Raw genomic sequence first — 57344 nt, forward strand, 5'->3', positions numbered from 1 at the left:
GCTGGGGGCCGGTGGACCGTACCCGGCCGGGCCCGACCGACAGTGAAGCCGGCGCGGCCCTAGTCCCCGCTCCCGGAGGGTTCTTCCGTGCCGGCTGGAACGCTGTACCGCGGCCGGGAAGGAATGTGGTCCTGGGTGGCTCACCGAGTCACCGGCGTCCTCATCTTCTTCTTCCTGTTCGTTCACGTGCTGGACACCGCACTCGTCCGCGTGTCTCCCGAGGCCTACGACAAGGTCGTGGCCACGTACAAGACCCCGATCGTCGCGTGCCTGGAGTACGGCCTCGTCGCCGCCATCCTCTTCCACGCGCTCAACGGCCTTCGTGTGATCGCCGTCGACTTCTGGGCCAAGGGCGCCCGCTACCAGCGGCAGATGCTCTGGACCGTCGTCGGTCTCTGGGTCGTGCTCATGCTCGGGGCGATCTACCCCGTCCTCGGCCACGCCGCTCGAGTCGTCTTCGGGAGCTGACGCGCATGTCCACCACTGAAACCCCCGCTTCCGGCATCGGTCCGGTCGAGGGCGCCTCCGTCTACAACGTGGACAACCCGGCGCCGTTCATCGAGGCCCCCCGCAAGCGCACCAAGAAGACCCCCCGGTCGACCCGCGGCAACTTCGAGATGTACGGCTGGCTGTTCATGCGGCTGTCCGGCGTCGTCCTGGTCGTCCTGGTCATCGGGCACCTGCTGATCCAGCTCGTCCTGGACGGCGGCGTCTCCAAGGTCGGCTTCGCCTTCGTCGCCGGCCGCTGGGCCTCCCCCTGGTGGCAGGTCTGGGACCTCCTGATGCTGTGGCTGGCCATGCTGCACGGCTGCAACGGCCTGCGCACGGTCATCAACGACTACGCGGAGCGCGCCAACACCAGGCTTTGGCTGAAGGCGCTGCTCTACACCGCGACGGTGTGGACCATCCTGCTGGGCACGCTGGTGATCTTCACCTTCGACCCGAACATCCGATAGGCACGGGGCTGAGGTAATCCACTCATGAAGATCCACAAGTACGACACCGTCATCGTCGGCGCCGGCGGCGCCGGTATGCGCGCCGCCATCGAGTCGACGAAGCGCAGCCGCACCGCCGTGCTGACCAAGCTCTACCCCACCCGCTCCCACACGGGCGCCGCGCAGGGCGGCATGGCCGCCGCGCTGGCCAACGTGGAGGAGGACAACTGGGAGTGGCACACCTTCGACACGGTCAAGGGCGGTGACTACCTGGTCGACCAGGACGCCGCCGAGATCCTGGCGAAGGAGGCCATCGACTCCGTCCTCGACCTGGAGAAGATGGGCCTGCCGTTCAACCGCACGCCCAACGGGACGATCGACCAGCGCCGTTTCGGCGGTCACTCCCGCAACCACGGCGAGGCCCCGGTCCGCCGGTCCTGCTACGCGGCCGACCGCACCGGCCACATGATCCTCCAGACGCTGTACCAGAACTGCGTCAAGGAGGGCGTGGAGTTCTTCAACGAGTTCTACGTCCTGGACCAGCTCATCACCGAGGTCGACGGCGTCAAGAAGTCCGCCGGCGTCGTGGCGTACGAGCTGGCGACCGGCGAGATCCACGTCTTCCAGGCGAAGTCCGTGATCTACGCCTCCGGCGGCTGCGGCAAGTTCTTCAAGGTGACGTCGAACGCGCACACCCTGACCGGTGACGGCCAGGCCGCCGTGTACCGGCGCGGGCTGCCGCTGGAGGACATGGAGTTCTTCCAGTTCCACCCGACCGGCATCTGGCGCATGGGCATCCTGCTCACCGAGGGCGCCCGCGGTGAGGGCGGCATCCTGCGCAACAAGGACGGCGAGCGCTTCATGGAGAAGTACGCTCCCGTCATGAAGGACCTGGCGTCGCGCGACGTCGTGTCCCGCTCCATCTACACGGAGATCCGCGAGGGCCGCGGCTGCGGTCCCGAGGGCGACCACGTGTACCTCGACCTGACGCACCTGCCGCCGGAGCAGCTGGACGCCAAGCTGCCGGACATCACCGAGTTCGCGCGGACCTACCTGGGCATCGAGCCGTACACCGACCCGATCCCGATCCAGCCGACCGCGCACTACGCGATGGGCGGCATCCCGACCAACGTCGAGGGCGAGGTCCTGGCGGACAACACCACCGTCGTCCCGGGCCTGTACGCGGCCGGCGAGGTCGCCTGCGTGTCCGTGCACGGCGCCAACCGCCTGGGCACCAACTCCCTGCTCGACATCAACGTCTTCGGCCGCCGGGCCGGCATCGCCGCCGCCGAGTACGCGCAGAAGGCGGACTTCGTCGAGCTGCCGGAGGACCCGGAGAAGCTCGTCGTCGAGCAGATCGAGCAGCTGCGCTCCTCCACGGGCAACGAGCGCGTGGCGACCCTGCGCCGCGAGCTGCAGGAGGCCATGGACGCCAACGTCATGGTGTTCCGCACCGAGCAGACGATCAAGACGGCGGTCGAGAAGATCGCCGAGCTGCGCGCGCGCTACAAGAACGTGGCGATCCAGGACAAGGGCAAGCGGTTCAACACCGACCTCCTGGAGGCCATCGAGCTGGGCAACCTCCTGGACCTGGCCGAGGTCATGGCGGTCTCCGCCCTGGCCCGCAAGGAGTCCCGCGGCGGTCACTACCGCGAGGACTACCCGAACCGCGACGACGTCAACTTCATGCGCCACACCATGGCGTACCGCGAGGTCGGCGCCGACGGGTCCGAATCCATCCGTCTCGACTACAAGCCGGTCGTCCAGACCCGCTACCAGCCGATGGAGCGTAAGTACTGATGGCAACCCCTGTTCTGGACAAGGCGGACGCGGCCGGGCAGCCCGAGCCGGGATTCGCCGACTCCCCCTACATCACCGTCACCTTCCGGGTCCGCCGGTTCAACCCGGAGGTCTCGGCGGAGGCGACCTGGGAAGACTTCCAGCTGGAGATCGACCCCAAGGAGCGCGTCCTCGACGGTCTGCACAAGATCAAGTGGGACCTGGACGGCACGCTCACGTTCCGCCGCTCCTGCGCGCACGGCATCTGCGGCTCGGACGCCATGCGGATCAACGGCAAGAACCGGCTGGCCTGCAAGACGCTGATCAAGGACATCAACCCCGAGAAGCCGATCACGGTCGAGCCCATCAAGGGCCTGACGGTCCTCAAGGACCTGGTCGTCGACATGGAGCCGTTCTTCCAGGCGTACCGGGACGTGATGCCCTTCCTGATCACCAAGGACACCAACGAGCCGACGCGTGAGCGTCTGCAGTCGGCGGAGGACCGCGCGCGGTTCGACGACACCACGAAGTGCATCCTGTGCGCGGCCTGCACCTCGTCCTGCCCGGTGTTCTGGAACGACGGCCAGTACTTCGGCCCGGCGGCCATCGTCAACGCCCACCGCTTCATCTTCGACAGCCGTGACGAGGCGGGTGAGCAGCGCCTGGAGATCCTGAACGACAAGGACGGCGTCTGGCGCTGCCGCACCACCTTCAACTGCACCGACGCCTGCCCGCGCGGCATCGAGGTGACGAAGGCGATCGCGGAGGTCAAGCGGGCGCTGATCACGCGCCGCTTCTGAGTCCGCCTCGCCTCAGGCACGTGCCGAGGGCCCCGCTCCCCTAGGAGCGGGGCCCTCGGCGTTCCGCGCGCGGAGTCCACGGGCTCGGTGGCGTTCCCCTCCCGTGGCCCACGCATCCGGCGGCGTTCCGCGCGCGGGCTCACGGTCCCTGGGCCGGACGGGTGAGCCGGGGGCCGGTCCCCCGGGGTGTGCGCCGGGACGCGGGCCGGGGCCGTACCTAATCTGATCGCATGTCAGATGACGAGTCGTACGAGCTGCTCGGGTTCGACAGCGTGCTGCTGCCCGTCGGGGACCTCGGCGAGGCCGTCGGGTTCTACGAGCGGGCCGGGTTCGCGGTGGCGTTCCGGATGGACGAGGCCGGGATCGCGTTGCTGAAGGTGGGCGGCGAGACACCGGGCATCCTGCTGCGGCAGGAGGAGGCGCTCGGGCACCGGACCCCGCCGTGGCCCTCGCCGCGCCTCTGGCTGGAGGTCCCGGACGCGCGGGCGGCCGCGCGGGAGCTGACGGAGGCCGGGATCGCACTGCTGGACGAACCGTCGGCCGTGGCGACCGGCTGGCTGGTCGAGATCAACGACCCGTGGGGGAACGTCCTCGGCTTCACGGACTACACCAAGCGCCCGGAGCTGGGCCGCAGGCTCTGAGGCCCCGCCGCCCGGGCCCGGCCACCGCCCGCCGGGAGCCCGCCGGGCCACTGGCTAGGCTCTCCCCGTGCCCGAGAAGAACAGCAGCAAGTCCGAGCAGACCCGCGCCCTGATCCTGGAGACCGCGATGCGGCTGTTCCAGGAGCACGGCTACGACAAGACGACCATGCGGGCCATCGCCAAGGAGGCCGGGGTCTCCGTGGGCAACGCGTACTACTACTTCGAGGGCAAGGAACACCTGATCCAGGGCTTCTACGACCGGATCGCCGCCGAGCACCAGGAGGCGGTCCGGGAGGTCCTGGCACGGGAGACCGACCTGGAGGCGCGGCTCGCCGGCGTGCTGAAGCGGTGGCTGGACATCGCCACGCCGTACCACGAGTTCGCGGTGCAGTTCTTCAAGAACGCCGCCGACCCCGACAGCCCGCTCAGTCCCTTCTCCCCCGAGTCCGAGCACGCGCGCGTGGAGGCGATCAGCGTCCACAAGGAGGTGCTGCGCGGGGCGCGGACCAAGGTGCCGGCGGAACTGCGCGAGGTGCTGCCCGAGCTGATGTGGCTCGCCCAGATGGGTCTGGTCCTGTACTGGGTGTTCGACCGTACCGAGGGCCGGGAGCGGAGCTACCGGCTGGCCGAGCGGGGGGCGCGGCTCACCGCTCGGGGCGTCTCGCTGGCCCGCTTCCGGGTGCTGCGCCCGCTGGTGCTGGAGGTCCACGAGCTGTTCACGGACTTCCTGCCGGGGATGACGAGGGCGCTGCCGGACCCGGCGGTCAAGGGGCGGAAGAGCTGATGATCACTTTCGGGTGACGCGTGCGAAGGGGGCGTCCCGGAGCCGGGCTGCCTACGATGATGTTCTCGACACCAGCCCCTAGGAGGCACGCGATGTCCGCCGCAGGCGTCGAGCAGCCCTTCGACGACGGCCGGCCGTTCCCCCTCACGGCCATCGCCGACGAGATCATGGAGCGCCATCCGGGCTACCGGGTCGAGATCATCGGTGGTCACCTGCTCGTGACCCCATCCCCGGATGCCCCTCACGCCCGAGCTCTGACCAAGCTCATGCGCCCCTTCATCGCCGCGGGGCTCGACGACGGTGACTCCGAAGTCCTCCAGAACATCGGACTCCGGCTGCCCACCGGCGCCGAGGACTACGCCGTCCCCGACCTCGCGGTGGTGGACGCCGACATCGACGACCACTACATCGAGAACATCGCCTACGACCCGGTCTGCTTCCGTCTCGTCCTGGAGGTCACCTCCAAGAACCGGAAGAACGACCTGAAGACCAAGGCCGCCGCCTACGCCGAGGCCAAGGTGCCGCTCTGTGTCGTCGTCGACCGCGAGCACCAGCGTCTGCACGTGCTGGCGGAACCGTCCGGGGACGCCTACGAGTACCACCGCCCGTACGCCCCCGGCGAACTCGTCACCCTCCCCGACTCCCTCGGCGCCTAGGTCACCCTCGACGTCGCGGAGATCCTCGAGGCCGGGCGGCGCAGGACCGGCTGACCTCGCTCCGGGTCAGATCCGGTTGAGCCTCCACAGCCGGAACACGCCCGTGCCGTCCGACAGGTACTGGCCGCCGCCGACGTCCTCCGTCGTCACGACGTACTCCTTCTGCTGCCACAGCGGGATCAGCGGCACGTCCGCCGCCACGTCCGCCTGGAGGGTGCGGAAGTCCGTGGCCGCCCGGCTGCGGTCGGCGTACCGCTGGCTGTCGGTGATGAGCCGGTCGACGGCCTTGTTGGCGTAGCCGGTGTTCATGGTGCTGCCGGTGCCGACGAGCGGGCCGCCGAAGGTGTCCGGGTCGGGATAGTCGGCGACCCAGCCGACCGCGTACGCGTCGAGCCTGCCGCCCGCCCAGCGCTTCTGGAAGTCGGTCCACTCGTATCCCTTGACGTCGACCTTGAACAGGCCGCTCGCCTCGAGCTGGCGCTTGATCTCCGTGGCCTCCTCGGCGCCCGCGCCGCGCCCGATGCCGTAGCCGTAGGTGAACCGCACCGGGATCGGGACACCGGCCTCGGTCAGCAGTTCCCTGGCCTTCTGGGCGCTCTGCGTCGGATAGGCGTCGAAGAACGCCGTCGTGTGGCCGGTGAGGCCGGCCGGGATCAGGGAGTACAGCGGGTCGACGGTCCCGTCGTACACGTCGCCGGCCAGCTGCTCGCGATTGATCAGCCAGGCGATGGCGCGGCGGACGCGGGTGTCGTGCAGCGGCGAGGACGCACGCGTGTTGAGGTAGAGATTGCGGGTCTCGGAGCTCTCGGACTCCGACACCCGCTGGTCAGGGTCGCTCGGGTTGAGCCCGGCCAGCACCTTCGGCGTCAGGGTGCGGGTGGCGACCTCGACCTTCTTCTCCCGCCACGCCTTGTCGAGGGCGCTGCCGTCGGCGTAGTAGCGCAGTTCGACCGGCTTGCCGGCGCCGCCGACGGCGCCCCGGTAGGAACCGTTGGGCTCCAGCTCGGCGCTCTCGCCCTTCGTGTACCCGGCCAGGCGGTACGGGCCGGTGCCGTCGGCCTGGCCGCCGGTGCGCAGCGCGCCCTTCGGATAGCGGGTGCGGTCGACGATCGAACCGGCTCCGGTGGCGACCTTGAACGGGAAGGTGGCGTCCGGCGTGGACAGGTGGAACGTCACGGTCATACCGCTCGCGTCCACCGAGCCGAGGGTGGCGAACAGGGCGGCCGGCCCGACGTCGGAGTGGATCTTCTTGACCCGGTCGAAGGAGTACTTCACGTCCTCGGCGGTCATCGTGTGGCCGCTCGGGAACTTCAGCCCCTCGCGCAGCCGGCAGCGGTAGGCGCGCAGTCCGCCGTCCGTGAAGGCGCAGCTCTCGGCCGCTTCCGGCACGGGTGAGGTGCCGCCCGGCTCGAAGGTCAGCAGGGACTGGAAGACGTTGCTGTACAGGGCCCAGGAGCCGGCGTCGTAGGCGCCGGCCGGGTCGAGCGAGGTGACGGCGTCCGTGGTGCCGACCGTGATCGCCTTGTCCTTGCCGCCCTGGGACGGCAGGAGTCGCCAGCCGGCCACGCCCACGACCGCCACCACCAGCAGCGTCAGCAGAATCCGGATGCGGACCGATCGCATCGGTGATGCCCCTCCCAGGCCCGCCCTGGGCCGCCTTTCAGATGCCACACAGCTGAGTGGCGCGGCTACCTAACCACAGGTCTTTCATCTGACGGAAGAGGATTCCGGGGAGGATGAAAAGAAGTTATGAAGACGTGTTTTCACTTCGTTTCACAGAAACTTCTCAGCGAGTCATGAAATCCGGCACTTTAGGCTCTATGCCCGATTCACCGTCTGTGCGTGGCTGATCCGGGACGGGTCGGACGGCGTCGATACCGCGAGGGCGCGCGAACGGCCGCCACGCTCCCGCGCGCGCCGGCTGAGGTTCGGGCCCATCGCGCTGTCGCCCCGGCCGACGTCCGGCCGCGTCCACTCCCCCGGCCCGCACTCCGTCGGCGCCGACCGGACCACGGCCCGGCGTCCTGACGCGGGCGGGCCGGCGTTCCTTAGGGGTGCCGCCCGGTCCTGCCCGGCCGTCGGTCCCGGCCGTCGATCAGTGTTCGGTTTCCGGCCGTCGTGACCGGCTTCCGCCCGGTCCGCGGCCCGCGGACTATGACGTCCGGCGCAGTGCGCGCAGTCCGCGCAACCCGAGGGCCCCGATGACCGTCCCCAATACGAAGGAGACGACGGCCAGCGTCAGGTGCACCCAGAAGTACGCCGTCGGGTGCCCGTGGTCGAACGCGAGCCCGCTGCTGTCCTTGACGAGATTCTTGACGAAAGTGACCCAGATGATCCAGCTCCACACCCCGAAGGCGAGCAGGAACCAGGAGACCGGGCGGCTGAGCTTCATGCCTTCAGTATCGCTGCCGGACGTCCGGCGCCGGGTCCGGGGTGGGACCGGGGGCGCGGGCGGAGCCTCGACAGCCGCGGGAGGTACGTTTCCGACCGTGCCCGCACTCCAGAAGACCGTCAGCCGAACCCTGCTGGTCGCCTCCGCCGTCCTGGTCTCCATGTCACTGACCGCGCCCGCCGCACTGGCCGCCCCGACCCCGAAGACGAGCAGGTCGGCCGTCCCGCCGGCCAACATGTCCACCGTGGGCGGCGCCCGCCTCGGTCAGGCCGGCACCCAGGTGAACCTGGCCGCCGGCGTACCCGTGCTGCCCAAGGATCTCACCGCGCGCTCCTGGATCGTGGCCGACGCCGAGTCCGGGAAGGTGCTCGCCGCGCACAACGCGCACTGGCGGCTGCCCCCGGCCAGCACCCTGAAGATGCTGTTCGCCGACACCCTGCTGCCGAAGTTCCCGAAGACGCAGACGCACAAGGCCGTCGCGAGCGACCTGGCCGGCATGGGCGCCGGCTCCAGCCTGGTCGGCATAAAGGAGAACGAGACCTACTCGGTCCGCGACCTCTGGCTGGGGGTCTTCCTGCGCTCCGGCAACGACGCGGTGCACGTGCTGTCCGCGATGAACGGCGGCGTCCCGCAGACCGTCGAGGACATGAACGCGCACGCCCAGGACCTCCAGGCGCTCGACACCTACGTGGTCAGCCCGGACGGCTACGACGCGCCCCGCCAGGTCTCCTCGGCGTACGACCTCACCCTGTTCGCCCGTTCCGGGCTCCAGAAGAAGGACTTCCGGGAGTACTGCTCGACCGTGCGGGCCCAGTTCCCCGGCGAGACGAAGAAGGACAAGAAGGGGAAGACCACCCGTGGTTCCTTCGAGATCCAGAACACCGACCGGCTGCTCGCCGGCGACTACGACGTCTCCGTGTACCCGGGCATCGCGGGCGTGAAGAACGGCAACACCACCAACGCCGGCGCGACCTTCACCGGCGTCGCCGAACGCGGCGGCCGGGTGCTGCTCGTGACGGTGATGAACCCGGAGAAGAAGGATCACAACGAGGTCTACCGGGAGACCGCCCGGCTCTTCGACTGGGGCTTCAAGGCGGCCGGCAAGGTGCAGCCGGTGGGTGAACTGGCACGCCCGAGGAGCGCCCAGCCCGCGGACGGCGCCCAGGCGGACGCGAAGGCGCCCGCGGAGGGCGGAACGGGCGGCTCGTCGGCCAAGCCGGTGGCGAGCGCCTCCGTCGGCGGCGGCTCCCGCGGCATGGGGATCGCCCTGGGCGTCGCCGGCGGCGTGCTGGTGCTGCTCGCGGCCGGCGTCTTCCTGGTCAACCGCCGCTGGCCGCTGCCGGACCTGATGCGCCGCCGTTCCCGTCCCTGAGCGGTCCCGGGCCGCTCCGGCGGCCCGGCTCCACCCCGGCGTCCGCGCCGCCGCCGTCCGGGTCCCCGCCGCCGTCGCCCTCGCCGTCCAGAGCCGTCTTGCTGCCCGTCGCCGTCCACGCGGCGCAGTACAGCACCAGCTTGGAGGTGAAGTTGATCCACAGCAGCAGGGCGACGGGGACGCCGAAGGTGCCGTACATGCTCTTCGCCGCCACGCCCTGGATGTAGCCGCTGAGCAGGAGTTTCAGCAGCTCGAAACCGACCGCGCCGAGCAGCGCGGCGACCAGCAGTCGGCGGCGCGGCGGCTCGACGCCGGGCAGCAGGGTCAGGACGTACAGCAGCACCAGGAAATCGGCGAGCACGGCGACGAGGAAGGCGACGATCCTCAACACCGTGCTTCCCCAGCCGTGTTGGTCGAGACCGATCGCCGACGACAGCCGGCCCACGGCGGCCGAGGCGACCGTGGAGGCGGCGAAGGTGACGAGGACCGCACCGCCGAGGCCGACGAGGATGCCCGCGTCCTTCAACCTGCTCAGCAGCGGGTTCTCCGCCGGATCGGCCAACTCCCAGACCACGCGCAGGCAGTCGCGCGTCTGGCCCACCCAGTTGATGCCCGTCAGCAGCAGGGCGGCGCCGGCGATGACACTGACGGTGCCGGCGTTCTGCGCCAGGCCGTTGATGTCCAGTTGGCCGCCCAGCCCGGGGAACTGCTGGGCGATCTTGTCCTGGAGCGTGTGCTGCTGCCGGACGCTGAGCGTGGCGGCGCCGATCGCGGCGCCCACCGTCAGCAGCGGGAAGAGCGCGACGAAGCTGACGAACGTCATGGCGGCGGCCAGCCGCGTCCACTTCACCCGGTCCAGACGCTCGTACGACCGCCACGCGTGCGTGAGCATCAGCCGCGCCAGCCACGGGCCGACGACCGGGAGGTTCTTCAGCCAGTCCATGACCGGACCGTTCCCGTTCCGGGCGAAGCGTCACCACCGCGTTTCTGCGACATAGCGGCCATAACAGGACGATACAGTCGGCTGCCGTGAAGGATGCCTCCGGTCTCGCCCGTCTCCCCCAGTCCCTGCTCGTCCTCGGCGGCACGTCCGGGATCGCGCTGGCCACCGCGCGCCGGCTCGTCGCGCGCCGCACCCGCACGGTGTGGCTGGCCGGCCGGCCGTCGCCCGCGCTGGAGGAGGCCGCCGCGCGGCTGCGCGCCCTGGGCGCGGACGTGCGCACCGTCGCCTTCGACGCGCTCGACCCCGCCGCGCACGAGGAGGCGCTGGGCAAGGTCTTCGCCGAGGGCGTCATCGACATGGTGCTGCTGGCCTTCGGCATCCTCGGCGACCAGGCGTACGACGAGCGGGAGCCGCTCGACGCGGTACGGGTCGCGCAGACCAACTACACCGGGGCCGTCTCCGCGGGGCTGGTGACCGCGCGGATGCTGCAGAACCAGGGGCACGGCTCGCTGGTCGTGCTCTCCTCCGTCGCCGGCGAGCGGGCCCGCCGCACGGACTTCATCTACGGCTCCAGCAAGGCGGGCCTGGACACCTTCACCCAGGGCCTGGGCGACGCCCTGCACGGCACCGGCGTGCACGTCATGGCGGTGCGCCCGGGGTTCGTGCGGACCCCGGCGACGGCCGGCCGTGAGGCGCCCCCGCTGGCGAGCACCCCGGAGAAGGTGGCCACGGCCGTGGAGCTGGGGCTGCGACGGCGCTCGGAGACCGTGTGGGTGCCCGGTGTCCTCCGGCTCGTGGCGGCCGTGCTCCGGCACCTGCCGCGCGCGTTGTACCGGCGACTGCCGCTGTAGCCGGGCCTACCGCGTGGGAAGGGTGCCGCGGTCGACGGGGGCCGCCTGCGGGGGCACCACCCCACGGCCGCCGAAGGTGAACTCGCGAAGCTTGCGCCACACCCCGTCGGAACCCTGCCGGTGGAGCGCGAAGCCGGTGCAGAGCCACTCCGCCTCGTAGCCGGCGAGCTCCTCGAAGGCACGGTCCATCGCCGCGTCGTCGATGCCGTGCGCCACGGTGACATGCGGGTGGTAGGGGAACTGGAGTTCGCGCGCCAACGGCCCGGAGGGGGTCCGGACCCGCTGCTGCAACCGGGCGCACGCCTCGGCGCCCGCGACGACCCGGACGTACACCACCGGCGACAGCGGCCGGAAGGTGTCGGTGCCGGACAGCCGCATCGTGAAGGGGCGCCCGACCGCGGCCACCTCGGTCAGATGCGCCTCGACGGCCGGCAGCTCGGCGGCGTCGACCTCGGTCGGCGGCAGCAGCGTGACGTGCGTGGGGATACCGTGAGCCGCGGCGTCGCCGAAGCCCGCGCGGCGCTCCTGGAGCAGGCTGCCGTGCGGCTCCGGGACCGCGATCGACACACCGATCGTTACGGTCCCCACGTCGTCTCCTGTCGTCGTGCCGGTGATCTTCCGTCGTGCTCGGTCGTCCGCCGTCGTGCCGGTTCCCGCCCGTCCCGCGCCGGGACCCCGTGCCGGCCGCCCGCACCCGCGGGGTGCGGCTCGCGTCCCGTTCCCGGCCGTCCGTTCCGGTCGTCCCGGGTGTTCCGGTGTTTCCGGTCGCCGGGGTTCTTCCGGTCCGGTCGGTTCGTCCCGGCGGGTCCGCTTCGGCCGTCCGGCTTTCGACTGTACGGCCACGGCGGGGCTGTGGGCAGGCGCGGGCACAGTGATGTGCAGCGCTCTGCCCCGTCCTGCGTGCGAGCGGTGGTGCGCCTCAGTGCTTGGCGGGCAGGAAGCCGACCTTGTCGTACGTCTGGGCGAGGGTCTCGGCGGCGACCGTGCGCGCCTTCTCCGCGCCCTTGGCCAGGATCGAGTCCAGCGTCTCCGGGTCGTCCAGGTACTGCTGGGTCTGCTCCCGGAACGGCGTCACGAACTCGACCATGACCTCGGCGAGGTCCGTCTTGAGCGCACCGTAGCCCTTGCCGGCGTACTTCTCCTCCAGTTCGCCGATACCCGCACCGGTCAGCGTCGAGTAGATCGTGAGGAGGTTGCTGACGCCGGCCTTGGTCTCCGGGTCGTAGCGGACGACGGTGTCGGTGTCGGTGACCGCGCTCTTGACCTTCTTGGCGGTGACCTTCGGGTCGTCCAGCAGGTTGATGAGGCCCTTCGGCGTGGACGCCGACTTGCTCATCTTGGTCGTCGGCTCCTGGAGGTCGTAGATCTTCGCCGTCTCCTTGAGGATGTACGCCTTGGGGACGGTGAACGTCTCGCCGAAGCGGCCGTTGAAGCGCTCGGCGAGGTCACGGGTGAGCTCGATGTGCTGCCGCTGGTCCTCGCCGACCGGCACCTCGTGGGCCTGGTACAGCAGGATGTCGGCCACCTGGAGGACCGGGTAGGTGAACAGGCCCACGGAGGTGCGGTCGGCGCCCTGCTTGGCGGACTTGTCCTTGAACTGGGTCATCCGCCCCGCCTCGCCGAAGCCGGTGAGGCAGTTCATCACCCAGGCGAGCTGGGCGTGCTCGGAGACATGGCTCTGCACGAACAGCGTGCAGCGGTCCGGGTCGAGACCGGCGGCCAGCAGCTGGGCGGCTGCCACCCGGGTGTTGGCGCGCAGCTCGGCCGGGTCCTGCGTGACCGTGATCGCGTGCAGGTCGGCGAGCATGTAGAACGCGTCGTGGCTTTCCTGCAGAGCCACCCACTGCCGGACGGCGCCGAGGTAGTTGCCGAGGTGGAACGAGCCTGCGGTGGGCTGGATTCCGGAGAGCACGCGAGGTCGATCAGAGGCCATGCTCACCATTCTCTCATTGACCGCCGCCCCCAAGGGTGACGGGATTCATAGGGGTGCGAGGCGGGGTGCGGTGCGCGCGGAAAGCGATTCCCCACCCGGCGTGGACATGCCGGGCGGGGAATCACGGGAGGGCACCGGGGCCGGCACCGCCGGCCGGCGGGGTCAGCCGAGGTCGATCTCCGGGTACAGCGGGAAGCCCGCCACCAGGTCGGTGGCCCGCTGGGAGATCTCGTCGGCGATCTTCGGGTCGAGGACGTGCTGGGCCTTGGAGGGGGCGCCCTTGCCGGTGGTGCCGGGCTCGGTGGTCGTCAGCACGCGGTCGATGAGGCCGGCGACCTCGTCCATCTCGGCGGTGCCCAGGCCACGGGTGGTCAGCGCGGGCGTGCCGATGCGGATGCCGGAGGTGTACCAGGCGCCGTTGGGGTCGGCCGGGATCGCGTTGCGGTTGGTGACGATGCCGGAGTCGAGGAGGGCGGCCTCGGCCTGGCGGCCGGTGAGGCCGTAGGAGGAGGTGACGTCGATCAGGTTGAGGTGGTTGTCGGTGCCGCCCGTGACGAGGGTGGCACCCCGGCGCATCAGGCCCTCGGCCAGGGCGCGGGAGTTGTCGACGATCCGCCGGGCGTAGTCCTGGAAGGAGGGCTGCCGGGCCTCGGCGAGGGCCACCGCCTTGGCCGCCATGACGTGCGGAAGCGGGCCGCCGAGGACCATCGGGCAGCCGCGGTCGACCTGGTCCTTGAGGGAGTCGTCGCACAGGACCATGCCGCCGCGCGGGCCGCGCAGCGACTTGTGGGTGGTGGTGGTGACGATCTGGGCGTGCGGGACCGGGTCGAAGTCACCGGTGAGGACCTTGCCGGCGACCAGGCCCGCGAAGTGGGCCATGTCGACCATGAGCGTGGCGCCGACCTCGTCGGCGATCTCGCGCATGATCCGGAAGTTCACGAGACGGGGGTAGGCGGAGTAGCCGGCGACGATGATCAGCGGCTTGAACTCGCGGGCGGAGGCGCGCAGCGCCTCGTAGTCGACCAGGCCGGTGGCGGGGTCGGTGCCGTAGGAACGCTGGTCGAACATCTTCCCGGAGATGTTCGGGCGGAAGCCGTGGGTGAGGTGGCCGCCGGCGTCGAGGGACATGCCCAGCATCCGCTGGTTGCCGAAGGCGCGGCGCAGCTCGGCCCAGTCGGCCTCGGAGAGGTCGTTGACCTGACGGACGCCGGCCTTCTCCAGGGCGGGCAGTTCCACGCGCTGGGCGAGCACGGACCAGAAGGCGACGAGGTTGGCGTCGATGCCGGAGTGCGGCTGGACGTAGGCGTGGCGGGCGCCGAAGAGTTCCTTGGCGTGCTCGGCGGCCAGCGACTCCACGGTGTCGACGTTGCGGCAGCCGGCGTAGAAGCGGCGGCCGATGGTGCCCTCGGCGTACTTGTCGCTGAACCAGTTGCCCATCGCCAGGAGGGTGGCCGGGGAGGCGTAGTTCTCCGAGGCGATCAGCTTGAGCATCTCGCGCTGGTCGGCGACCTCCTGGCCGATGGCGTCGGCGACACGCGGTTCGACGGCGCGGATCACGTCGAGGGCGGCGCGGAAGGCGGTGGACTCGGTGGAGAGGGGCGCAGACATCTCAGGGACCTCCGGACGTGGCGTTCGGCGTTCACGGTACGGCCCAGGCGCACGGCACAGTTCTCGCTCGGACCGCTCCCCGATGGTCCGTCCCATCCCAGCGCGCCAGTCACGGCCCGCAGGTCAGCCTACCGGGCGGCCTGCGGGGGGCGACGCGACGTCCACCATGCGAGCGCGTTTTCGGACCTCGGCGGACTCGACGGCGCGCCAGCCGCCCGCCCGGCGGACGGCGCCCCGCTCGACGGGGCCCCGCGGGGGCCGTGCCGGAGGACGGCGGTCCCGCGGGCCGTTCCGGGGGACGTGTCAGGGGGTGACGGGCCGGGCGCGGGCCGCTCAGAGGATCACGTGCGGTACGAAGCGCGCGTACTCGTCGGTGACCAGTCCGGCCGACTCGCGGATGCCGAGGCCGGCGGACTCGTCCTCGACGACCCAGGCGCCGAGGACCACGTGGTTGCCGTCGAAGGCGGGCAGCGGGGCGAGGGCCTGGTAGCAGCAGGGTTCGTCGCGCTGGACGGGTTCCGCCCCCGGCTCGTGCACGGTCACTCCGGCGCCCTCGCGGCCGAGCAGGGGCTTGGCCACGTAGCCGGTGGTGGCGGCCAGTTCGCGCGGGCCGTCGAGGTGGGCGGGGAGCAGGTTGGGGTGGCCGGGGTAGAGCTCCCAGAGGATCGCCAGCAGCGCCTTGTTGCTCAGCAGCATCTTCCAGGCGGGCTCGATCCACAGGGTGGAGCCGGTGCCGCCGCCGTTGTCGAGGGTGTCGAGGACATGACCGGCGAAGCGGTCGGTGGTCAGCCACTCCCAGGGGTAGAGCTTGAAGACGCTGCGGATGAAGCGCAGGCCGTTGTCGACGAACCGGCCGGACAGCGGGTCCCAGCCGATCTCCTCCATGGATGTCCAGTCGGTGTCCAGGCCCGCCTGCTCGGCGGTCTCCTTCAGGTAGGCGACCGTCATCAGGTCCTCGCCGAGCTCGTCGTCGGCCGAGTGCGCGAAGTGCAGCGGGCTGCCCGGCGGCAGGAGGCGGGCCTGCTTGCGCCAGGCGGCGACGAGGCGCTCGTGCAGGGAGTTCCACTGGTCGGCGCCGGGGAAACGGTCCTCCATCCAGAACCACTGGGGCGAGGCGGCCTCGACCAGGGAGGTGGGGGTGTCGGCGTTGTACTCCAGGAGCTTCGCCGGGCCGGTGCCGTCGTAGCGCAGGTCGAACCGGCCGTAGACGGAGGGGAGTTCGGCGCGCCGGCGCCAGGCCTCGGCGACGGCGTCGACGACGCGGGGGTCGGTGATGCCCAGGTCGGCGAACCGGCCGGCGCCGACGATGTGGTCCGCCGCGGCCAGGCACATCCGGTGGAGTTCCTCGACGGTCTCCTCCAGCGCCTCGACCTCGGGGAGCGTGAAGACGTAGTACGCGCTCTCGTCCCAGTAGGGGCGCAGGGAGTCGTCGGGGTACCGGGTGAGCGGGTAGATGAGCCCCTGGGCCTCGACGGTCTGCTGCCAGCCGGGCCGGGGCGTGATCGTGCGGCGTTCCATGCCGGCCTCAGCCGCCGGACTTTCCGTGGCCGCCGCCGAAGCCGCCCCGGTCGACGCCGCCGTGGCCGCCGCTGGACCCGCCCGAGCCGCCGGAGCCCTTGCGGGGCTTGGTCAGGGAACCGCCGTCGATCCAGCCGCTCTTCTTCTTGCCGCCGTAGTACCAGGCCCCGGCCACGGGGCTCTTGACGGGCGTCGAGGACTTGGCGGACTTGCAGTACTTGTCGGAGACGACCTTGTAGCCCTTGGTGAGGTTGTAGCTGTTGCGGTCGACGCACCGCTTGTCCGGGTCGGAGGAGCAGGCGGTGAGCGCCGCCGCGAGCAGTCCCATGCCCCCGAGGACGACCGTTCCCGACCGCAGTTGTCGCCTTACGTCCGCCATGTCCGTTTCTCCCCGTCGAAGTTGACCGCCGGCCGTACGTGGCTGGCCGGATCCCGACCGCCAGCCTAGAGACCGGTCCGAGCGTCTGCCCAGGGGCCCCGGGCGAGGCGCGCTCCCCGGCCCCGCCCCGCGGCAGGCCCGCCCTCCCGCCGGGCGGCGCGAGTTCGGTGGGAGGAACACCCCGCCGGCGGGCCGCGGGCGGAGGGGACACGGGGGCGGCGGGCCGCGGGCGGAGGGGACACGGGGGCGGCGGGGCGCGGGCGACGCTCCGCCTGGCGACGCTCCGCTCCGGACGCCGCGGGGCTTCCCGGCGAGCCCGTCCGGCCGCGGCACTAGAGTCGCTGCGTGCTTCTCGGAATGGTGTGCGCGCTCGGCGCGGCGGTGTGTTTCGGTACGGCGACGGTGTTCCAGGCGGTCGCCGCCCGGACCGCTGCGGGGTCCGGCGAGGGCGGGGACGCGGCGCTGCTGCTGCGGGCACTGCGGCAGTGGCGGTATCTGGTGGGTCTGGCCCTGGACGGGCTCGGCTTCGTCCTCCAGATCGTGGCGCTGCGCTCGCTGCCGATCTACGCCGTGGGCGCGGCCCTGGCGTCCAGCCTCGCGGTGACGGCCGTGGTCGCGGCGCGCATGCTGCGGGTGCGGTTGAGCGGCACGGAGTGGGCCGCGGTGGGCGTGGTCTGCGCCGGACTGGCGATGCTGGGCCTGGCCTCGGGGGCCGAGGGCGACCAGGACGGCTCCATGGCGCTGAAGTGGGCGATGCTGGTGGCGGCACTGGCCGTGCTGGCGCTGGGGGCGGTGGCCGGGCGCCTGCCGGAACGCGGCCGGGCACTGCTGCTCGGTCTGGGCGCGGGCCTCGGCTTCGGAGTGGTCGAGGTGACGGTGCGGCTGATCGACTCGCTCGCCCCGTCGACGCTGTTCACCAACCCGGCGGCCTACGCCCTCCTGCTGGGCGGCGGTGCCGCCTTCCTGCTGCTGACCTCGGCTCTCCAGCGCGGCTCGGTGACGACGGCGACCGCCGGCCTGGTGCTCGGCGAGACGCTGGGCCCGGCGGCGGTCGGCGTGGTGTGGCTGGGCGACCGCACCCGGGACGGCCTGGCCTGGCTGGCGGTGCTGGGCTTCGCGGTGGCCGTGGCCGGGGCGCTGGCGCTGGCACGGTTCGGTGAGGCGCCCGCCGAGGAGGAGACGCCTGCCACGCGGGCGCCGGCCCGGGGCGCCTGACCGACTTCGCGGACTCGGGCGGGCTCGTCAGGGCAGCACGCGGCAGAGTGCGTCCAGGGCCGCCGTCCAGGCGTGGTCCGGCGGAGTGCCGTAGCCGACGACCAGGGCGTCCAGTGCGGTGGCGGTGGCCCGCTCGTGGCGGAAGCGGGCGAGGCCGTAGAGGGCGAGGCCCTGCCAGGCGGCCGCCTGGACCACCGTGGCTTCGGTGCCGGCCGGCAGCCGCAGCACGGCGTGCAGTCCGGCGGCGATGCCGGTGGCGCGGACGTCCGGGGCGCGGGTGGCGAGAGCCTCCACCAGGGCGTCGCGGCGGCGGCGGTAGCGCAGCCGGGCGGAGCGCACGTGCCGGTCGTAGGCGCCGGAGGCGAGGAACTCGGCCAGGGTGAGCTGGTCCAGCACTCCGCACGTCTCGGTGGCGCCCTTGGCCTCGGCGGCCTCCGCCGCGAGGGACGGGGGCAGTGCCATCCAGGCCAGGCGCAGCCCGGGGGCCAGGGACTTGCTCGCCGTGCCCAGGTAGACGACGTGGTCGGGGTCCAGGCCCTGCAGCGCGCCGATCGGCTGGCGGTCGTAGCGGAACTCGCCGTCGTAGTCGTCCTCCAGGATCAGGCCGCCGGTGCGCCGGGCCCAGTCGGTCACGGCCGCGCGCCGGTCCGGCCGCAGGGGGACGCCCATCGGGAACTGGTGCGACGGGGTGAGCAGGACCGCGCCCACGTCCCCGGGGTCGCCGGTGACCGTGCCGAGTCCGTCGAAGGGCATGGGGCGGGTGCGCAGCCCGGCCCGGGCCAGCAGGTCCCAGTGCACGTCCAGGCCGTACGACTCGACGGCGACCGTGGTGGCCCCGCGGCGGCGCAGCACCTCGCCGAGGATGCGCAGGCCGTGCGCGAAGCCCGAGCACACCAGTACGTGCTCCGGGTCGGTGCGTACCCCGCGCACGCGGGCGAGGTAGCCGGCGAGGGCGGCGCGCAGTTCGGGGCGGCCCCGCGGATCGCCGTAGCCGAGGGCGTGGTTGGGGGCCGCGGTCAGGGCGCGGCGGGCGGCCCTGAGCCACTCGGCGCGGGGGAAGGAGGCCAGGTCGGGGGTGCCGGGACGGAGGTCGTGCAGGGGACGCCGGAGTTCGCGGCGCGGGTGGGCCGGGCCGGCCGGCGGGGCCGCCACCGCCCGGTCGGCGACCCTGGTGCCCGAGCCCTGGCGTGCGGTGAGCCAGCCCTCGGCGACCAGGTCGGCGTAGGCGTCGGCGACCGTGTTGCGGGCGATGCCCAGGTCGACGGCGAGGCTCCGGGAGGAGGGCAGCCGGGCGCCGGGGGTCAGACGGCCGGTGCGGACCGCCTCGCGCAGGGCGTCGGTCAGTCCGCGGCGCACGCCCGGCCCGGTCGGTTCCAGGTGCAGGTCGACGCCCGGAGTGGCCCATGATTCCGCCATGGAAATGGACCATACTCCTGGGCTGCCTGGTGCCTAGGGTCGAGGCATGACGACGACGGACACCGAGACGACGACCACCCCCTACGCCGCCGAGCGGCCCGCGCGGCTGGAGTGGGCCAAGCACGCCCCCGAGGTCTACAAGGCGATGATCCGGCTCGACGCCGCCGCCCGGCAGGGCCTCGAACCCAAGCTGTACGAGCTGGTGAAGATCCGCGCCTCCCAGCTCAACCACTGCGCCTTCTGCCTGGACATGCACACCAAGGACGCGCTCGCGGCGGGCGAGAGCGTGGAGCGGATCGTGCAGCTCGGCGCCTGGGAGGAGTCGCGCCACTTCTACACGGAGAAGGAGCTGGCGGCGATCGAGCTGACCGAGGCGGTCACCGTGCTGACGGACGGGTTCGTGCCCGACGAGGTGTACGAGAAGGCCGCCGCGCACTTCGAGGAGGCCGAGCTGGCGCAGTTGCTCTCCGCCATCGCGGTGATCAACGCCTGGAACCGGTTCGGCGTGACCTTCCGCATGGCCCCGGGGCACTACCGGCCGGGGCAGCACCGGTGACGGCCCGTACGACGCACCTGGACGCGGCGATCCGCTCCGCCCTGCGGGCCGTGGGCGCGGCCGCCAAGAAGGGCCTCGGCGACCCGGCCCTCGCCGAACTGGTGCAGATCCGCGCCTCGCAGCTCAACCACTGCGCGTTCTGCCTGGACATGCATCTCGCCCTCGCCCGCGAGCAGGGGGTCGACCAGCGGCGACTGGACCTGCTGAGCGCCTGGGAGGAGGCCGGGGAGGCCTTCGACGAGCGGGAGCGGGCCGCGCTGGCGCTGACCGAGGCGGTCACCGTGCCGACCGGCGGCGCCTCCCGGACGGGGTCCGGGGCGGACCCCGTGCCGGACGAGGTGTACGAGCGGGCGGCCAAGCACTTCGACGGCCCCCGGCTCGCCCATCTGCTGGCGCTGATCGCCGCCATCAACACCTGGAACCGGCTGATGGTCGCCCGGCGGATCCCCCCGGGGAGCACCGAGTGGTGAGCAAGGCGTCGCTCTTCCGCGCGCTGCACCGCGGCCGGGCGCCGGAGGACCCCCTCGTCCTGCCCGGCCCCTGGGACGCGGCCAGCGCCCGCGTCTTCGCCGAGGCCGGCTTCCCGGCGCTCGCCACCCCTTCGGCGGGCGTCGCGTCCGCCCTCGGGTACGAGGACGGGGCGACCCCCGCCGAGGAGATGTTCGCGGCGGTGGCGCGGATCGCCCGGGCGGTGGACGTACCGGTGTCGGCCGATGTCGAGGACGGGTACGGGCTGGCGCCGAAGGAGCTGGTGGAACGGCTGCTGGAGGCCGGCGTCGTCGGCTGCAACCTGGAGGACTCGCACGGGGGCGTCCTCCAGGACCCTCGCCGGCACGCGGACCGGCTGGCCGGGGTGCGCGAGGCGGCGGGCGAGGCGCTGTTCGTCAACGCCCGGATCGACACCTTCCTGCACGGCAACCCGGACCCCGGGGCGGCCATCGAGCGGGCCGCGCTGTACGTCGCCGCCGGCGCCGACTGCGTGTATCCCATCCTCGCCCCGCCGGACGTGCTGCCGCTGCTGCGGGCCGGCGTGCGGGGGCCGCTCAACGCGCTCGGGCGGCTGGACGGCGAGGGCCCCTCCCCCACCGCGCTGGGCGGGCTCGGGGCGACCCGGATCACCTTCGGGCCGGGGCTGCAGCGCCGGGCGGCGACGGCGCTGCGGGAGATCGCCGGCGGCCTCCGTCCCTGAGGCGTACCCCCTGGGGCTCATCTCGTGACGGCCGCCCGGGGGGCGTCCCTCCCGGGTGGTCGTTCCGTCAGGGGCGCTCAGCACAGCGGGCCCCTTTCCGGCGGATGCCGGAAAGGGGCCCGTGCGGGCTCGTGCGACCAGAGGAGCCGAGTCGTACGGCGTGACTCAGATCAGGCCGAGGGCGCGGACCGCGTCGCGCTCGTCCGCGAGCTCCTGGACGGAGGCGTCGATGCGGGTGCGGGAGAAGTCGTTGATCTCCAGGCCCTGGACGATCTCGTACTTGCCGTCCTTGCAGGTGACCGGGAAGGAGGAGATCAGACCCTCCGGGACGCCGTAGGAGCCGTCCGACGGGATGCCCATGGAGACCCAGTCGCCCTCGGCGGTGCCGTTGACCCAGGTGTGCACGTGGTCGATGGCGGCGTTGGCGGCGGAGGCGGCCGACGAGGCGCCGCGGGCCTCGATGATGGCGGCGCCGCGCTTGGCGACGGTCGGGATGAAGTCCTCGGCCAGCCACTTCTCGTCGTTGACGACCTCGGCGGCGTTCTTGCCGGCGACCGTGGCGTGGAAGATGTCCGGGTACTGGGTGGCGGAGTGGTTGCCCCAGATGGTCAGGCGCTTGATGTCGGCGACCGTCGAACCCGTCTTCTTCGCGAGCTGGGTCAGCGCGCGGTTGTGGTCCAGGCGGGTCATGGCGGTGAAGCGCTCGGCCGGTACGTCAGGGGCGGCGGCCTGGGCGATCAGCGCGTTGGTGTTCGCCGGGTTGCCGACCACGAGGACCTTGACGTCGTCCGCGGCGTGGTCGTTGATGGCCTTGCCCTGCGGCTTGAAGATGCCGCCGTTGGCCTCGAGGAGGTCACCGCGCTCCATGCCCTTGGTCCGCGGGCGGGCGCCGACGAGGAGGGCGACGTTCGTGCCGTCGAAGGCGACGTTCGGGTCGTCGCTGATGTCGATGCCCTGGAGGAGCGGGAACGCGCAGTCGTCCAGCTCCATGGCCGTGCCCTCGGCGGCCTTCAGCGCCGGCGTGATCTCCAGGAGGCGCAGCTTGACCGGCACGTCCGCGCCGAGCAGCTGGCCGGAGGCGATGCGGAAGAGCAGGGCGTAACCGATCTGGCCGGCCGCGCCGGTGACGGTGACGTTCACGGGAGTGCGGGTCATGGCGTTCTCCGTATGACAGCTGGCGGTGGGGCGTCCCTGCCCCGGGGAGCTGGATCCCCGCGTCCGTTTCGTGACGGTACGCCGCCGCGATGATCGATCAACGCTACGGATGATCGATCTCTTGGCGTCAAGAGAGATCCAGCGGTCAGGCTATCGCGCATCCGGGATCACGGACCGCCGGGACCCTGTGGCCCGTCCCACAGAGTGACCGGACGACGGGCAAGTGGCGGTCCCCGGTGGACTGTACGGCCGATGGCCACAGGTGGCGGCCGCCCGTCCAGGAGAGGTGGGGACGAAGGCGGCCGCCGCACGAGGGTCGCCGAGGCGACCTGGCTCCCGTGGGGGGTTCTCCTTCCTGTGCCCCGATCGGTGGGCCGTCAGCGGGTCGTGCACCGCTTCTTCTCCACCTCCTCGGTTTCCTCACCTCGTGCAGCCCTGCCGCCCCGTCGCCAGCGTGGCGCACACCGTCGCCTGCGCGGCGTCCCGCACGGCCACCATCGGCGTGTACGCGATCGTGTCCCCGTCGGCCGTGACCGTGTCGGTCTCCTCGCGGGTGCCGACCGTGACCTGGACCCGGTCCCCCGGTCCGGCCTGGGTGATACGGCCCCAGGCGGCGCCGCAGCTCCTGCTGTAGCGCACCTCCACGAGCACCGTGCCCACGGTGACGCTGCGGGCCGTGGTCACCAGCTCGCCGCCGCACCCCATGGCCTCGGCGTCCTTGCCGGTGCAGCCGGCCCCGGCGCACTTAACTCCGGGCGGCAGGCTCTGGGCGGTGCCGACGGAGGGCGACGGCGGCCTCGTCGCACGCCCGGCCTTCGCTCCGCCGTCACCCCCCGTGAAGTAGAAGACGGCTGCGAACACCGCGAGCACCGCCACCAGGCCCGCGAGGAACATCGCCGCCTGCCGCCCGATCCCACCGCCGGCGTCCTTCCCGTCATCCACGGGACGCGACGTCCGCGGCGGTGCGCCGTGCGGGCCCGGGACGCTCGTCGTGTACGGGACGCCCGTCGCGTACGGGACGCCCGTCGCGTACGGGACCGGCGCCCCGTCGACCGGCGTCGCGGGCGGGCCGCCGGGAGCCGTACCGGCCGCGCCCGCGTCCCCGGCAGCGCGGGGGGCCCGCTTCCCGCCCACGGGGGACGGCCCCCGGTACCCGGCCAGCCCCCATGAGTTGCCGCCCGAGGAGCCGGCGGACGCGGCACCGGTGCCGTGAGCCGTGGTGCCAGCGGACCCTGCTTCGGGGCCGGAGTCGGAGTCGTGGCTGGGCCCTGAGTCGCGGAGGGGGCCCGAGTCACCGCTGCGGCCGGAGTCACGGACGGAGCCCGCGTCACGGACGGGGCCCGCGTCACGGACAGGGCTTGCGTCACGGACAGGGCTTGCGTCACGGACAGGGCCCGCGTCACGGACGGGGCCCGAGTCACGGACAGGGCCCCGGTCAGGGACGGGGCCGGAGCCGACGCGGGGCCAGGTCCCGGTCGCGCCGCCGCCCCCGGTCCGCGGGGCCGGTGAACCCTGCCGCACCGCCCCCTCGCGCTCCTCGCGCGCGTCCTCGTCGTACGCGTCGTTCGCCCTCGGCTGGGACGGCACCGTCGGGGACACGCCCGCCGGGCCCGCGATCCCGGGAGCGGGCCACCCGGGCGCCGCGTCGCCCCGCTCGACGGCGGTCCTGCCGGACTCTGCGCCCCCACTCCCGTCGGCCCGCTCGCCGCCGCCCGCGCCCTTGCCTCCGCCGGACCGCTCGCCGCCGGACGTGCCCGCGTCGAACTCCCCGAGCGCGGCGCGGGCCTGGGCTATCCGGATGGCCTCCATGGTCCGGTCGTGGCGCAGCTCCGCGCGGCTCCAGGACCGCTCGGCGAGCTCCCACATCGTCGTGAGGTGGACCGGGCCGGCGCCGGTGACCTCGGCGAGGGCGATCACCGCTCCCTTGGGCGCCAGGAGCCGGCCGTTGAGGTAGCGCTCCCAGGACGTCCTGCTGTAACCCGTGCGGTCGGCGAGCGCGGCGACGTTCAGGCCGCCGCGGTCGACGAGCCGCCGCAACTGGTTCACGAACTCGCGGACCTGTGGATCGAGTTCGTCGGGCAAGGCCTTCCAGCGAGGCACTGCTGCTTCCCCTCTTCCCCCGGTAGGTGCCGGTTCTTCCCCGCGCGCGGTGCCCGTTCCGGCGGGGACGCGCGTCATTGGGTCAATTGTCCACGCCGGCCCGCTTGTCGGACGACTTCGCCCCCGGCACCCTGTTTCGCCGGGGCATCGGCACACGGGGGCGTGCGCGCGCCTTCTTCGGAGGATCGCCACCGCTCGGCGAAGTGCCCTATTACCGGGAGCAGTCGGGCCGGATGCGGCCGTCACGGAGCACCGCCGGCCGCACGGCGTCCCCTGCGCCGCGCCTGCCGAGCCCGCGCCTCGCACCCGCGCAGAGCGCGCAGCGTACGGCGCAGCGGTGGGGGCGGCGGAACGGTTCCCACGCCGGGCGGGGGCGCGCCTGTGGCAGAGCCCGGACACCGTAGCGGAACGGTCACTTCCGTGCCACAGCGCACGGACAGCCGTTGAACAGCGCGTTCGCGGTGCAGGAAGGTTGGTCCCGGCGGCGGTCCGCCCTCGCTCGGGGGAGAGGACGGGCCGCCGCCGCGGACGGGTCGTACGGACGTCGCCGGCGCCGCGACCGGAAGGGTCCACCGGTTCGTGGCGTCCGGCACCGCTTGCGGTCAGGGCGCTAACTGTTGCGAACGGTGAAGTGCAGCGCGTCGTCCAGGAACGGTATCTCCAGCCACGGCCTGGGCTGGGCCATCAGCGCCAGCAGCACGATGGTGACGCCCAGGATGCCGAAGGTGACGATGTCCGTGAAGCGGGAGCGGACGGCGAGCATGCCGACGCGCGGCAGCAGCCAGCGCAGCGCGGCGCCGCCCAGCAGTCCGGCGCCGATCAGCAGCAGCCCGACCCGGAACGCGTCGAAGGCGGTCACCAGCAGGCCGAGCCCGACCGCGATCAGCACGGACAGCAGCGGCCACTGCCGGGCGGGCGCCGGGGCGTCGCCCGCGGCGGCCCGGCCGCCGCCCTCGGGGCGCGCCGTGTCCCGCGTGAACAGCGGGAAGCGGCGCGTGACCCGCCGCGGCCGGCCGGAGGCGTCCGGCGCGCTGATCGGGTCCCGGACCTCGGGTTCCGGCTCCCCGGAGGCCTTGTCCCGCCGGGGGCCGCCCGCCTCAGCCGACACTGCGCTCCGCCGCCTCGACCACGTTGACCAGCAGCTGGGCCCGGGTCATCGGGCCGACGCCGCCGGGGTTCGGGGAGAGCCAGCCGGCCACCTCGGCGACGTCCGGGTGGACGTCGCCGAGGATCTTGCCCTCGGCGTTGCGGGAGACCCCGACGTCCAGGACGGCGGCGCCGGGCTTGACGTCCTCGGCGCGGATGAGGTGCGGGGAGCCGGCGGCGGCCACGATGATGTCGGCCCGCTTGAGGTGTGCCGACAGGTCCCGGGTGCCGGTGTGGCACTGGGTGACCGTGGCGTTCTCGCTGCGCCGGGTGAGGAGCAGGGGCATCGGGCGGCCGATGGTCACGCCGCGGCCGACGACCACGACCTCGGCGCCCTTGATCTCCACGCCGTGGCGGCGCAGCAGGGTCAGCACGCCGTTGGGGGTGCAGGGCAGCGGCGCCGGCTCGTTGAGGACGAGACGGCCCAGGTTCATCGGGTGCAGGCCGTCGGCGTCCTTGTCCGGGTCCATCAGTTCGAGGATGCGGTTCTCGTCGATGCCCTTGGGCAGCGGGAGTTGGACGATGTAGCCGGTGCAGGACGGGTCCTCGTTGAGTTCCCGGACGACCGCCTCGATCTCCTCCTGGGTCGCGGTGGCCGGCAGCTCGCGCTGGATGGAGGCGATGCCGACCTCGGCGCAGTCGCGGTGCTTGCCGGCGACGTACTTGCGGCTGCCGGGGTCGTCGCCGACCAGGATCGTGCCGAGGCCGGGCGTGACGCCCTTCTCCCTCAGCGCCGCCACTCGGACGGTCAGATCGGACTTGATCGCGGCTGCGGTGGCCTTGCCATCGAGAATCTGGGCGGTCATGTGCCCATCCTCGCGGATGACCCGGCGCCGGTTCCAATCCGGGGGGCGTCCGCGGCGCTCCCGTCGCGCGGTCATGATCCGGATGTTGCACTTGCACAACGCATGGTGAATGCGGCTGGACAAGTAAGCGGTCGGTCAAGAACGATGAAAGACACAGTGCCGCGGGCAGCTCGGGGGGACGGGCCGCTTTCTGCAGAACTCTCCTCCGCACGGTGCCACGCGTCGTCCCCGCACTTGATCGACGGAGGAAAGACCACCATGAGCTACGGCGACCCGAACAATCCCTACGGCGCACCGCAGTCGCCGCAGCAGCCCGGTTACGGCTACCCGCAGGCGCCGCCCGTGCAGCAGTACGGCGCTCCGGTGCCCGAGACGATGCCCGGCAACGTCAGCGGCGCCCGGGTGATGATGTGGGTGATCGTCGGTTTCCAGGTGGTCGGCGCGGCCCTGTTCGCCATCAGCGCGGTCGGCGTCAGCGCCGCGAAGAAGGACAACACCCTCAAGGACGACACCGCTTTCCAGCAGCTGGCCGACTACTCGACCGGCAGGCTGTGGGGGCTGGTCCTGTTCGCGGTGGCCTGGGGCGTGTTCGCGGCCGTGCTGGCCGTGAAGTTCAACTCCGGCCGCAACGGCGTCCGGATCACCGTCATGGTCTTCAGCATCATCACCGCGATCCTGGGCCTCTACCCGTTCATCATCGTGGGCCTGGTGCACACGGTGCTGGCCATCCTGATCGCCTGCTTCGTCGGCGGTTCCAAGGGTTCGGCCTGGTTCAACCGCCCGCGCTACTGAGCCGCCGGCCGAACACCTGGCCGAAGCACACGGCGCGACTTCACGCCACCACGACCGAGGGCCGTGTCCCACCCCGCACAAGAGGGGGACACGGCCCTCGTGCGTCGCCCTAGTCTGGAATCCGTAGCCGTCAGGCACGGGGAGACGCACCTTGTACAGCATCATCGTGGTACCTCCGCCGACCACGGGGGACGAACGAAGCGGCGCCCAGTTCCGGCTCGCGCCCGGCGACCGACTCGCCTTCGGGCGCTCCGCCCCGGACAACGAGCTGGTGATCGAGCACGACGGGGTGTCCCGCCGGGCCGGAACCATCACCGCGTACGGCGCCTTCTGGATACTGAGCAACCTCTCCGCCCGTCAGACCTACGTCGTCGAGAACCCGGAGGGCGCGGGCGAGCACATCAAGGTCGGGCCGGGGCGGCTGGACGCGCCCGTTCCCTTCGAGTTCTCCCGGATCGTGCTGCCCGCGGCCGGGGACCTGCTGCCGATCGAGGTGTGGGCGCCGCGCCACGACTATCTGAGCGGCCCCGGCGGGAGCGACGGCGAGCCCACCGCGCCCGCCTTCTCCGTGGACCGCGGCAAGCGCTACTTCGCGGTGCTCGCCGCCCTGTGCGAACCCCGGCTGCGCGGTGATCCGCACGCCGCGCTGCCGACCGTCGACCAGGTGGTCGAGCGGCTGCGGCCCACCTGGAGAGCCGCGTCCCGCGCCTCGGTGCAGTGGAACATCGACTACCTGGCCGTGAAACTGCGGCTCAAGCCCGGCCCGGACACCGCCGAGACGGGACCGCGTCTCAACGGCAAGAAGGAGTCCCTGGTCTCCCTGGCCCTCCGCTTCGACCTGGTGCGGGAGGACGACCTGGCCCTCCTGACCCCGCCCCCGACGGCCCGGGCCGGCCCGGCGGCACCGGCCGACCGGGCGGGCGGGCCGGACCGGGCGGGCGGGCCGGACCGGGCGGGCGGGCAGCGCCGGGCGGGCCGGTGACCGACGCCTACGCCGTCGTGGTGCCCCGCGGCTACCGGGTCGGCGTGTGGGAGGTGCGCCGGCCCATCGCGACGGGCGCCTTCGGCAGCGTGTACGAGGCGCGGCGCACCGGCGGCGACACGGCGCTCCCGGACACGGCCGCGCTGAAGTTCCTGCCCACCGGCACCGGCACCCCGCGCCGCCTGACCCACCTGCGCGAACTCGTCGAACGGGAGGTGACGTTGCACCGCCGGCTCCGCCGCCCCCGGCTGATCCGGATGTACGAGACCCTCACCGTCGACGACCCGTCCAGGCCCGGCCTGGACGGCGCCACCGTCCTGGTCCTGGAGCGCGCCGAGGGCTCGCTGGCCGCCCTGCTGGCCGACGAGCCCCGGCCCCCGGCCGGCCCCGCGCTGCTCGCGCAGATCTGCGAGGGCCTGGTCCAGCTGCACCGGGCCGGCTGGGTGCACGGCGACCTGAAACCGGCCAACGTGCTGCTGATGCGAGACGGTTCGGCACGCCTCGCCGACTTCAACATGGCCGCCGAGCTCGAAGGCACCCACGCCTACACGCCTGCCTTCTCCACGCCCGACTACACCCCGCCCGAGCTGCTGTGGTCCGAGATCGGCGAGCGCGGGCGCCGGATCCGTCCGTCCGCCGACGTCTGGGCCTTCGGCGTCCTCGCCCACCTGACCCTCACCGGCTCCTTCCCGCTGCCCGGCGGCACCCCGACGGCCCGCCGGGACGCGGCCGCCGCCTACGCCCGCGGCACCGAGGGACTGCGGCTGTCCCCTGGACTCCCGGACGCCTGGCGGGACGTCCTCGCCGCCTGCCTGACCCGCACGCACGCCGACCGGATCGGCACCGAGTCCCTGCTGCGCCGAGTGACGGCGGCCGGCGCCGTCCACCCGCCCCGCTTCACCGGTCTCACCGGCGGTCTCTCCCGCCTCGCCCGGCCGCGCGGGCCGGGGCGCGGCGGTGGCCGCCGTACCGGTCCGGTCGTGGGCGCGGCGCTCGCCTCCCTGGCCGCCGCGGCTCTCGGGTACGGGCTCAGCACCTGGGCCGGCCAGCCGCTGTGGCCGTCCGGCGGCGGGGCCACGGCAGCGCCGGCGAAGGGCGCCCCCGCCACCTACGGCGCCGCCGAACTCCGCACCGACCAGGGCGTTCCGCCCTCCTACCGGCCGTTGATCGTGGACTCCGCGCACGACTGTCCGCAACCGGACGTCACGCCCGCGCTGATCGCGGCCATGCTGAAGGCGGAGAGCGACTTCGACCCCGCGCTGTCCGACCCGGCCAGGGACGAGTACGGCATCGCCCGCTGGACCCCGCGCGTGCTGCGCTACTGGATCCGGCCCGACGGAGAGCCCGCCCCCACGATCCCCAGCCCCCCGTTCCCCGCCGCCGTGTCCATCCCGGCCATGGCCCGCTACCTGTGCTTCATCGCGCCGAACCTGAACCCCGCGCTGCCCGGCGACAAGAGGGTGCTGATCGCGGCGGCGTACCGCACCTCGTTCCGGAAGGTGAACGGCGCGGGCGGAGTCCCCCCGAAGTACCGCGACTACTGCGCCCGCGTCGCCCACTACCTCCAGGAGTACACGCCGCCGGGCCGGAGGTGACCCTGAGAGTTCCGAGGTACCGGACGGGCGGCCCGCCCGGCACGGTGGTACCACTCCGCTTCGGCGGTACGACCACCATCGTCACATGGGGGAACCTGTGAACGTGAAGAAGCCCGCCGCGCTGCTCGCCGCGGCCACCGCCCTGCTCGCCGGCACCTCGGTGGCGGCATCCGCCGCCGACCCGGCCGGCACCCGGGTGACCAGCCTCCAGCAGACCGCCGACCAGGTGCTCGCCGGGCACCCCAAGGCCCTGCACGTCTCCGCCGACGCGGTCCGGTACGAGGGCCTGACCGTCACCGCCGCGCCGAAGGGCAAGGCCGCGCTCAAGGACCTGGACTGCGGCTACGGCCACCTCTGCATGGTGGTCAAGGGAACGAAGTTCGACTTCTACAAGTGCCAGACGTGGACCGTCAACAACTGGACCGGCGACGGCCCCTTCACCAACAACCAGACGCCGGGCACGGTCGCGAAGTTCTTCAACCGGGACGGCAGCGTCCGCTGGACGTCGACCGCCTACCAGGCGGGCACGGCGACCTGGGACCCGATCTGGTCCCTGCGCCCCTGCTGACCGGGCCCGCACACGGCCGTGGCCTCCGGCCCCTCCTGGGGGAGGGCCGGAGGCCACGGCCTCACGGTGATCGGCGCGATCAGTGGAAGAAGTGCCGCGTGCCGGTGAAGTACATCGTCACGCCCGCCTTCTTCGCGGCCTCGATGGAGAGCTCGTCGCGGATCGAGCCGCCCGGCTGGACGATCGCCTTGATCCCGGCGGCGGTCAGGACCTCGATGTTGTCCGGGAACGGGAAGTACGCGTCCGACGCGGCGTACGAGCCGCGGGCCCGCTCCTCGCCGGCGCGCTGGATGGCGAGCCGGCAGGAGTCGACGCGGTTGACCTGTCCCATGCCGACACCGACCGAGGCGCCGTCCTTGGCGAGCAGGATCGCGTTGGACTTCACGGCGCGGCAGGCCTTCCAGGCGAAGACGAGCTGGGCCAGCTCCGCCTCGTCGAGGGCCTCGCCGGTCGCCAGGGTCCAGTTGGCCGGGTCGTCGCCGTCGGCCTGGAGGCGGTCGGTGACCTGGAGCAGCGCCCCGCCGTCGATCTGCTTCACCTCGACCGGGTTGACGGGTCCGCCGGGCGCCTTCAGCACCCGGAGGTTCTTCTTCGTGGCGAGGGCCTCCAGCGCGCCCTCCTCGTAGTCGGGCGCGATGATGACCTCGGTGAAGATCTCCGCGACCTGCTCGGCCATCTCCCGGCTCACCGGTCGGTTGACGGCGATCACACCGCCGAACGCGGACTGCGGGTCGCAGGCGTGCGCCTTGCGGTGGGCCTCGGCGACGTCCGCGCCGACCGCGATGCCGCACGGGTTGGCGTGCTTGATGATCGCCACGCACGGCTCGTCGTGGTCGTACGCGGCACGGCGCGCGGCGTCCGTGTCCGTGTAGTTGTTGTACGACATCTCCTTGCCGTGCAGCTGCTCGGCCTGCGCGAGACCGGCGCCGCCCGCGTCGACGTAGAGGGCGGCCGGCTGGTGCGGGTTCTCGCCGTAGCGCAGGGTGTGCGCGCGCTCCCAGGTGGCGCCGAGGAAGTCGGGGAACCGCGAGTCGTCCACGGGCGCGTACGAGGACGCGAACCAGCTCGCGACCGCCACGTCGTAGGCGGCCGTGTGCTGGAAGGCCTCGGCGGCCAGGCGCTTGCGGGTGGCCAGGTCGAAGCCGCCGGCCTGCGTCGCGGCGAGGACGTCGGCGTACCGGGCCGGGCTGGTGACGACCGCGACCGACGGGTGGTTCTTGGCGGCGGCCCGGACCATGGAGGGGCCGCCGATGTCGATCTGCTCGACGCACTCGTCGGCCGAGGCGCCGGAGGCGACGGTCTCGCGGAACGGGTAGAGGTTGACCACGACCAGGTCGAACGGCTCCACGCCGAGCTCCGCCAGCTGACGCTGGTGGTCCTCCAGGCGCAGGTCGGCGAGGATGCCCGCGTGGACCTTGGGGTGCAGGGTCTTGACCCGCCCGTCCAGGCACTCGGGGAAGCCGGTCAGCTCCTCGACCTTGGTGACGGGCACCCCGGCGGCGGCGATCCGCGCGGCGGTGGAGCCGGTGGAGACGAGTTCGACGCCGGCCTCGTGCAGCCCGCGCGCCAGCTCCTCCAGCCCGGTCTTGTCGTAGACGCTGACGAGCGCGCGCCGGATGGGCCGCTTGTTGCTCTCGGCGGTCACAGGATTACTACCTTTCGTCCCTCGATGCGATAGCCGTGGCGGGCGAGCCGGCCCACGACCTCGACGAGCAGCCTTCGCTCGACTTCCTTGATGCGCTCGTGCAGCGCGCTCTCGTCGTCCTGGTCCCGGATCTCCACCACGCCCTGGGCGATGATCGGTCCGGTGTCGACGCCGTCGTCGACGAAGTGGACGGTGCAACCGGTGACCTTGGCGCCGTACGCGAGGGCGTCGCGCACGCCGTGGGCTCCCGGGAAACTGGGCAGCAGGGCCGGGTGCGTGTTGACGAACCGCCCGCCGAACCGCGCGAGGAACTCCTTCCCCACGATCCTCATGAACCCGGCGGACACGACGAGGTCGGGCTCGTGGGCGGCGACGGCCTCGGCGAGCGCCGCGTCCCACTCCTCGCGGGTGCCGTGGTCCTTGACCTTCCGCACGAAGGTCGGCAGCCCGGCGCGCTCGGCGCGCGCCAGCCCCTCGATCCCCTCGCGGTCGGCGCCCACGGCGACGATCTCGGCGCCGTAGGCCTCGGGTCCGGTCTCGGCGATCGCGTCGAGGAGCGCCTGCAGATTGGTGCCGGATCCGGAGACCAGCACGACGAGGCGCTTGGCCACGGGCTTGGCGGCCACGGTGGGGCCCTTTCTCACGGAAGCTGTTTGTACGGTCGTACGAATGCTTCGGTCCCCCGGATACGGGGAAGCCTACGAAGCGGCCGACCGTCAGCAACGATACCGGCACACCGCACGGCCCCCATGGGACGGGGGCACGGCCGGAAGGTAGCGTCTGGGGAGAGCTGGTACGGGAACACGCCGGGAACGCACTTGGCGCACCGCGCGTTCAACGGATACCGGACTCTCCGGGCCAGTTGTGACTACCAAGGGGAAGACGCTCACTTGATGCCGGACCGCAGCCCGCGACTCCTCACGCTCCCTCCGCAGACGGCGCGGGGAGGGCAACGCGACGCCGTGCTGCTCAGGGAGCGCCCGGCCTCTCCGCCGGACGCGCCCTCAGGCGACGGTGGGAGCGCCGGCCAGGGGAGTCCCGCCCCGGACGACAACCCCTTCGCACCGCCCGCCGAGGGCACGCCGGACCGTCCGTGGCAGCCACGGCACCCCTCCGGCGACGGGTCGGGTCCCGGTGACGGCTCCGGTGGTGACAACGGCCGCTCCCCCTGGGGCGGCCAGTGGAGCGACCGCCAGCCCGGCCGCTCCCCCGGCGGCTTCGGCGAGCGCCCTCAGCAGCCCGGCGGCGACCCCGGCAAGCCCGGCGGCGGACCCGGTCCCGGCATGCGCTGGGACCCGACCGACCCCGCCCAGCGCCGCGCGCGTTTCGCCCTGCTGTGCGGTATGTGGGCCTTCTTCTTCGTCCTCTTCGGCTGGTCCTACGTCGCCCTGCTGCTCGGCGCTCTCGCCCTGTACTGGGGCATCAGCTCCCTGCGCGCGAAGTCGCGCCGGACCGGCCCGAACGCCTCGGGGCCCGAAGGCCGCCCGCTGACCACGGCCGCGGTCAGCGGCCTGGTCACCGCTTCCCTGGCCCTGATGATGGTCGCCGCGGGATTCGCCGCCCAGTTCGTCTACAGCGACTACTACACCTGCATGAACGACGCCCTCACCAACCAGGCGAAGCAGTCCTGCGACCAGCATCTGCCGCAGGAGCTGCGGGGGATGCTGGGCGTCGACGGCTGAGCCGCCCGGCACCCACCGGGGCGCCGCGCCGGACGGCCCGGGCCGCGAGGGCCCGCGGGGTCGCTCGGCCAGGTGCGGGGCCGGAGGTCGTTCGCCGGGCGCGCCCGGGGTCCGGCGAACGCTCGGGGGTCGCCTCCGGGGCCGGGGGTCACTCGGGGAGCGCGCCCGAGGGCTCGGCGTCGACTGCCCGGGCGTCCGCCGGGCGGGCGCCGGCGTCCTGAGTGCCACTCGTGGGCGCGTCGACCGCCGCGGATCCGGGAGCTTCGGACGCCGTCTCAGGTGCGTCGGCCGCCCGGGAGCCGGGGGTTCCCTCCACCGGGGCCGGTTCCTCACCTGTCTCGGCCGGGGCGGCCGGGCGGGGCGACTCGGGCTGCTCGGCGGAGTGCGGCGGCTCGACGAAGGACGTCGGCGGAGTGGGCCGCGCGGGCCGCGTCGACCGTGCGGGCCCGAGTCGCCGGTCCGGCTCCGTCGGTGGTGCCGACTCGGTCGGCGGCGCCGGATGCGCGGGTTTCCGCGGCTGTGCGGGCCCGTCGGGCCGGTCCGGCTCCGTGCGCCCCGTCGGCTGCGTGGGCGTCTGCGCCGTCCGGTCCGGAGCGGCCCGGCCGGTCCGGCGCGTGGCGCCGTCGTGCGGCCAGGCGGCCGGTCCGGTGGTCCCGGGCGCCGACGGGTCGAGCGGCAGTACGTCGTACGGCTCGAGGATGGAGTCGTAGGGCTCCGGCACAGCGCGGCGGCCGCCGTCCGCGGGCCGCGCCGCCCTCGCCGCGCCGCCCTGGCGCGGGCTCCCGATCCGGGGCCCGGATCCGTCGTCCACGAGTGCCCGGCGGCCCCGGCAGCGCCAGGCCCGCACCACCACCGCCGTCGGTACGGCCGCCGTCGCGGTCCACAGCAGCGCCGCCCCGGCCACCTGCCACCCCACCGGCCCGAACCGGGCGAGGGCGGCGTTGCCGAGCGGGCCGCCCGCCAGTTCCGCGAAGACTCCGAGCCCGAGGGCGCACAGCAGACAGGCCAGCCCGGCCCCGCCCACGGTCCGCCGCCACGACCACGCCCGCACCCCGGCGCCCCGCGGGCCCGGTCCGCGGCCCGCCGCTCCGGCCCCTACCGCCCCGGCCCCGCTCCCGCCCGCGCCGGGCCCGCCCGGACCCGTTCCGGCCGGTCCGCTCCCGCTCGGGGCGCGCCCCTCCCGTACCGCCGCTCCCGCGACGAACCACCCGATCGTCAGTCCGGCCGCGACCGGCACCACCGCGGCCGCCCAGTTCAGCGAGGTGCCCGGGCCCGCGTCCGGGACCGCCGCGAGCAGCGGGAAGGGCGGCAGCGACGGCACCGGGGCGGAGGAGAGCGGTCCCACCTGGCCCGTGCCCACGAGGAAGCCGGGCCCGAGGGCGTAGGCCGCCGCCCACAGCACCGCGTTCGGCAGCAGCGCCAGACACAGCAGCAGTACGGCGAGCCGTCCCGACCAGCCCTCCGTCAGTCGCAGGAAGGCGCCCTGGGCCGCTGAGCCGTGGCCCACCAGCGACACCCCGAGCACCAGCGCGCCGCCCCCGACGAACACCACCGCCCCGGCTCCCGCCGCCCGCGTGGACGCGCCGAGCCGGGCCCGTGGCCCCGGCCCGAGCAGCAGCCGCCGTACCCCTGGTGACAGCCGGCCCAGCGCCCGCTCCAGCGGCGCGCGCGGACAGCCGTACGCCGTCCAGACGCCGCTGCCCGCCGCCACCGCCGCGACCAGCGGCACCCACAGGACCGTCCACGGCCACGAGGGGCGCAGCACGCCGTCGGCCGTGTACACCGCGGCCCCGCAGGCGACGGCGAGGTAGCCGGAGACGACGCCCGCCCAGGCGGTGCGCGGGGGGACGAGCGGGCCGCCGTCGCCCCCGTCGGTCGTGTCCCGCGCCGCCCGGTGCGCCAGCAGCACGGGCAGGGCGAGCAGCAGCAGCGGTGTCACCCCCACGGGCGCGGGCGCCCCGGTGAGCGTGTCGGTGCGGACCAGTTCGGCGCCGTGCGCCAGCAGCCACAGCGCGGCGGCGACGTGCAGCGCGTCGCCGGGTCCGCTGTCGGGGTACGGCGAGCTGATCCACAGCAGGATGACGAGCACGGCCGACGAGCCGAGCCCGAGGCCCGCCGCGACCACGCCGCCGAGGAAGCCGGCGCCGAGTCCGGGTGAGCGGTCCCGCACGCGGGTGCGCAGGGCCGACGGCGGGCGTCGATATGTCGTCCGAATCACGCCCGCCATGCTGCCAACGTCACACGCTTTCCCGGCGCAACAGGCGAACCTCCGATGTGTCGCTCAATATACGTTTATGTGCCTAATCACACGGAGGGAGGCATTGTGACGGATCGTCAAGCGAACCCGCTCTCGCCGCGCACGCACGAGCGTTGCCCGGACGTCGCCCTGACGCCTGCTCAGGCCCTCGGGACGGCGGGAGCCGACGCCCGGAAGCGAACCGCGGGTGAAGCGGAGGACGGGCCCGGAAACCCCCTGACGCCCGCACAGGCCTTCGACGCGCTCTACGCCTTCTGCGCCCCCGCTCTCGTACGGCAGGCCTATCTGCTGACCGGAAGTCACGAGCGGTCGCGCGCCGCCGTGGAGCGCGCCTTCCGGCTCACCTGGCAGCGCTGGCCCGAGGTGGCCCACGACCGGGACCCGGCGAGCTGGGTGCGGGCCGCGGTGTACGAGTGCGCCCTGTCCCCCTGGCACCGCTTCCGCCGGGGCCACCGTTTCCCCGACCCGCCGCCCGATCCCGCCGACCGCGCACTGCAGAGCGCGCTGCTCGGGCTCCCGCCGTCGTACCGCCGCACACTGGTGCTCTACGACGGAGTGGGCCTCGATCTGCCGGAGACGGCGGCGGAGACGGAGGCGAGCACCCCGGCGGCGGCGAACCGTCTGATGCACGCCCGTGCGGCCGTCGCCGAGCACCTGCCGGAGCTGGCGGACCCGGCGGAACTGCACCACCGCCTGCTCCGGCTCGCCTCCGCCGGCCGTCCGGCCGCGGCGGGACACCACCCGGCCCCGGCCGGATCGTCCGCGGCGGCGTCCGCGGGAGCCTCGGCCACCGCGCCGGTCGCGGTGCCCGGAGGAGCGGCCGCGGGGGCGGCGGCCGGAACGGCCGCCAGGCCGTCCGACGGGCCGTCGGCCGATCCGTCGGACGGGTCGACGATCGCGCCGTCGGGCGGGCCGTCGGCCGGTGTCGTCCCGGAGCCGCCCGCGCCTGCGGCCGTGCGGGCCGCCGGGGAACGCGGCACTCGCCTGTGGACCCGGTCCGCGATCGCGTTGACGGTGACCATCATCGGCGCGACGGCCCTCACGCTGCGGACGGCCCCCACCCACTACCTCGCGCCGGTCTCCCCGGGACACGCGGTGCGGGGACTGCCGGAGCCGGGCAGGGCGGCCGGCCCCCTGTCGAAGGAGGCGCTCGAGCTGCGCGCCACGCTGAGGGCACGGACGGCGGGCGGGCCGGGGCGGCTGACGCCCGAGGCCCGATAGGCCCGCCCCCGGGCCGCCTCGGCCCGGCAGACGGTCCGCTGCCGCCGCTCGGCATCGAGTTCGGCGGACCGCCCGGGGCCCCAGGGCGGTCCGGGGCCCGGCACGTCCGCGACACGCCGGTGGGCCCGCCCCCGTACCCGGGGACGGGCCCACCGATGTGCTGTGGGTCGGGCAGGAGCCCGGCCGGTTCAGCCGGCGAGGATCTCGCGGGCCAGCTTGGCGGTCTCGGTCGGGGTCTTGCCGACCTTGACGCCCGCGGCCTCCAGGGCCTCCTTCTTGGCCTGGGCCGTGCCGGAGGAACCGGAGACGATGGCGCCGGCGTGGCCCATGGTCTTGCCCTCGGGCGCGGTGAAGCCCGCGACGTAGCCGACGACCGGCTTGGTCACGTTCTCCTTGATGAAGGCCGCGGCCCGCTCCTCGGCGTCGCCGCCGATCTCGCCGATCATGACGATCAGGTCGGTGTCGGGGTCGGCCTGGAAGGCGGCCAGCGCGTCGATGTGGGTGGTGCCGATGATCGGGTCGCCACCGATGCCGACGGCCGTCGAGAAGCCGATGTCACGCAGCTCGTACATCATCTGGTACGTCAGCGTGCCGGACTTCGAGACCAGGCCGATGCGGCCCGGCTTGGTGATGTCGCCCGGGATGATGCCGACGTTGGACTGACCCGGGGTGATGATGCCGGGGCAGTTCGGGCCGATGATGCGGGTCTTGTTGCCCTTCTTGCCGGCGTACGCCCAGAAGGCGGCCGAGTCGTGCACGGCGATGCCCTCGGTGATCACGACGGCCAGCGGGATCTCGGCGTCGATGGCCTCGACCACCGCGTCCTTGGTGAACTTCTCCGGCACGAAGATGACGGAGACGTTGGCGCCGGTCTTCTCGATGGCCTCCTTGACGGTGCCGAAGACGGGTACCTCGGTGCCGTCGAAGTCCACGGTCTGACCCGCCTTGCGCGGGTTCACGCCGCCCACGACGTTGGTGCCGTCGCCGAGCATGAGCTTGGTGTGCTTCATGCCGGTCGAGCCGGTCATGCCCTGGACGATGACCTTGCTGTCCTTGTTGAGCCAGATAGCCATGGTGTGTTGGTGTCCTCGTCCTGAGTGCTTACTTGGCGGCGTGGGCCAGCTCGGCGGCCTTGTCGGCCGCGCCGTCCATGGTGTCGACGCGCTGGACCAGCGGGTGGTTGGCGTCGGTGAGGATCTGCCGGCCCAGCTCGGCGTTGTTGCCGTCGAGGCGGACGACCAGCGGCTTCTCGACCTTCTCGCCACGGTCCTCGAGGAGCTTCAGGGCCTGGACGATGCCGTTGGCGACCTCGTCACAGGCGGTGATGCCGCCGAAGACGTTGACGAACACCGACTTGACGTCCGGGTCGCCGAGGATGATCTCCAGGCCGTTCGCCATCACCTGGGCGGAGGCGCCACCGCCGATGTCCAGGAAGTTGGCGGGCTTGACGTCGCCGTGCTTCTCACCGGCGTACGCGACGACGTCCAGGGTCGACATGACCAGGCCGGCGCCGTTGCCGATGATGCCGACCTCGCCGTCGAGCTTGACGTAGTTGAGGTTCTTCTCCTTGGCGGCCGCCTCGAGCGGGTTGGCGGCAGCCTTGTCGTGGAGTTCCTCGAAGTCGGGGTGACGGAACTCGGCGTTGTCGTCCAGGGAGACCTTGCCGTCGAGGGCGATGACCTCACCGGAGGCGACCTTGGCCAGCGGGTTGACCTCGACCAGGAGGGCGTCCTCCTTGATGAAGGTGTCCCACAGCGTGACCAGGACATTCGCCACCTTGTCGGCGATCTCGGCCGGGAAGTTGGCGGCCTCGACGATCTCGCGGGCCTTCTCCGGCGTCACACCGTCGATGGCGTCGATCGGGGTCTTGGCGACGGCCTCGGGACGGGTGGCCGCGACCTCCTCGATCTCCATGCCGCCCTCGACGGAGGCGATGGAGAGGAAGGTGCGGTTGGCACGGTCGAGGAGGAAGGAGACGTAGTACTCCTCGACGATCTCCGGAGCCGTCTCGGCGATCATGACCTTGTGGACCGTGTGGCCCTTGATGTCCATGCCGAGGATGTCCGTCGAACGGGCGACGGCCTCGTCCGGGGTGGCGGCCAGCTTCACGCCACCCGCCTTGCCACGACCACCGACCTTCACCTGGGCCTTGACGACCGACTTGCCGCCCAGCCGCTCGGTGATCTCGCGCGCCGCCTCAGGCGTGTCGATGACTTCACCGGCCAGCACCGGTACACCGTGCTTGGCGAAGAGGTCCCTCGCCTGGTACTCGAACAGGTCCACGCGCTTCCGTCCCTATCAGTGATCTCGCGGTTCGTTGGATGCGTGGGCGTGCCGCGAAGGGCAACGTGACGTCCGCTCTGTCACAAGGGGGGCGCACACGGTGTCCGAGCGCGCGGCATGTCCATCTCGCAGGTTATCCCCGCTCGCGGGAGCTCCATAAATCCGGGGGTCACACGTGAGCGGTGATACCTGTCACATGATGCCGCACTCCCTGGCACGCCGTGCCGTGTGCGGGGGGGCCTCACCGGGCTGGGGTTGACCCGGTGAGGCCCCTGGAACAGCCCCGAAGGGCACAGGGCGGATGATCCCCACCCCAATGGGGACCAGCCGGCCCTTCCGCAGGGTTCCGGGAGGACGGCCGGACAAACCGACGGCTTTCGGCCATCCGGGCCCACCGGCCCCACGGAGTCGGCCGGGCGGGCGGCTCCGGGCGCTTCCGTACACCCCGCGCCCTGGGCTGCCGCACGTCCCACGCCTTCCGAAGCGCCTTCTGCCCGCTCTGCCGCCGGACGATCACGAACCGCCGCGCGCGCCGCGAACGTGGTGCTGACGATTCGGCCCCGCGTCGGCCGATGGCCCTGCGGGCACGTCCGGAGCGTCCCCGGAAGGCCCGGCGAGACCCGGGTGGGGCTCCGGGGCCGAAGACGGCGCCCGGGGTTTCGCCCGGCCGGAGGGCACGGGGACGTACCGGCGTCCGTCCCGGCCGGTTCCCTCCCTGCTGGGACGACGCGCCACCGATGAGGCACCGATGTTCGCACGGGCCTCCCCAGGCGGCGCAAGCCCCGTTACCGATTGGTAGTCATGTCCCTCTCGCTGGACGGAGTCCGGTCGGGGTGGTCACACGGTGTCGGGGACGGGCAGCGGGCGCTTCTCGATCGCCGCCGCCATCACCTCCGGGAACAGGTCCGGTGTGCAGGCGAAGGCCGGCGCCCCCAGCGCCGCGAGCGCGGCGGCGTGCTCCCGGTCGTAGGCGGGCGCGCCCTCGTCGGAGAGCGCGAGCAGCGTCACGAACTGCACTCCGGACGCCTTCATCGCCGCGACCCGCTTCAGCATCTCGTTCCGTATGCCTCCCTCGTAGAGGTCGCTGATCAGCACGACCACCGTCTCCGCGGGCCGGGTGATCCGCGACTGGCAGTACGCCAGGGCCCGGTTGATGTCGGTCCCGCCGCCGAGCTGGGTGCCGAAGAGCACGTCGACCGGGTCGTCGAGCTGGTCGGTGAGGTCGACGACCGCGGTGTCGAACACGACCAGCCGGGTGCTGACCGACCGCATGGAGGCGAGCACCGCCCCGAACACTGAGGCGTACACGACGGACGCCGCCATCGACCCGGACTGGTCGACGCACAGGACGACCTCCTTCTTCACTGACTGGGACGCCCGCCCGTAGCCGATGAGCCGCTCCGGCACGACCGTCCGGTACTCGGGCAGGTAGTGCTTGAGGTTGGCCGCGATCGTCCGGTTCCAGTCGATGTCGTGGTGGCGGGGCCGGCTGATCCGCGCACTGCGGTCCAGGGCGCCGGTCAGGGTGGCCCGGGTGCGGGTGGCGAGCCGCTTCTCCAGGTCCTCGACGACCTTGCGCACGACCGCTCGGGCCGTCTCCTTCGTCGTCTCCGGCATCGCCTTGTTGAGCGACAGCAGGGTGCCGACGAGGTGTACGTCCGCCTCCACCGCCGCCAGCATCTCCGGTTCCAGCAGCAGAGTGTCCAGCCCGAGCCGGTCGATGGCGTCGCGTTGCATGACCTGTACGACGGAGGAGGGGAAGTACGTCCGGATGTCTCCCAGCCAGCGCGCCACCGAGGGGGCCGAAGCCCCGAGCCCCGCCGACCGGCTCCCTCCGGTCCGTTGTTGTTTGTCACCCTTGCCGTAGAGCGCGGTGAGCGCCCCGTCCATGGCCGCGTCCCGGCCCGAGAGCGCGCAACCGGTGCCGTCGGCGGTGTCGCCGCCGAGCACGAGCCGCCAGCGCCGCAGCCGCTCCTGCGCCGCGTCCGTCATGCCGTGCCTCTCCTCCCCTGTCATGCGGCCGCCCCCGTGCGCCGCCCGTCGGCGCTCTCCTGGGCCGCCGTGCCGGCCGTTCCCGCCTCGTCCAGTCCCAGCAGCAGGCGCAGCACGGGAAGAACGGCGTCCGCCCGCTCCCGGTCGAGGTCGGCGGCGAAACCGGGCACGCCCGCCGCCCCGGCCCCGGCCACGCCTCCGCCTCGCCCGGAACCGCGCCGGACCAGTTCGCCGAGCGTTCTGCGCACGCCCGGCTCGTAGGCCGAGAAGGTGCGCCGCAGCAGCGGCAGGACGTCCGTGAACGCGCCCGCCGGCACCCCGGTCAGCCAGGTGTCGACGAGCCCGAGGAGCCGTTCGTCGTGCACGAGCAGCATTCCGCCACCCCCTGAGCCGCCCACGAAGCCCTCGATCCACGCGGCCGCGTCCGCCGGCGGCGTGCCCGGTGACAGCGCGAGCCCCATGAGCCGCGCCGCCTGTTCCCGCTCGACCTCCCCGTCGTCGAGCAGGAGACGCACCGCGCGTCCGCGGACGACCCCGGGCACGGTGTCGCGGCCCGAAAGGGTCCGGAGCACCGTGTGCCAGCGGGCGCGCAGGTCCCCCCGGTCTCCGTGGCCGGCCGTGAGGGTGTCGCCCAGCAGCCCCACTGCGGTGTGCACCGCGTCCACATGGCGCCGCATCTCCTCGGCGGCGTCCGCGTCCAGGGCGGCGCAGGCCGGGGGCAGGCCGACGAAGACCCGCTCGGCCAGGCCCGCGGCGACGCCCGCCAGCGCCCCGGTGTCCGTGCCGCGTACGTCGCCGTAGCGCAGCGAGCGCACCAGGGCCGGCAGCGCCTGGGCGAGGTGGCCGACGTCGGCGTCGAGCGCCGCCCGGTCGGCGAGCGCCCGCGTCACCACGGGCAGGGCGTCGGTGAGTCCGGCGAGCAGACAGCGTTCGGCGAGCGCGGTCACCTCGGCGAGGGCCTGGGCGCCGACGGCGTCCGCCTCCGCCCTGGCGTTCGCGGCGGCGAGCACGGTCGTGCCCCACACTCCGGCCTCGGCGACCCGCACCGACAGCTCCGGCTCCCAGCGCAGCCGCCACGTCTCGCGGAACGTGCCGGTGCCGCCCCGCGAGTGCGCGGGCTCGCCCCAGCCGATGCCCAGCAGGCGCAGCCGGTGCAGCAGCCTGCCGCGCTCGGCGTCGGTCTCCTTGCGCAGGTCGAGCTCCAGCTCACGCTCCAGCGCCTCGGGTTTGAGCCGCAGCCGTCGCTGGAGCCGGACGAGGTCGCGCTGCAGCGGCACGGCGGGCGCCGCCTCCGGCACCTCGCCCAGGACGTCCCCGACCACCAGCCGGTCGTGCACCAGTGCCTGCGGCACGTCCGAGCCGTCGCACATCACCGCGCGCACCGCGTCCGTCGTCTCGCTCAGCCCGGGCAGCGGGCGGCCGCGCATCGCGGCGAGCGTCTCCGCCAGTCGCACCGCCTCGATGACGTGCGCGGAGGACACGATCCGGTCCTCCTCCCGCAGCAGGCCCGCCACCTTGGTCAGCCACCGCTCGACGGGCCGGTCCGGCACCTCGAACAGATGGGCGTACCAACCCGGTGCGTCGATGCCCGCGCCGTAGCCACCGGCCCGGGACAGCCGACGGTGCGTCCACGGCACCCACGTCATGTCCGTCTTCACCTTGGGCAGTCCCTTGAGCAGCGCCCGGTCCGCGGTGACGGCGGCCTTCCGCCGCAGCGCGGGTACGTGCCAGGCCCCGCACACCACCGCGACGTCGGTCCCGAACTCGCGCTGTACCGCGCGCACCTGGAGACGCATGTGGGCCTCCCGCACCAGGTCCCGTCGGTGGCCTCCGCTCCCGTGCGCCTCCCGCAGCGCCGTCATGGCCTCCTCGAGCGCCAGGAACGGCGCGAACGCGTCCGCGCGCCCCACCCCCCGGTGCTCGACGACGTCCTCCCACCAGCGCTCGGGGTCGTCGTACCCGGCGGTCTCGGCGAGCACGGCGAGCGGGTCGATCCGGACATCGGCGCCCGGCGGGCCACCACCGCCCGGGCGCTCCGCGGTCCCCTCCTCCGCGGAGCCCTGCCGGTCGACGGAGCCCTGCCGGTCCGCGGCGTCCTCGCCGTCCGCTGCCCGCTCGCCGCGGCCGGCCCGCTGGCCGTCCGCGGGGTCCCCCGGGGCCCCGGCGCCCGCGGGGCCGGTGTCGTCCGCGGGTGCGCTCTCGTCGTCCCTCTGCCACGCCAGGGTGTGGGCGGCCGGGAGGTCGATGAAACGGGCGGGCACGTCGTGCTCCAGGGCCCAGCGGATGGCGACCCATTCCGGGGAGAATCCGGCCAGCGGCCAGAACGCGGAACGGCCGGGCTCGTCCACGGCGTGGGCCAGGAGGGCGACCGGTGGCCGCATGCCCTCGTCGGCGGCGAGCGGGATCAGCGCGTCGGCCTCCGGCGGCCCCTCGATCAGCACCACCGCCGGCCGGGCCGCGTCCAGCGCGGCCCGCACCCCCCTCGCCGATCCGGGCCCGTGGTGCCGCACGCCCAGCAGCAGCGGTCCCGCCCCGGGCCCGCGGCCCCCCGTTTCCTCCGCACCTGTCATGTCGTCCCCCTCATGCGTACCGTCGGCATCACCGGCACCGTCCGCCTCGCCCGCCCGTCCAACTGGGCTCGTCGTCCGCGCAGCGCCACGTCGCGGCGCCCGCTGCCGCACCCCGTCCCCGGACCGGCCCCCGGGCCAGGGCGTGGGCCGGGGCCGGCACGGGCGCGATCCGGCTGACCGGGGTGCGACCGTTCACGCGCTCACCTCCCGGCAGGCGCGGTAGAAGTCCTTCCAGCCGTCGCGTTCGCGGACCACCGTCTCCAGGTACTCCTGCCAGACGACGCGGTCGGCCGCCGGATCGCGGACGACCGCGCCGAGGATGCCCGCGGCGACGTCGCCGGCCCGCAGCACCCCGTCGCCGAAGTGGGCGGCCAGCGCGAGGCCGCTCGTGACCACGGAGATCGCCTCGGCCGTCGACAGCGTGCCGCTGGGCGACTTCAGCTTGGTCCGGCCGTCGGTGGTGAGGCCGTCGCGCAGCTCCCGGAAGACGGTCACGACCCGGCGGATCTCGTCGATGCCGTCCGGTACGGCCGGCAGGTCCAGGGAGCGGCCGATCTGGTCGACGCGGCGGGTGACGATGTCGACCTCGGCCTCCGGGGTCTCCGGCAGCGGCAGCACCACCGTGTTAAAACGCCGGCGCAGGGCGCTGGACAGGTCGTTCACCCCCCGGTCGCGGTCGTTGGCGGTGGCGATCAGGTTGAAGCCGCGGACCGCCTGCACCTCCTCGCCCAGTTCCGGTATCGGCAGGGTCTTCTCCGACAGGATCGTGATGAGCGTGTCCTGCACATCGGCCGGGATACGGGTCAGCTCCTCGACCCGGGCGGTCATCCCCTGCGCCATGGCCCGCATGACCGGGCTGGGCACGAGGGCGTCGCGGCTCGGGCCGTGCGCCAGCAGCCGCGCGTAGTTCCAGCCGTAGCGGATGGCCTCCTCCGGGGTGCCCGCCGTGCCCTGCACCAGCAGCGTCGAGTCGCCGCTGACCGCCGCGGCCAGATGTTCGGACACCCAGGTCTTCGCCGTGCCGGGCACGCCGAGCAGGAGCAGGGCGCGGTCGGTGGCCAGGGTCGTGACGGCGACCTCGACGATGCGGCGCGGGCCGACGTACTTCGGCGTGATCACCGTGCCGTCCCCGAGGGTGCCGCCGAGGAGGTAGGTCGCCACGGCCCATGGCGACAGCTTCCAGCGAGCCGGGCGCGGTCGGTCGTCCTGCGCGGCCAGCGCGGCGAGTTCGGCGGCGAAGGCGTTCTCGGCGTGCGGCCGCAGCGCCTCGGCGGCTTGTGCGCCCACCGCGTTCCCGGCGCCCTCCGCGCCTTGCGGACCGTGCGTGTTCGCGGGCGCGGAGTGGTTCCGGCTCGGTTCGACGGATGTCGGTTCGACGGACACAGACATGGCTGAGGCCCCCTCCAGCTCGGCCGGTTCGGATCTGGCACCCACCGTGCACCACGGCACTGACAATCCGTTCTGACCTGCGCGAACGCGTTCTCCAGGCCGATTGTCAGTGGTGGGATCTACCTTCGACGGCATGACACAGCAGGGGGTGCGCTGGACCGCGGACCAGGTGCTGGCACTGGCGCCTGACGACGCGTCGCGCAAAGCGGGAAGCAAACTCGGCACGGCCGGTCCGTGGTCGGGGACGGGGAGTTCGGACGAGGGGACGGTGTGGGGGCTGTGCAAGGGCAGTGGCAAGAAGCCGTATCAGACGGTCGTCGACCTCGTGAACGGAGCGGGACCGGCGTACAAGTGCAGTTGCCCCAGCCGCAAGTTCCCGTGCAAGCACGCGCTCGGGCTGCTGTTGCTGTGGGCGGCCGACGAGGGCGCGGTGCCGGCCGGGCAGGCGCCGCACTGGGCCGAGGAATGGCTGGCCGGGCGGAGGAAGCGGACGGCGGCGCCGGCCGGCGCCGCGGGTGCCGCGTCCGGCGCCGCTGACCCGCAGGCGGCGCGGCGCCGGGCCGAGCGCCGGGCCGAGCGGATCACGGCGGGGGCGACGGAACTGGAGCAGCGCCTGGCAGACCTGCTGCGCGGCGGCCTGGCCGCGGCCGAACAGGCGGGGTACGGGCTGTGGGAGGAGACGGCGGCCCGCATGGTCGACGCCCAGGCCCCGGGTCTCGCGGCCCGAGTCCGCGAACTGGGCTCGATCGCGTCGTCCGGGCCGGGCTGGCCGGTGCGGCTGCTGGAGGAGTGCGCGCTGCTGCACCTCCTGGACCAGGCCTGGCTGCGCCGCGAGCGGTTGCCGGAACAGCTGGCCGCGACGGTTCGCGCCCGGATCGGCCTGCCCGGCGCCGCCGACGGACCGCCGGTGCGCGACCGCTGGCTCGTCCTCGCCCAGTACGACACGGCGGACGCGAAGCTGACCACGCGCCGGATCTGGCTGCACGGCGCCGACACCGGCCGTACGGTCCTGCTGCTCTCCTACGGCGCCGCCGGCCGCGCCCCCGACCTCGCACTGCCGGTGGGACTGGCCCTGGACGCGGAGGTGGCCGCGTATCCGGGCGCCGGACAGTCGCGCGTGGCCCTGGGCGAGCGGTTCGCGCCTCCCGCGCCCGCCCGGACGCGCCCGGCCGGGGTGACGCCGGCGCAGGCCGCCGCGCGCTACGGCGAGGCCCTTCGGGACGACCCGTGGCTGGAGTCCGTTCCGGTGACGTTGCGGGAGGTGATACCGGTTCCGGACGGTGACTCCTGGCAGCTGGCCGGGGCCGGGCCGGACTCCGCGCTGCCGCTCAGCGCGGCGGCCCGTGCCCGACCGGGGCTGTGGCGGCTCGTCGCGCTGTCCGGCGGCGCGCCCGTGACGGTGTTCGGCGAGTGCGGCCACCGCGGTTTCACGCCCCTGACGGCCTGGCCCCGGGATGACGGCGAGATGGTGACACTGTGCTGATACGGGATGCACACTGCGCAACATCCGTGCTGGTGACGCGGCTCCCGTGTAAGGCATTGGAGTGACGTCAGGACGAATCGCGGGGCGGCCCCGGCACAGCGGGAACCCTCACCCGAAAGGCGCACATCGGCCGCGACCGCAGCCCTCGTCCGTCCACCCTTTCTCAGCTGTTTCACGCATTTGTTCCGCTCGACGGGAAACCCGGCGCGGGTGGCCCTCCGAGCACCCGCAGGCACCCGGCAAGGGAAAGGAAGCTCATGATCAGGACCTCCGCCCCGGTGGAGGCGCCCGCGTCGGGCGCCTGGGAGGAGTTGGTCACCACCGCCCTGCTCGGCACGGACCGCCGTACGCCCCCGGTCGGCGCCGTGGGCCGGGAGGCCCCGGTGGCGCTGCTGGACGCGGCGGCCGTGGAGACCGTGCGGCGGCGGGCCGGACTGCGCCCCGCGACTCCGGCGGCCTGCCCGGAACCGGCGCCCGCCGACCCGCGCCCGGCACTTCCCGGCGCGGCGGCCCGCCGGCTCACCATGCTGCTGTCGGACCGGCCCGGGGTGGCGGGCGGCGGTCGCAGGGGCACGGCGCCCGACCTCATGGAACTGCTGCCCCAGTGGCTCGCCACGGCCAACGCCCGCGGCTACGCGGCGCCCGCGGAGGCGCTGCCCGCGCTGCTGGACGCCGCCCGCGGCCGTACGGACCTGCGCCCGGCCGCGCTGGCCTTCGCGGGGCCCCGCGCGCTGTGGCTGGCGCGACTCAACCCGGACTGGCGGTTCGCGCTGCGGGCGGCCCCGGGCGGCAGTGCCGCGCTGCCCGGCCCCGGGGAGGCCGACCGGATACGGCGACTGTGGGAGGAGGGCCTGTTCGCGGAGCGGGTGGCGCTCCTGGCGTCGATACGGGAACGCGAGCCGGCGGCGGCGCGGGAACTGCTCGCCTCCACCTGGGCGACCGAGCGGGCCGAGGACCGGCTGATGTTCCTCGACTCGTTGCGCTCCGGTCTGAGCCCGCACGACGAGCCGTTCCTCGAACAGGCACTCGCCGACCGCAGCCGCAACGTCCGGGCGACCGCGGCGGAGCTGCTGTCGGCGCTGCCCGGCTCGGCGCTGGCCGCGCGGATGGCGGACCGGGCCGGGGCATGCGTGGCCGTCGACCGCACCCTCGACACCCCGACGATCGTCGTCGAGGCTCCCCACGAGTGCGACGCGGCCATGGAACGTGACGGTGTCGTCGCCAAGGCTCCGACGGGCCGGGGCGAGCGCTCGTGGTGGCTGGGGCAGCTGCTGGAGGCGACCCCGCTCGGCGCCTGGTCAGCGCGGCTCGGCGGGCGCACGCCGCAGGAGATCGTGGCGCTGCCGGTCGCGGACGGCTGGCAGGGGGAACTGCACGCCGCCTGGTGCCGGGCGGCGGTGCGGCAGCGGGACGGACAGTGGGCGCGGGCGCTCCTCGGGGCACCCGCCGCACCCGAGGCCGGCGGGCCGGGCGCGGTGTCGCTGGCGGAGCGTGCCCGGCTGCTCGGGACGCTGGGCGCCGCCGAGCGGGCCGACTGGGTGGCCGGATTCATCGCGGCACACGGTCTGTCCGAGGCCTTTCAGCTGCTCGGAGTGTGTGCGGTGCCGTGGTCCGCGCCGCTCGGACGGGCGGTGGTCGACGCGCTCGACATCGCGCGGGACGCAGGGAGTTACCCATGGAGTTTCAGTGGAGTGATGGGACTGGCCGAGCGGTGTCTGGACCCCGCGGAGGCGAGCCGGCTCGACGGGCTGCTGACGGTGCCGGACGAGACGCGGGACGCGTCGCCCGGGGCCGGCGGGTACTGGGCGGAGGCGTTCCAGCGACTGGTGACGACACTGCGGCTGCGCGCCGCGATGGCCGAGGAACTCGGTGTGCCGGGCGGCTGAGCCTCCCCCCGGGCCAGGGTGAGCGTCCCCGGCCCCCGGTCGCCGGCTCGGACGGCCTCGGCCTCGTCCCCGGACCTCCGCGAGCCCCAGCGGACGGGGAGGCCCGAAGGCCGGGCCACTCCGTACCCGGCCGACGCCGGTGGGCGGCCGGCGCCGCCAAGGCGCCGCGGAGCCCGATACCACGGAGCCCGGTGACGCGGCAGGCGACGTTCGCCCGTACAGGAGCATCGTCCGGTGCGTTCTCTTTGGGGGCGCCCTCTGCTCGCAGAACTCGGGGAAGTGCCGGCCGGAAGCCCCTGTACGGGACGTACGTGCCTTTCGGCCGGTCCGGTGAGCGGGGGTGCCCCCTGCTCGAGGAGCCCGGGCAGGGCGTGCCGGGCGTCGAGACGGGGCGGACGCCGCCTGTCGCGGCACTAGGCCCCGGCGGGCTCCCGGACGTTCGCCCGGACCCAGTCCACGATCGACTGGGTGGTCGCGCCCGGGGTGAAGATCTCCGCGACGCCCTTCTCCTTCAGCGGCGCGATGTCCGCCTCGGGGATGATGCCGCCCCCGAAGACGACGATGTCCTCGGCGTCGCGCTCCCCGAGCAGGTCGATCACGGCGGCGAACAGCGTGTTGTGCGCGCCGGAGAGAATGGACAGGCCGATCGCGTCGGCGTCCTCCTGGATCGCCGTGTCGACGATCTGCTCGGGGGTCTGGTGGAGCCCGGTGTAGATGACCTCCATGCCGGCGTCGCGCAGCGCCCGCGCGATCACCTTGGCTCCACGATCGTGGCCGTCGAGCCCCGGCTTGGCCACCACCACGCGGATCGGACCGGCTGCCACACCCATCACTGCCTCCATGAAGCGACTACACCCGTCCTCCGTGGGACGGAAGCCCCGCACCACACCGTCCGGGGAAGTGAACGAACGTTATCTCCAGCATCCCGCACCCGGCAGTTTCGCGGTGCGGAGGGAGGGGGAAATCACACGGTGGGACACTCCTCCAGGCTTTCGTGGCCGGGAGAACTCCCGCACCGCATACCCTTCCCCGCCGTCACCGTCCGTGGGCCGGACACCCCGGCGGCGCGGGGGCCTCTGCGGGAACAAGCGTCACGGGAGCCGCAACAAGGTCGTCGCACCAGCGCGCCGCGATCCACGCACCGCCGTGGTGCGGCGCACCGGCGAGGGCGCGAGGGACACACAGGGCAGACACGGCACAGCAGCGGGGAGTCTCCTCGTCCCACCGGCGGGGAGCCTCGTCACCTTCTCGGCGGCACGTCCGCCATTCGCCGGACGAGCCGCCCCGTGCGGGCCGTCCACGCCCCGTCGACCGCCTTCGCCGCGGCTGCCCACGAGCGCACACGGGGGGCAGAGCCGCCCTCCCGTGTGCCGACAGGAGGTCGGCCATGAAGGTCACCAGCGTCGCAGACCCCATCCTCCCGCTCTGTCAGCGCCTGATTCCGGGCCGGATCACGGGACTCTCGCTGGGCCTCCTGAAGGCGACCGCCCTGGAACTGGCCATCCTCGCGGGACACGTCCTCCTCTATCCCTCCGGGATCATCCAGGAGCGCCGGGGGCCCGCCTGCCCGCTCCCCGCGCCCGGCGCAGCCGCCCAGTTGCCGGTCGAGGCCAAGCCCCCGGTGGTGCTGCTGCACGGGTTCATCGACAACCGGTCCGTGTTCGTGCTGCTGCGCCGCAGTCTCGCCCAGCACGGCCGGTCGCGCGTGGAGTCCCTCAACTACTCGCCGCTGACCTGTGACATCCGCACCGCCGCCGAACTGCTCGGCCGGCACATCGAGGAGATCTGCGAGCGCACCGGCAGCGAGCGGGTCGACGTCGTCGGGCACAGCCTGGGTGGCCTGATCGCCCGGTACTACGTGCAGCGGCTCGGCGGCGACCTGCGGGTCCGCACCCTCGTCACCCTCGGCACCCCGCACGCCGGCACCAGGGTCGCGCCGCTGGCCAACGCCCACCCGATCGTGCGCCAGATGCGCCCGGACTCGGCACTGATGGAAGAGCTGTCCCGTCCCGCGCCGGGCTGCCGCACGTACTTCGTCGGTTTCTGGAGCGACCTGGACCATTTGATGGACCCCTTGGAGTCGGCCTGCATCGAGCACCCCGACCTCAAGGCGGAGAACGTCAGGGTGAGCGGCATCGGCCATCTCGCGATGCCCGTGCACCCGGCCGTCGCCAGCGGCATCCGGCAGGCCCTGGACACCGTGCGGCCCGGGGACCCGACCGCGAAGTTCACCGGCGGCCTGACCGTGGCATGACCCCGGGCCCGTCGACGCGGCGGGATTGACCCATCAGGGTCGAACCTCACCTCGAACACAACTCCAAGGCTGTGTCCGCAGTCCGCCGAAACACAGCCGATTGCCCGTTTCCCTCCCCCGGGAAACCAACGGAAGATTGTCGCGCCCGCGTACTGCCGGGTACAGTCGCCGCACTGCTCTGGCAGCCCTGTCGTCGAGGCGAAAGAGAAGTCGGTGAACGACCGTCACCCGTCGGGGACCGCTACCACCCCGGCTCCGGCCTCCGATGACGCCTCGGCGCCCTACGCGTCGTACGACGGCGGTCAGGAAGCCGGCTACGGCGACTTCACCACGTACGGCGAGTACCACGCCACCGGTTTTCACACCGGCACGTACGACACGGCGGGATACGCGGCCGTTCCCCTCTCCGGCGGCGCCGCGGACGGCGGCGCCCAGGCCACCGGCACGTACGACACCACCCAGTGGGCCACGGGCAGCCACCAGACCCTGAACTACGACTCGTACGCGGCCCAGCACCACGCCGCCTACGACACCGGCGCGTACGACACGACCGCCTGGTCCACCGGATACCAGCAGCAACTGCCTTTCGTCCCGCAGCAGTCGGCGCCCGTCGAGGCGAGCGGCCAGTGGGGCGCGACCGCCTGGGCCGACCAGCCCGACGCCACGGGTGATCACACCCAGCAGTGGGACTGGGGCACGCAGACCTTCGACACCGGCGCGTACGACGCCACCCAGTGGAACACCGACGGCGAGGCCGACACTGCCGAGCAGGTGCCCTCGTCCCGGCAGCCGCACGACGAGACCGGCGAGACCGCCCCGACGGAGCCGACCGACACCGGCGAACTGCCCGCCGTCCACCTGCTCGAGGAGCAGGAGGAGATCACGCCGGTCCCGGCCCCGCGCGCGGCCTCCCGCGGCGCCGGCCGGTCCCGCCGCCGGCCGCCGGCCAAGCGCTCGGCGCTGCTGACCGTGGCCGTCCCCTCGGTCTGCGTCTTGGGGGTCGCCGGGATCGCCGCCGCCTCCGTCGACAGCTTCACCCACGACGGCGAGGACACCTCGGCGTCCGCGTCCGACGCGCACCCCGTCCAGCCGGCCACCGCCAACAACAAGCTGGACACCCAGTTGCAGAGCCTGTCCGCCGGGGCGAACGACTTCGCCGGCCGCGCCAGCCGCACGCAGGAGCGCATCGACCTCAAGGCGCAGCAGGTGGCCGAACAGAAGAAGGCGGCGAAGGAGGCGGCCCGCAAGGAACGGCTGCGCCCCAAGTTCGCGCTGCCGGTCGCGGAGCGGGGGCTGAGCGCCTACTTCGGCCAGGCCGGTGTGAACTGGATGTCCGTGCACACCGGCATCGACTTCCCGGTCTGGTACGGGACCACCGTGATGGCCGCGACCGACGGCACGGTCCGCACCCAGTGGAACAGCGCCTACGGCAACATGCTGATCCTGACGGCGAAGGACGGCACGGAGACGTGGTACTGCCACCTCTCCAGTTACCGGGTTCCCTCCGGCACGACGGTGAAAGCCGGGGATCCCATCGCCTACTCCGGCAAGTCGGGCAACTCCACCGGACCGCACCTGCACTTCGAGGTCAGGCCCGCCGGCGGGGGGCCGATAGACCCGCTGCCCTGGCTGCGCAGCCACGGCCTCGACCCCACGTAGGACCGGCGGCCAGGCCGGCTCGACGCGGGCCCCGGCCCTCCCCCGCCCGCGCGGCGGGGGAGCACCACGTCGCGGGGACTACAGCTTCTCCACCGGCGCGTACCGCAGCAGCAGCCGCTTCGGCTTGGCGTCGCCGAAGTCGATCGTCGCCTCGGCGTTGCCGCCCGTGCCCTTGACCGCGACCACCGTGCCGAGGCCGAACTGGTCGTGCGTGACCCGGTCGCCGACGGCCAGGGACACCACCGGCTTGTCCGCGGTCCGTCGGGTGGCGAAACCCGAGGCGCCGGAGGCCGACGAGCGGGACCGCGACGACGACAGCGAGGCCGCCACCCCGGACGCGGGGCCGGAGGGCGCGGGCGCCGAACCGCCCGTGCGCTTCCAGTCGACGTGCGTCTGCGGGATCTCCTCCAGGAAGCGGGAGGGCGGGTTGTACGAAGGCTGGCCCCACGCGCTGCGCATCGCCGAGCGGGTCAGGTACAGCCGCTCCCGCGCGCGCGTGATGCCGACGTAGGCCAGCCGGCGCTCCTCCTCCAGCTCCTTGGTCTGGCCGAGGGCGCGCATGTGCGGGAAGACGCCGTCCTCCATGCCGGTGAGGAAGACCACCGGGAACTCCAGGCCCTTGGCGGTGTGCAGGGTCATCAGCGTGATGACGCCGTCGCCGTCCTCCTCGTCGGGGATCTGGTCGGAGTCGGCGACCAGGGCCACCTGCTCCAGGAAGTCGGACAGCGCGACCGGCTCCCCCTCCCCGCGCTCCTGCTCGAACTCCAGGGCGACGGCGGCGAGTTCCTGGAGGTTCTCGATGCGGGTCTCGTCCTGCGGGTCGGTGGAGGACTGCAACTCGGCAAGGTAGCCGGTGCGTTCGAGGATGGCTTCCAAGACCGTGGCCGGGCCGGCGCCCGACTCCACGATCGTACGGAGCTCCTCCATGAGCGTGTTGAACCGCTTGACCGCGTTCGTCGACCGCGCCGCCATGCCGTACGCCTCGTCGACGCGGCGCAGCGCCTGCGGGAAGCTGATCTTCTCGCGCTGGGCGAGGGCGTCGATCATCGCCTCCGCGCGCTCGCCGATGCCCCGCTTGGGCACGTTGAGGATGCGGCGCAGCGGGACGGAGTCCTCCGGGTTGGCCAGCACCCGCAGATAGGCCAGGACGTCCCGGACTTCCTTGCGCTCGTAGAAGCGGACGCCGCCGACCACCTTGTAGGGCAGGCCGACGCGGATGAAGATCTCCTCGAAGACACGGGACTGGGCGTTGGTGCGGTAGAAGACCGCGACGTCACCGGCCTTGGCCTCGCCCGCGTCCGTGAGGCGGTCTATCTCCTCGGCGACGAACTGGGCCTCGTCGTGCTCGGTGTCGGCGACGTACCCGGTGATGCGGGCTCCGGCGCCCGCGTTGGTCCACAGGTTCTTCGGGCGGCGGGACTCGTTGCGCTCGATGACCGCGTTGGCGGCGGACAGGATCGTCTGCGTGGAGCGGTAGTTCTGTTCCAGCAGGATCGTCGTCGCGTCCGGGTAGTCCTCCTCGAACTGGAGGATGTTGCGGATGGTCGCCCCGCGGAAGGCGTAGATCGACTGGTCGGCGTCACCGACCACGCAGAGCTCGGCGGGCGGGAGACCGGCCTCGCCCGGCGGCACGTCCCCTGGCTGCTCGGCGGTGCCGACGAGCTCCCGCACGAGGGCGTACTGCGCGTGGTTGGTGTCCTGGTACTCGTCGACGAGGACGTGGCGGAAGCGGCGGCGGTAGTGCTCCGCGACGTCGGGGAAGGCGCGCAGCAGGTTGACCGTCGTCATGATCAGGTCGTCGAAGTCGAGGGCGTTGGCCTCGCGCAGCCGCGACTGGTACAGGGCGTAGGCCTGGGCGAGGGTCTTCTCGAAACCGTCGGTGGCCTGGGCGGCGAAGTCCTCCTCGTCGATCAGCTCGTTCTTGAGGTTGCTGATCTTGGCGCTGAAGGACTTCGGCGGATAGCGCTTGGGGTCGAGCTCCAGGTCACGGCAGACCAGGGCCATCAGCCGCTTGGAGTCGGCCGCGTCGTAGATCGAGAACGACGACGTGAAGCCCAGCTTCTTGCTCTCGCGGCGCAGGATGCGCACGCACGCGCTGTGGAAGGTCATCACCCACATCGCGTTCGCGCGTGGGCCGACGAGCTGCTCCACGCGCTCCTTCATCTCCCCGGCGGCCTTGTTGGTGAAGGTGATCGCAAGGACCTGGCCGGGGTGGACGCCCCGCTCGGCAAGCAGGTGGGCGATGCGGTGCGTGAGCACCCTGGTCTTGCCGGAACCGGCGCCGGCCACGATGAGCAGCGGCGAGCCCGCGTGGACGACGGCGGCGCGCTGGTTGTCGTTCAGCCCCTCCAGGAGCGCGGCCGGGTCGATGACGGGCCGGGGGGCGCCGTCGCGGTAGTAGGCGTCCCGGCCGTAGGAGTCCGGGTCCGGCGGCAGGTCGAACTTCCCGCCGAACAGATCGTCCGGAACGGGCTCCGGAGCGTGATCGTCCTCGGGCGGCGGCGGGAGTTCTTCCTCGTGGCCCCGCGGGGCCTGGAGGTCCGCCAGGAAGCTGTCGTCAAAGAGGCTGCTCATCGCTCTACGAGTCTAGGGCTCCGCACCGACAACCCGGGGGCGGATCCGCCGATCACGCACCGGAACGACATCGTCACACCGGCGGGGCGGCGGGTACGGCGGGTAGGTCACGGGAACGCATCGGCGGATCACGCATCGGTCTTCACGCAAGCCTCACGGGTTGGTCACCGTTCGGTTCCGCCGCACGACCCCCACCGGCGAACGGCGCCGGCAGCCGGTCTCCGCCGAGATCCCGCGGACCCCCTGACGGCAGTGACCACCGTGACCACCGGGTGCGCCGTGGTCGCCGGGGCTCCCGGGCCCCTGCGAACCGGCGGGGACGAGGCCGTCCGGCGCGGGGGCTCCGCGTCTGCCGAGGCCCACCGGGCGCTCGCCTTCGCCCGCGCCCAGATCGGCAAGCGGTATGTCTCGGGCGCGTCGGCCCCGGCTCGTACGACTGCTCCGGCCTCACCCGGGCCGCCTGGAAGGCCGCCGGCGTCGCCCTCCCGCGCGCCACCCGCGACCAGTCAGGCGCCGGCGCCCTGGTCCCGCTCTCCGAGGCCCTCCACGGCGACCTCGTCTTCTTCCACGCCGACGTCAGTCACGTCGGCGTCTACGCGGGCGCCGGCATGGTGGTCCACTCTCCACGACCCGGTGCCTGCGTCCGCGAGGAGCCCGTGTTCCGCGTCGGCGAGCGGGTGGTCCACGTGGTCCGCCCGGCCTGAGCGGAACGGCGACCGCTCCGAGCGGGGCCGGTCACCCCCCGGCCCTGCTCGGAGGGAGCCGCGGACAACCTGCCCGGAGGCCGGTGCGCCCCCCCCGCTCGAGAGCGGCGCACGAACCCGCTAGGGACCGGCGCACGACCCGCTCCCGGTGATCGAAGGACGACCTGGGCGGGGTCGGCGCGCCATCTGCCGGCCCCGCACAGGTCGCGCTTTCGGTGCGCCCGCCCGCGTTCCCGCTCGCGCGGCGCGCGCGGCTCTTCACTAGCATCGTGGTCGTGCCGGACACCTCACCCCTGCGCGCCTGGCTGGCGCAGCGTCCGCCGGCGGCCGGGGCCGCCGTGATGGCGAGCGGCATCGTGTCGATCGGGCTGCACCTGACGGGCTACGACCTGCCGTCCTACGCCGTGCTCGCGGTGGCCTGCGCCGCCTGGCTGGCGCTGGCCACGGACTTCGTCGTGCGGCTGGTGCGCGAGCGGTCACGGTGGCTGGCCGAGGCGGGGACACCGGCGGCGCTCACCGGCGTCGCCGCGACCGCCGTCCTGGGGACCCGCTTCTCCGTGCTGGGCCGGCAGGTCCTCGCCGACGCGCTGCTCGCGCTGGCGTTCGTGCTGTGGCCGTGGCTGCTCGTGCTGGTGCTGCGCAACGCCAAGCGCCCGATGCCCGGGGCGGTCTTCCTCTGCTGCGTGGCCACGGAGGGACTGGCCGTGCTCGGCGCATCCGTGGCCAGGGCCCAGGACACGGCCTGGCTGGCGCACACGGCGGTGGTCTTCTTCTGGCTCGGCCTCGCGCTCTACGTCCTCGCGCTGAGCCGCTTCGATCTACGGCAGGTGTTCGAGGGGCACGGGGACCAGTGGGTGGCGGCGGGCGCGCTGGCGATCTCTGCGGTCGCCGGCGCGAAGCTGATCGCCGCGGCGGGCGCGGGGTCGTACCTGTGGAACAAGGACGACAGCGACGTCCTGCACACCGTGACCCTCGGACTGTTCGTCCTCGATCTGTGCTGGTACGCCGTACTGCTGGTCGCCGAGCTGGTACGGCCCAGGCTCCGCTACGACGTGCGGCGCTGGTCGACCGTCTTCCCCATGGGCATGACGGCGGTGGCGGCGCTGTCCATCGCCGCCTCCCTGCGCGCCCCGGCACTGCACGTGCCCGGCGAGGCACTGCTGTGGACCGCCGCGGCGGCGTGGCTGGCGGTCGCCGCGGGCGCGGTCGCGGAGGCGCGCACCGAGCTCCGCTCCGTGCGCTGACCTACGCGCTCGCGCCCGCGTGCGTCCGACGCCGTGCTCACGTCCACAGGACCGCGATGAAGATGTTCGCCATGGTCAGCAGGCCCACCAGGCCGAACATGCCCTTGTCCACCTTCTCGTCGTCGCGCTTGACGTAGACGAGGCCCAGGATCACGATCAGCAGCGCGAGCTTCACGCCGATCTTGACGTTGTTGACGTGGAAGTCCTCGGCCTGGTTGAGGCCGACCAGGACGACGCCGGTGACCAGCATGGTCAGCGCGCCGTGCAGCATTCCCGGCACGAACCGGGCCCTGCCCTGGCCCATCGCCTTCATCTGGGTGAGGAAACCGCCGAGCAGCGCGGCGATGCCGATGATGTGCAGGCCGACGAAGAGATGGATGAGTACGTCCA

At 73.1% G+C, this 57344-nt stretch carries 49 protein-coding genes and 1 riboswitch (1 of these 50 running past the window's edge); of the genes, 25 read left to right on the forward strand and 24 right to left on the reverse strand.

From position 1 onward, the window contains the following. The first annotated feature begins 87 nt into the window (after positions 1-87). The 7 genes from sdhC (at position 88) to ACF061_RS07435 (ending at position 5595) form a co-directional block, all read left to right on the forward strand. A complete protein-coding gene (sdhC, locus tag ACF061_RS07405; RefSeq protein WP_392265845.1) occupies positions 88-468 on the forward strand; it encodes a succinate dehydrogenase, cytochrome b556 subunit in 381 nt (126 codons plus the stop codon). A 5-nt stretch (positions 469-473) separates the two neighbouring features. Then, positions 474-956, forward strand: a complete 483-nt coding sequence (locus ACF061_RS07410) for a succinate dehydrogenase hydrophobic membrane anchor subunit (protein WP_392265846.1) — start codon at positions 474-476, stop codon at positions 954-956. A gap of 24 nt (positions 957-980) precedes the next feature. Further along, on the forward strand, positions 981-2735 hold the full coding sequence (gene sdhA, locus ACF061_RS07415; protein ID WP_392265847.1) for a succinate dehydrogenase flavoprotein subunit: 1755 nt from the start codon (positions 981-983) through the stop codon (positions 2733-2735). Then, complete coding sequence (locus tag ACF061_RS07420; RefSeq protein WP_392265848.1) at positions 2735-3514, forward strand: succinate dehydrogenase iron-sulfur subunit; 780 nt, start codon at positions 2735-2737, stop codon at positions 3512-3514. Before sdhA ends, ACF061_RS07420 begins: the two co-directional genes overlap by 1 nt. A gap of 230 nt (positions 3515-3744) precedes the next feature. Continuing rightward, positions 3745-4155 carry a VOC family protein gene (locus tag ACF061_RS07425; RefSeq protein WP_392265849.1) on the forward strand — a complete coding sequence of 137 codons (411 nt, stop codon included), beginning with the start codon at positions 3745-3747 and terminating at the stop codon, positions 4153-4155. Positions 4156-4222: 67 nt separating this feature from the next. Beyond that, positions 4223-4939, forward strand: a complete 717-nt coding sequence (locus tag ACF061_RS07430) for a TetR/AcrR family transcriptional regulator (RefSeq protein WP_392265850.1) — start codon at positions 4223-4225, stop codon at positions 4937-4939. 92 nt (positions 4940-5031) lie between these two features. Further along, on the forward strand, positions 5032-5595 hold the full coding sequence (locus ACF061_RS07435) for a Uma2 family endonuclease (protein WP_392265851.1): 564 nt from the start codon (positions 5032-5034) through the stop codon (positions 5593-5595). Positions 5596-5661: 66 nt separating this feature from the next. On the opposite strand, the gene ACF061_RS07440 is transcribed toward ACF061_RS07435, so the two are convergent. After that, positions 5662-7218: an ABC transporter substrate-binding protein gene (locus ACF061_RS07440; RefSeq protein ID WP_392265852.1), complete on the reverse strand. Its 1557-nt coding sequence runs from the start codon at positions 7216-7218 to the stop codon at positions 5662-5664. A 529-nt stretch (positions 7219-7747) separates the two neighbouring features. After that, entirely contained in the window at positions 7748-7987 is a 240-nt protein-coding gene (locus tag ACF061_RS07445; protein ID WP_392265853.1) for an SCO4848 family membrane protein, read from the reverse strand. A 97-nt stretch (positions 7988-8084) separates the two neighbouring features. Between ACF061_RS07445 and ACF061_RS07450 the strand changes: the two genes are divergently transcribed. Next, positions 8085-9359 carry a D-alanyl-D-alanine carboxypeptidase family protein gene (locus tag ACF061_RS07450; protein WP_392265854.1) on the forward strand — a complete coding sequence of 425 codons (1275 nt, stop codon included), beginning with the start codon at positions 8085-8087 and terminating at the stop codon, positions 9357-9359. Here the strand turns inward: ACF061_RS07450 and ACF061_RS07455 are convergent. Continuing rightward, on the reverse strand, positions 9307-10302 hold the full coding sequence (locus ACF061_RS07455) for a YihY/virulence factor BrkB family protein (protein WP_392265855.1): 996 nt from the start codon (positions 10300-10302) through the stop codon (positions 9307-9309). The genes ACF061_RS07450 and ACF061_RS07455 overlap by 53 nt on opposite strands. A gap of 86 nt (positions 10303-10388) precedes the next feature. Here ACF061_RS07455 and ACF061_RS07460 point away from each other — a divergent pair, with 86 nt between their 5' ends. Further along, positions 10389-11153 carry a decaprenylphospho-beta-D-erythro-pentofuranosid-2-ulose 2-reductase gene (locus ACF061_RS07460; RefSeq protein WP_392265856.1) on the forward strand — a complete coding sequence of 255 codons (765 nt, stop codon included), beginning with the start codon at positions 10389-10391 and terminating at the stop codon, positions 11151-11153. Positions 11154-11159: 6 nt separating this feature from the next. On the opposite strand, the gene ACF061_RS07465 is transcribed toward ACF061_RS07460, so the two are convergent. The 5 genes from ACF061_RS07465 to ACF061_RS07485 form a co-directional block, all read right to left on the reverse strand. Continuing rightward, positions 11160-11741, reverse strand: coding sequence for a 2'-5' RNA ligase family protein (locus ACF061_RS07465; protein WP_392265857.1), 582 nt, complete (start codon positions 11739-11741; stop codon positions 11160-11162). Between the two features lie 331 nt (positions 11742-12072). Continuing rightward, positions 12073-13086: a tryptophan--tRNA ligase gene (gene trpS, locus ACF061_RS07470; protein WP_392265858.1), complete on the reverse strand. Its 1014-nt coding sequence runs from the start codon at positions 13084-13086 to the stop codon at positions 12073-12075. Between the two features lie 162 nt (positions 13087-13248). Continuing rightward, positions 13249-14694, reverse strand: coding sequence for a glycine hydroxymethyltransferase (locus ACF061_RS07475; protein ID WP_392265859.1), 1446 nt, complete (start codon positions 14692-14694; stop codon positions 13249-13251). A gap of 34 nt (positions 14695-14728) precedes the next feature. Further along, positions 14729-14817, reverse strand: a riboswitch (ZMP/ZTP riboswitch). Between the two features lie 210 nt (positions 14818-15027). Next, positions 15028-16212, reverse strand: a complete 1185-nt coding sequence (locus ACF061_RS07480) for a glutathionylspermidine synthase family protein (protein WP_392265860.1) — start codon at positions 16210-16212, stop codon at positions 15028-15030. Between the two features lie 7 nt (positions 16213-16219). Beyond that, entirely contained in the window at positions 16220-16591 is a 372-nt protein-coding gene (locus tag ACF061_RS07485) for a hypothetical protein (protein WP_392265861.1), read from the reverse strand. Positions 16592-16948: 357 nt separating this feature from the next. Between ACF061_RS07485 and ACF061_RS07490 the strand changes: the two genes are divergently transcribed. Continuing rightward, entirely contained in the window at positions 16949-17806 is an 858-nt protein-coding gene (locus ACF061_RS07490) for a hypothetical protein (RefSeq protein WP_392266179.1), read from the forward strand. A gap of 27 nt (positions 17807-17833) precedes the next feature. Here the strand turns inward: ACF061_RS07490 and ACF061_RS07495 are convergent, their stop codons facing one another. Then, positions 17834-19222: a PLP-dependent aminotransferase family protein gene (locus tag ACF061_RS07495; protein WP_392265862.1), complete on the reverse strand. Its 1389-nt coding sequence runs from the start codon at positions 19220-19222 to the stop codon at positions 17834-17836. Positions 19223-19268: 46 nt separating this feature from the next. Between ACF061_RS07495 and ACF061_RS07500 the strand changes: the two genes are divergently transcribed. The 3 genes from ACF061_RS07500 to ACF061_RS07510 are packed head-to-tail and all read left to right on the forward strand — an operon-like array spanning position 19269 to position 20967. Next, entirely contained in the window at positions 19269-19778 is a 510-nt protein-coding gene (locus ACF061_RS07500) for a carboxymuconolactone decarboxylase family protein (protein WP_392265863.1), read from the forward strand. Next, positions 19775-20248, forward strand: a complete 474-nt coding sequence (locus ACF061_RS07505) for a carboxymuconolactone decarboxylase family protein (protein WP_392265864.1) — start codon at positions 19775-19777, stop codon at positions 20246-20248. The genes ACF061_RS07500 and ACF061_RS07505 overlap by 4 nt, the downstream gene beginning before the upstream one ends. Beyond that, positions 20245-20967, forward strand: a complete 723-nt coding sequence (locus ACF061_RS07510; RefSeq protein ID WP_392265865.1) for an isocitrate lyase/phosphoenolpyruvate mutase family protein — start codon at positions 20245-20247, stop codon at positions 20965-20967. The genes ACF061_RS07505 and ACF061_RS07510 overlap by 4 nt, the downstream gene beginning before the upstream one ends. A 165-nt stretch (positions 20968-21132) precedes the next feature. Here the strand turns inward: ACF061_RS07510 and ACF061_RS07515 are convergent, their stop codons facing one another. The 4 genes from ACF061_RS07515 to ACF061_RS07530 form a co-directional block, all read right to left on the reverse strand. Further along, positions 21133-22122, reverse strand: coding sequence for a malate dehydrogenase (locus ACF061_RS07515; protein WP_392265866.1), 990 nt, complete (start codon positions 22120-22122; stop codon positions 21133-21135). A 420-nt stretch (positions 22123-22542) separates the two neighbouring features. Then, positions 22543-24222 carry a DUF2690 domain-containing protein gene (locus tag ACF061_RS07520; RefSeq protein ID WP_392265867.1) on the reverse strand — a complete coding sequence of 560 codons (1680 nt, stop codon included), beginning with the start codon at positions 24220-24222 and terminating at the stop codon, positions 22543-22545. A gap of 610 nt (positions 24223-24832) precedes the next feature. Continuing rightward, positions 24833-25330 carry a DUF3017 domain-containing protein gene (locus ACF061_RS07525; RefSeq protein ID WP_392265868.1) on the reverse strand — a complete coding sequence of 166 codons (498 nt, stop codon included), beginning with the start codon at positions 25328-25330 and terminating at the stop codon, positions 24833-24835. Further along, a complete protein-coding gene (locus tag ACF061_RS07530) occupies positions 25320-26174 on the reverse strand; it encodes a bifunctional methylenetetrahydrofolate dehydrogenase/methenyltetrahydrofolate cyclohydrolase (protein ID WP_392265869.1) in 855 nt (284 codons plus the stop codon). Before ACF061_RS07530 ends, ACF061_RS07525 begins: the two co-directional genes overlap by 11 nt. Before the next feature lie 258 nt (positions 26175-26432). Here ACF061_RS07530 and ACF061_RS07535 point away from each other — a divergent pair, with 258 nt between their 5' ends. The 4 genes from ACF061_RS07535 (at position 26433) to ACF061_RS07550 (ending at position 30111) form a co-directional block, all read left to right on the forward strand. After that, entirely contained in the window at positions 26433-26966 is a 534-nt protein-coding gene (locus ACF061_RS07535) for a hypothetical protein (RefSeq protein WP_392265870.1), read from the forward strand. 151 nt (positions 26967-27117) lie between these two features. Next, positions 27118-27948, forward strand: a complete 831-nt coding sequence (locus tag ACF061_RS07540; RefSeq protein WP_392265871.1) for an FHA domain-containing protein — start codon at positions 27118-27120, stop codon at positions 27946-27948. Beyond that, entirely contained in the window at positions 27945-29543 is a 1599-nt protein-coding gene (locus ACF061_RS07545) for a serine/threonine protein kinase (protein WP_392265872.1), read from the forward strand. Before ACF061_RS07540 ends, ACF061_RS07545 begins: the two co-directional genes overlap by 4 nt. Positions 29544-29640: 97 nt before the next feature. Then, positions 29641-30111: a hypothetical protein gene (locus ACF061_RS07550; protein ID WP_392266180.1), complete on the forward strand. Its 471-nt coding sequence runs from the start codon at positions 29641-29643 to the stop codon at positions 30109-30111. Between the two features lie 79 nt (positions 30112-30190). On the opposite strand, the gene purH is transcribed toward ACF061_RS07550, so the two are convergent. Both purH and purN read right to left on the reverse strand, forming a co-directional pair. Beyond that, a complete protein-coding gene (gene purH / locus ACF061_RS07555) occupies positions 30191-31756 on the reverse strand; it encodes a bifunctional phosphoribosylaminoimidazolecarboxamide formyltransferase/IMP cyclohydrolase (RefSeq protein WP_392265873.1) in 1566 nt (521 codons plus the stop codon). Next, the gene (purN, locus tag ACF061_RS07560; RefSeq protein ID WP_392266181.1) at positions 31753-32382 is read right to left on the reverse strand and encodes a phosphoribosylglycinamide formyltransferase; all 630 of its coding nucleotides are present in this window, start codon (positions 32380-32382) and stop codon (positions 31753-31755) included. The genes purH and purN overlap by 4 nt, the downstream gene beginning before the upstream one ends. Positions 32383-32649: 267 nt before the next feature. Between purN and ACF061_RS07565 the strand changes: the two genes are divergently transcribed. Further along, a complete protein-coding gene (locus ACF061_RS07565) occupies positions 32650-33438 on the forward strand; it encodes a hypothetical protein (RefSeq protein ID WP_392265874.1) in 789 nt (262 codons plus the stop codon). 148 nt (positions 33439-33586) lie between these two features. Here the strand turns inward: ACF061_RS07565 and ACF061_RS07570 are convergent, their stop codons facing one another. Beyond that, entirely contained in the window at positions 33587-35665 is a 2079-nt protein-coding gene (locus tag ACF061_RS07570; protein ID WP_392265875.1) for a DUF6350 family protein, read from the reverse strand. A gap of 96 nt (positions 35666-35761) precedes the next feature. Between ACF061_RS07570 and ACF061_RS07575 the strand changes: the two genes are divergently transcribed. Further along, complete coding sequence (locus ACF061_RS07575) at positions 35762-36916, forward strand: RNA polymerase sigma factor (RefSeq protein WP_392265876.1); 1155 nt, start codon at positions 35762-35764, stop codon at positions 36914-36916. A 188-nt stretch (positions 36917-37104) separates the two neighbouring features. Here ACF061_RS07575 and sucD read toward each other — a convergent pair whose 3' ends face one another. From sucD to ACF061_RS07600, 5 genes are all read right to left on the reverse strand, one after another. Further along, positions 37105-37989, reverse strand: coding sequence for a succinate--CoA ligase subunit alpha (sucD, locus tag ACF061_RS07580; protein ID WP_392265877.1), 885 nt, complete (start codon positions 37987-37989; stop codon positions 37105-37107). 28 nt (positions 37990-38017) lie between these two features. Further along, positions 38018-39199: an ADP-forming succinate--CoA ligase subunit beta gene (sucC, locus tag ACF061_RS07585; protein ID WP_392265878.1), complete on the reverse strand. Its 1182-nt coding sequence runs from the start codon at positions 39197-39199 to the stop codon at positions 38018-38020. A gap of 837 nt (positions 39200-40036) precedes the next feature. After that, positions 40037-41191: a VWA domain-containing protein gene (locus tag ACF061_RS07590; RefSeq protein WP_392265879.1), complete on the reverse strand. Its 1155-nt coding sequence runs from the start codon at positions 41189-41191 to the stop codon at positions 40037-40039. 20 nt (positions 41192-41211) lie between these two features. Then, positions 41212-43761: a DUF5682 family protein gene (locus ACF061_RS07595; RefSeq protein ID WP_392265880.1), complete on the reverse strand. Its 2550-nt coding sequence runs from the start codon at positions 43759-43761 to the stop codon at positions 41212-41214. Between the two features lie 192 nt (positions 43762-43953). Next, the gene (locus ACF061_RS07600) at positions 43954-45150 is read right to left on the reverse strand and encodes an AAA family ATPase (protein WP_392265881.1); all 1197 of its coding nucleotides are present in this window, start codon (positions 45148-45150) and stop codon (positions 43954-43956) included. Positions 45151-45283: 133 nt separating this feature from the next. Between ACF061_RS07600 and ACF061_RS07605 the strand changes: the two genes are divergently transcribed. Together ACF061_RS07605 and ACF061_RS07610 are read left to right on the forward strand one after the other, a co-directional pair. Then, positions 45284-46633: an SWIM zinc finger family protein gene (locus tag ACF061_RS07605; RefSeq protein ID WP_392265882.1), complete on the forward strand. Its 1350-nt coding sequence runs from the start codon at positions 45284-45286 to the stop codon at positions 46631-46633. A 257-nt stretch (positions 46634-46890) separates the two neighbouring features. After that, complete coding sequence (locus tag ACF061_RS07610) at positions 46891-48519, forward strand: DUF5691 domain-containing protein (RefSeq protein WP_392265883.1); 1629 nt, start codon at positions 46891-46893, stop codon at positions 48517-48519. 413 nt (positions 48520-48932) lie between these two features. Here ACF061_RS07610 and ACF061_RS07615 read toward each other — a convergent pair whose 3' ends face one another. Then, on the reverse strand, positions 48933-49349 hold the full coding sequence (locus tag ACF061_RS07615; protein ID WP_392265884.1) for a cobalamin B12-binding domain-containing protein: 417 nt from the start codon (positions 49347-49349) through the stop codon (positions 48933-48935). 557 nt (positions 49350-49906) lie between these two features. On the opposite strand from ACF061_RS07615, the gene ACF061_RS07620 reads away from it, so the two are divergent. After that, complete coding sequence (locus ACF061_RS07620) at positions 49907-50773, forward strand: esterase/lipase family protein (RefSeq protein WP_392265885.1); 867 nt, start codon at positions 49907-49909, stop codon at positions 50771-50773. Between the two features lie 213 nt (positions 50774-50986). Further along, positions 50987-52432 (forward strand): M23 family metallopeptidase, encoded by a 1446-nt coding sequence (locus ACF061_RS07625; RefSeq protein ID WP_392265886.1) that lies wholly within the window; start codon positions 50987-50989, stop codon positions 52430-52432. Between the two features lie 78 nt (positions 52433-52510). Here ACF061_RS07625 and pcrA read toward each other — a convergent pair whose 3' ends face one another. Beyond that, positions 52511-55006: a DNA helicase PcrA gene (pcrA, locus tag ACF061_RS07630; protein ID WP_392265887.1), complete on the reverse strand. Its 2496-nt coding sequence runs from the start codon at positions 55004-55006 to the stop codon at positions 52511-52513. A 272-nt stretch (positions 55007-55278) separates the two neighbouring features. Between pcrA and ACF061_RS07635 the strand changes: the two genes are divergently transcribed. Continuing rightward, positions 55279-55710, forward strand: coding sequence for a C40 family peptidase (locus tag ACF061_RS07635; RefSeq protein ID WP_392265888.1), 432 nt, complete (start codon positions 55279-55281; stop codon positions 55708-55710). A gap of 275 nt (positions 55711-55985) precedes the next feature. Then, entirely contained in the window at positions 55986-56954 is a 969-nt protein-coding gene (locus tag ACF061_RS07640) for a tellurite resistance/C4-dicarboxylate transporter family protein (RefSeq protein ID WP_392265889.1), read from the forward strand. A gap of 37 nt (positions 56955-56991) precedes the next feature. On the opposite strand, the gene ACF061_RS07645 is transcribed toward ACF061_RS07640, so the two are convergent. Further along, positions 56992-57344, reverse strand: the 3' portion of a protein-coding gene (locus ACF061_RS07645; protein ID WP_392265890.1) for a hypothetical protein. The gene runs 1 nt beyond the window's last position; 353 of the gene's 354 nt are visible here — the last part of the coding sequence; the start codon is cut by the window's right edge — 2 of its three bases fall inside, at positions 57343-57344; its stop codon occupies positions 56992-56994.

The organism is Streptomyces sp. NPDC015220 (assembly GCF_043079345.1).
Classification (GTDB): domain Bacteria; phylum Actinomycetota; class Actinomycetes; order Streptomycetales; family Streptomycetaceae; genus Streptomyces.

Bases quoted from the DNA above. Each gene is read 5' to 3' on its own strand.
- ACF061_RS07410 (WP_392265846.1), top strand. From the start codon at position 474: ATGTCCACCACTGAAACCCCCGCTTCCGGCATCGGTCCGGTCGAGGGC.
- sdhA (WP_392265847.1), top strand. From the start codon at position 981: ATGAAGATCCACAAGTACGACACCGTCATCGTCGGCGCCGGCGGCGCC.
- ACF061_RS07420 (WP_392265848.1), top strand. From the start codon at position 2,735: ATGGCAACCCCTGTTCTGGACAAGGCGGACGCGGCCGGGCAGCCCGAG.
- ACF061_RS07425 (WP_392265849.1), top strand. From the start codon at position 3,745: ATGTCAGATGACGAGTCGTACGAGCTGCTCGGGTTCGACAGCGTGCTG.
- ACF061_RS07435 (WP_392265851.1), top strand. From the start codon at position 5,032: ATGTCCGCCGCAGGCGTCGAGCAGCCCTTCGACGACGGCCGGCCGTTC.
- ACF061_RS07440 (WP_392265852.1), bottom strand. From the start codon at position 7,218: ATGCGATCGGTCCGCATCCGGATTCTGCTGACGCTGCTGGTGGTGGCG.
- ACF061_RS07445 (WP_392265853.1), bottom strand. From the start codon at position 7,987: ATGAAGCTCAGCCGCCCGGTCTCCTGGTTCCTGCTCGCCTTCGGGGTG.
- ACF061_RS07455 (WP_392265855.1), bottom strand. From the start codon at position 10,302: ATGGACTGGCTGAAGAACCTCCCGGTCGTCGGCCCGTGGCTGGCGCGG.
- trpS (WP_392265858.1), bottom strand. From the start codon at position 13,086: ATGGCCTCTGATCGACCTCGCGTGCTCTCCGGAATCCAGCCCACCGCA.
- ACF061_RS07475 (WP_392265859.1), bottom strand. From the start codon at position 14,694: ATGTCTGCGCCCCTCTCCACCGAGTCCACCGCCTTCCGCGCCGCCCTC.
- ACF061_RS07480 (WP_392265860.1), bottom strand. From the start codon at position 16,212: ATGGAACGCCGCACGATCACGCCCCGGCCCGGCTGGCAGCAGACCGTC.
- ACF061_RS07485 (WP_392265861.1), bottom strand. From the start codon at position 16,591: ATGGCGGACGTAAGGCGACAACTGCGGTCGGGAACGGTCGTCCTCGGG.
- ACF061_RS07490 (WP_392266179.1), top strand. From the start codon at position 16,949: ATGGTGTGCGCGCTCGGCGCGGCGGTGTGTTTCGGTACGGCGACGGTG.
- ACF061_RS07495 (WP_392265862.1), bottom strand. From the start codon at position 19,222: ATGGCGGAATCATGGGCCACTCCGGGCGTCGACCTGCACCTGGAACCG.
- ACF061_RS07500 (WP_392265863.1), top strand. From the start codon at position 19,269: ATGACGACGACGGACACCGAGACGACGACCACCCCCTACGCCGCCGAG.
- ACF061_RS07515 (WP_392265866.1), bottom strand. From the start codon at position 22,122: ATGACCCGCACTCCCGTGAACGTCACCGTCACCGGCGCGGCCGGCCAG.
- ACF061_RS07530 (WP_392265869.1), bottom strand. From the start codon at position 26,174: ATGACCGCCCAGATTCTCGATGGCAAGGCCACCGCAGCCGCGATCAAG.
- ACF061_RS07535 (WP_392265870.1), top strand. From the start codon at position 26,433: ATGAGCTACGGCGACCCGAACAATCCCTACGGCGCACCGCAGTCGCCG.
- ACF061_RS07565 (WP_392265874.1), top strand. From the start codon at position 32,650: ATGCCGGACCGCAGCCCGCGACTCCTCACGCTCCCTCCGCAGACGGCG.
- ACF061_RS07570 (WP_392265875.1), bottom strand. From the start codon at position 35,665: ATGGCGGGCGTGATTCGGACGACATATCGACGCCCGCCGTCGGCCCTG.
- sucD (WP_392265877.1), bottom strand. From the start codon at position 37,989: ATGGCTATCTGGCTCAACAAGGACAGCAAGGTCATCGTCCAGGGCATG.
- ACF061_RS07590 (WP_392265879.1), bottom strand. From the start codon at position 41,191: ATGACGGACGCGGCGCAGGAGCGGCTGCGGCGCTGGCGGCTCGTGCTC.
- ACF061_RS07595 (WP_392265880.1), bottom strand. From the start codon at position 43,761: ATGACAGGTGCGGAGGAAACGGGGGGCCGCGGGCCCGGGGCGGGACCG.
- ACF061_RS07600 (WP_392265881.1), bottom strand. From the start codon at position 45,150: ATGTCTGTGTCCGTCGAACCGACATCCGTCGAACCGAGCCGGAACCAC.
- ACF061_RS07605 (WP_392265882.1), top strand. From the start codon at position 45,284: ATGACACAGCAGGGGGTGCGCTGGACCGCGGACCAGGTGCTGGCACTG.
- ACF061_RS07610 (WP_392265883.1), top strand. From the start codon at position 46,891: ATGATCAGGACCTCCGCCCCGGTGGAGGCGCCCGCGTCGGGCGCCTGG.
- ACF061_RS07615 (WP_392265884.1), bottom strand. From the start codon at position 49,349: ATGGGTGTGGCAGCCGGTCCGATCCGCGTGGTGGTGGCCAAGCCGGGG.
- ACF061_RS07620 (WP_392265885.1), top strand. From the start codon at position 49,907: ATGAAGGTCACCAGCGTCGCAGACCCCATCCTCCCGCTCTGTCAGCGC.
- pcrA (WP_392265887.1), bottom strand. From the start codon at position 55,006: ATGAGCAGCCTCTTTGACGACAGCTTCCTGGCGGACCTCCAGGCCCCG.